Raw genomic sequence first — 57,671 nt, 5'->3', positions numbered from 1 at the left:
ATACTGACATCGACAGGCTTCGCACCTTCGAGCACGAGGACGGCGACGTGACGCAGGGGTGAGGTCGGCACGGGGAAGTGGGTACGCGCAGGTGCGGGCCGGCACCAGGATGTGCCGGCCCGTGGCCTGGTACGCGCGGTCGGCCCGGGTGTTGCCTTCCCGGACGCCTGCCGGCGGTCGCGCCGTCGGCTGCCTGTTCGGCTGTCGGTGCCGACGATCCGGCAGGCGCCCACATGTCGAGGTGACGCCGGGCCCTTCAGGTGCGAAGGGCGTTCACCTTGTCGGGGCGATGGAGACGGGCAGGACCGTCAGGACAGGGTGAAGGAGACGGTGGCGTTGTCGCCCGAGCCACCGCTGTAGCTGCAGGTGCGGTTGGCGGGGGCGATGCACTCGTACTTGTTGCTGCCCGCGTAGGGGTTGTTCCACTTCACGGTCACGTGTCCGCCGGTGGAGACGACGTACGTCACCGAGCCCTGGGTTCCGGTCATGAAGCCGTCGGACTCGCTCTGCCAGGAACTCCTGTTACCCGGGTTGATGTTGACCGCGGGCAACTGGTTGTCGCTCCAGATGCCCCAGGACAGACGGGCGTCGGTCCGCGAGAGCAGGGCTCCGCTGTTGTTGTTGAGGGTCACGTGGGTACTGCGTGCCGCCTGGGCCGAGACGGTACCGTCCTCGACGGGCGCACCCGGCGCGCCGGTGGTGGCCGCCGCACGCAGCCCCGCGTAGGCGATCGTGAAGTGGACGTTCGCGTTGTTGCCCGAACCCCCGCTCCTCGAACAGTAGTAGCCGCTCGGCGTCGTACAGCTGTAGCTGTTGGAGCCGACGAAGGGGTTGTTCCAGCGGATCTCGACCTGTCCGCCGGGGACGGCGAAGTTGGTCTCTCCCTCGGTTCCGGTCGCGAGTCCACAGGATTCGCTGCCGAAGGCGGTGGAGCGGCCAGCCGGGATGTTGTCGGGCGGCAGTTCGTCATTGGTCCAGCACCCGTGGGAGAGCTTGCTCCAGACCCGCTGCATGCCCTGGCCCGTCGAGTTGGTCACCGTGATCCGCGTGCTGCGCTGGGCCAGCGTGGACACGGGCGACTCGGCGCCGGTCCCGGAGAACGCCCCGGCGGTGGAGGACGCGGAAGCGGGAGTGGTGGCGGCGACCGCATGCGTGGCGGGGGCGAGGGCCAGGGCGCTGCCCAGCAGCGCGGCCGTGGTGAGTATGGACCGGATGGTGGTCCGGGATGAACGGGAGGTGGGCTTCAGGAACATCGGTGCGTCCAGCTTTCGTGAGGGAGAAGACGGTGCGTCAGGGCCGGTGGGGCGCGATGCGCCGGTCACCAGTACCAGAGCTCGAACAGCCTCTTGCCGTTGTCCCAGATGACTTCGATGACGAACTGGGCCGCGCTGCCGCTGAGGATGTACAGGGCCCCAGCGGCATCAGCAGCCGCTTGGTCCGGGTAGATGCCGCCGTAGTGCCTGAAATCTGCCGCTTTCTGCGCCGCATTGGTGGACTCGCCGCTGGAACCGGCAGCGGCGCTGGCGGGCACCGCGAGAGACATCGTGGCGACGGCCGCCACCACGACGAGGCCCGCCGCACGGGCGGCAGTCCGTAAGGGCGACGACGAGGACGAGGACGAGGAAGACGAAGTTGCTGGCATGGGTGTGCTTTCTTCCTGTTCGTAGGGGCTGCCCTGCCGATTCCTGGACCGGCTGGGCAACTCCTACGGTGCGGTGTACACGGACTCCCCCACCATCGTGGAAATCCACGAACACACTGCCGCGCCGCGGCGCAGACCGAACGGCAGTGGCCTCCTTCCGGCACCGGCGACGTCCGTACCCGGCAGGATCGGCGGGATCGGCAGGCGACGTCAGCCGTGGTGGGAATCTGTGTCGAGGAGGCCCGTGGTCCCCTTCAACCTGCCCACGAGCTGGGTGCGGCGGGACACCCCGAGCTTGCGGTAGGCATGGGTGAGGTGGGTCTCGACCGTGCGGCGGGCCAGGTGGAGCGCGTCGCCTATCTGGGCGTTCGTCTGCCCCTGCGCGGCGAGGCGGACGATGCGCCGCTCCGCGGGGGAGAGCGCCTCCCCCGCGGAGGCGGCGGGGCGGGTCACGCGGGCAGCACCCGCCCGCAGCGCCTTCTCGGTCAGACGGACCAACCGCCCGGCACCGGCCCGGCTCTCGTGTCCCCCGCCCCCCTGATCCGCGCTGGCCTGCCGGTGTTGCGCACCCGCTCCGTGGACCTGCCGCGCATGCCCCTCCGTACGCCCGCCAGGTACCAGCAACCGTACGGCCAGTGCGTGCGCCTCCCTGAGATCGGCCCTGCCCTTGCGGCCGTAGCCCGCATCGATCCGGGCCCGCCCGAGGTCCGTCAGCGACTCGATCAGTTCCACCGGCGCGGGTGCGGTGCGCAGCAGCGCCACCGACTCGCTGAGCGCTTCCAGGCCCCGCCTGCCGCCCAGCGCGGCCGCGTGCGCCCGTAGCGCACGTCCCACGGTCCGTGGTGTGCCCCAGGCCCTGGCGTGGCCCAGGTCTTCCTCCGCGAGTTCACGGGCCTGCGCGGGGCGGCCGAGCCCCACCAGGGCGTGGGCCGCGCCCGAACGCCACGGAGTGGCCACCGGGCTCACGAAGTCACGGGCCCGCTGGCCCGTCCCGCACGCCAGGAAGGCGTCGAGTGCGGCCTGCCAGTCGCCTTCGTCCAGGTGCAGGAGGCCCCGTGCGTACCGCAGTTCGTTCCACTCCCAGGAACTGTCCGTGTGCTCCGCGCGGGGAACGGCCAGCAGCCGCCAGGCCGCGCTGTGCCACCCCAGTTCGAACCGGGCGAGCGCCACCATGGACACGATGTGGGGCATCGGGAGGCCCTGGGCCGTGCGCGCCTTCAGGAGCGGGTCGTTCTCGGCGAGCACCCGCCGGAAGTCGCCCGTCATCAGCGCGGCTTCCGCACGTACGCTGACCAGGCACTGCAGCCCCGCGTCCGAGAGGTCGGGGAACGCGGGTGGTGGGGGCAGCCAGGCATCGGCGAGGGCCAGCGCGTCCTGCGTCCGGTCCGCCCACTGGAGCAGGGTGGCCGCACTGCCCAGCCAGCCGGTACGGATCTGCGGGTGGACCTGGGCGGATAGCCGCGGCAGGATGTACCGGACGGCCTCGGCCGATGACAGCCGGCCCGCCCCGGCGTCGTACTCCATGACCAGGGCGCGCACCAATGGCTCGATCGCGGTGGGGACGCAGGACACGAGTTCCCGCATCCGGGCCACTGCGTCCCGCCAGGCGACGGCGTCGTGCGCTGCGATGAGGGCCGAGACCGACTGCAGGACGCGCGCGAGTTCCGTACTGTCCACGTCCATGCTCTCGCGGTGCAGCACCTGAACGGCCAGGCCGGTGCGTCCCTGCGCCGCGAGTGCCTGGCCGAGCGCGGGTGCGACGGCCGCGCGGGCGGCCGCGTCCGTATGGAGTTCCAGTGCTGCTCGTAACTGGCGGACACCGGAGTCGGAACAGTGCAGCAGTTCCAGCGCGCCCAGCCGCAGGCTGAGTGTGGCGCGGTGGGCGGGGGTGAGGGGGCCGTGGAGCGCGCGCCGCAGGAGATGGGCGGCGGGCCTCGGCCGTCCGGCGTCGCGCAGGGCGTCGGCCGCGTCCTCCAGACACTGGCTCATCCACACCTCGGCGGGCCGGTCCAGGTGGAGCAGGTGCGCGGCCACCGCCGTGGCGGGTGCACCCTGTTCGTGGAGCAGCCGGGCGAACCTGAGGTGCAGGTCGGCGAGGTCGGCCGGGTCGCTCGCGGCGAGGACCGCTTCGCCTGTGAGCGGATCGGCGAACAGGCGGGCGAGACCGGCCAGGTAGGCGGAGCCTGGCGCAGGGACGCGTACCCCCGGGTAGATCGCCGCTACCTGGGAGAGCAGACCGGGGCCGGACGGTGCGGTGTACGAGGTCGGGCGGACCGTACCTGGTGAGGCGGAGCCGTCGTCGGCACCAGCGGGACCGGTGATGTGGGCGGTGTCGCGAACTCCTACAAACCCGGCACCACCGACGGCTCCGACGGCTCCGACGGCTCCGACGGCTCCGACGGCTCCGACGGCGAGAGTGAGACAGAGCCTGCGTGCGACCAGGTCCATTCGTTCCGTGACCCAGCGTGCGATTGTCTCGCGATATCGGTGCAGGTGGACGACGGAGGGAATCGGCCTTGGTGGCCGGATGGGTCCTGTCGGGTGCTCACGCAGTCCGGCAGGTTCGGTACCCCCGCACAGAGTGGACGGGTCGGACAGCTTGGCGAGGTCGGCGAAGTCGGCGAGCAAGGCGCGCACCAGGGTCGGGTTGCCCGCCCCCGCCCGCACGCAGAGCGCCGTTGCCGCGTCCCCGGCCCCGCACCCGGCCTCGTACCCCGCCCGGCGGGCGAGCCGGGCGACGGCCGAGTCACTGAGCGGGCGCAGGAGAACGGAGGTCCCGTGGGCCTCGGGCAGTGCCAGGGCGGGCCTGGTGAGGCACTCGGTCGACAAGAGCAGTACGGGAAGCCCCGCTGGCCGGCGGGCGAGGTAGCCGAGCCAGCGGCGGGACACTTCGTCGGCGTCGTGCAGGTCGTCGACCGCCAGCAGCAGGGGCTGGCGTCGTGCGATCCGTTCGAGGCGGGCCCCCAGCCGGTGGAAGGTGTGCTGCTCGTCCGCGGGCGGTTGTTCCGTGAAGGGGACGTCCTGCCCGGCATCCGGCAGGAGCCGACGGACCAGGGAGAACGGGTACGTGGACTCCGCGGACGTGCAGTGGACCACTCGGGCCGCCATGGCCCCGTCCGCGGTCTCGCGCCGGACGGTCTCCTCCAGCAGCGTGGTACGGCCCATCCCCGGCATCGCGCGCAGCGTCAGCCAGCGTGCGTGACCTGATCTCACCGCCGCTGCGGCACCTGCCGCCACCGCGAACACCTCGTCGTGCTCGGGCATCGGATCGGTCATCCAGCCCACCCCCAGCCTCGTCCGCGGCGCCGCCCAGTACGAGCCGCTGATGTCTCGATCATGAATGGCGAGTGGAACGATTCAAGGACACCTCTCGGCCATGCCCGGTGGTGTGCGGCCAGTTCGGCCGGTCGTGTCCTGATCCACGTCCCTGCGAAGGACGCGTCACGGTGGGGCGGGACCGAAAAAGGCGTTGACGGGCAGGGGAGATGAGCCCCGCGTACGCGGAAACCCGCGGCGTGGCGGCCCTCACCCCGCTGTGCAAGGAATGCCCAGAACTGTCGGGTCCGGAGACGGCCCGCGGAGGCATGGTCCTGATCGTTTCCCTGACGCGCACGCCGACTCACGGGACCCCGGGCGGGAAGCGAAGGGGGGTGTGCGCAGGGCCGGGTCACGGTCGTATCCCTACGGGACCTGCACCGAGCTGCCCCCGCGCGGGCGGGGGCCGACTAACTGATCGTTTCAGAATGAGTTGAGCTGCGGGTCTTGCGCTTGCCGATCTTGGTCGGCAGGGTGTCCAGGTGCGTGCTGATCTTGTTCCTGACGACCTGTGGGAGCGGGTGGCCCCGCTGCTGCCGCCACCTCCCGAACGGCGCCGCCGGCATCCCGGGCGGCTTCGCGTTCCGGACCGGGCGGCTCTCGCGGGCATCATGTACGTCCTGCGGACCGGCGTCGCCTGGCGGGATGTCCCGGCGGAGACGGTGGGCTGCTCCGGTGTGACGGCCTGGCGCCGGCTGCGGGACTGGACCGAGGCCGGTGTCTGGCCCCGCCTGCACGCCGCCCTGCTGACCGAACTGCGCCGCGCCGACTTGCTGGACCTGGATGACTGCTCCGTGGACGGATCACATGTCCGGGCCCTCAAAGGGGGGATCACGTCGGCCCCTCGCCCGTCGACCGCGCCCGCCCCGGTTCCAAGCACCACCTGATCGTCGACCGGCACGGAACCCCGCTCGCCGTCACCCTCACCGGCGGCAACCGGCACGACGTCACCCAGCTCCTGCCGCTGCTCGACGCCGTCCCGCCGATCCGGGGCAGGCGGGGACGTCCACGCCGCAAGCCCCGGCGCCTGTATGCCGACCGGGGCTACGACTTCGACAAGTACCGCCGCCTGCTGTGGAAACGCGGCATCAAACCCCTGATCGCCCGACGCGGCGTCGCCCACGGCTCCGGACTGGGCAAGGTGCGGTGGGTCGTCGAGCGCACCTTCGCCTGGCTGCACCAGTTCAAACGACTCCGCACCCGCTACGAACGACGCGCCGACCTCCACCAGGGACTGCTCGACCTGGCCTGCAGCCTCATATGCCTACGCCGACTCCCACGGACGGCCAATCGCTCAGTCAGTAGCGGAGGCGAGCTTCAGCCCCATAGATACGCACCATGCAGTCCTTGAAGAGCTGCAACGGAGTCTGCTGACCGTCAACCGGAGCCAGTGTGAGCCCCAAATCCTGCAACGGCTTGGCCAGGGCGACGAACCTGAGCCCATCCGGGTCCGGACCCCTGTAGGTCGCCAATGCCTCAAACAACGGCCTCACGCTCTCCCAGCCAGGTCCCGGGGTGAAGCGCGCCAGGAAGAACGGCTGATCACAGCCGTACTCACTGAGCTCACCGACCAGGATGTCTCCCTGCAAGAGCTGCCACCGCGTCATCTGGTGTCCCCGTCCCCCACCACCCAGTCGAATTCGCATCATCGCAGCGCATAACTCTCTGGCCAAGCGCTTCATTCTGAAACGATCAGTTAGGAGTTCCAAGCCTGAGCACTCCCTCGCTTTCGCCGGGATCGCAGGCACGCTCATCTGCTAGCCGTTGCCTCACGCCGTGACGCACTTACCGATCGCCCAGATCAGCGCCACTGTGGGGGGATGTTCTGTATCTGTCTCATCAGGTCCCAACCCTGGCGCTTATGCTCGCGCTCCGCCGACGGGCTGCTCCACGGGGCGCCTTGTCCCACCCAGTATCCGCGGTAGTTACGCAGGCCCATGACGCTGGCGTCCCCGACATCGGGCTCGTTGTCGCAGCAGGGACAGATGGCTGCCTCATTCGGCCAGCCACCCTCCCAGAACACCTCACCCTCAAAACCACAGACCCGGCAGACAGTCTCCGTTTCGTCTTCTGCGTTCGCCACGTCCGCAGTCTAACGATCACCGCTGCTCTCCTATGTGGCCGGTCTCGCGCTCACCGGCATCTGCTGCGCAGGAGGCTCGGGGGTCGTATCGACGACGGCGGCCTGGGCCGCGCCTACGTGAAGCTGCTGTGCGCCGCGTGCCCGGCTGCTGGGCTGGGCTGGGCCGCAGCGCGTGCCCGTGCTGGCCTGGGAGATGGAACGTGGCCTACTGCTGTCGCCCTGGCTGCCGGAGCGCTCGCGACAGCCCTGGCATATCTTCTTCTTGCGCGACTACTGAAAGTCAACGAGTTCCGTCGCCTGCCCGGGATGCGATGAGTCCAGGCAAACGATGGATGGTGGCAGACAAGAACGCCAGCACCAGCACCAGCCGCCACCTTGGGTGTCACGTCCGGCGACGCGCGGCGGGATCGCGCTCGGCTACATGCCGGGCGACCGTGTCGACGCCGGGGCGGGCGTACCGCTCCAGGGAGCGGACGGAGATTGAGGCCCAGTTCACCGCCCTGCGCTACTTCGCTCCGGACGGCACCGACCATGCCAGTGGCAACAGGCTGCGGATTGGCACGTGGACCAATGACCATCGCCGGCAGCGCGGGGCAGGGAAGCTGTGCTGGTGGCTGAGCAAGTAGGCGTCCGCGAGTTCGATGACGACCAGTCCGCTCTGGTGAGGCACCGCTCGACCGCCGCGGTGTCAGGGGCACCGCCCGGGCGCGGCTTCGGGCTGCAGCCCTCGTTCTCGCGGACGCGGCGCCGCAACAGGGCGTCAAGAGCCGCCCGACCTCGTCTCCGGGGTACCGGCGGGCCTCACCATTCGGCCCCGCCGCGGCTTCAAGCCATCGCGGCGGCTGTACGTGGCGTGGCCGTATTCCTCCTCGCTCCCTCTGTGAGGAAACGCTGACCGCCCGGGGCGTGCGCACCGACGAGCTGTTCGTCCTGCTGGTCGCCACCCACCACCCACCTGTCTCAGCGCACCGGCTCAAAGGTTGTGCGGACAACGCGAGGCTCACATTTTGCCTGCGGACTGCTGGAATGGGCACGAATGGCGGTAGTAACGAAGGATGCAGCTGAGCTTAGTTGATGGCTATGAGCTCCTGCGGATGCGACTTCGGCATCTCTACTGGCCCGGGCCTCATGGCCGCCTCATACCTGCGCCTGCACCAGAGCGGTAGCAAAAGATGGAGTCGCAGGAGTCCCGATACGCTGCGAATTCTTTTGATGATCTATACCCACCTCGAGGGCGACAAGCCGATCCAACTCGACTTCGTCGATAAGGCGAACGAGATCGAGGTGAGCGTCGAGCAACTGCGCGCCGAGGTGGACTGGTTCATCGAACAGGAATTCCTGGCGCTCGACGGAAATGTCGACGGGGTAGCACGTGTCTGGGTGAATCCCTCAGTCGCGTTCTTTCCAGGAACGGATCCGCGGGTTGCAGCGGCCCGGCACAGGTTCCCGTACTTCCAGCCCGCCAAGGGCGGAATGAGCGCTGAGGAGCCTGTCGTCATCCACCCGTACGAGCCCGAGCTCTGGGAGGGGGTCTACAACGTACAGCGGGAACTCTTCGAGAATCCACGAGTGTTCAGCTTCTGCCCAGGACACGCCAGGTAGAGCGTAGACCAACCGCCGATCTGGCTACGACGGTGCGCTCGATGGATCTCCTGTCCGCCGCGTTCCGCAAGGAGACCACCACGGCCGACGGGCGGACGCAGCGCTATCTGCTCGCACCGCCGCAGGACACGGCGCGCGGCCTGTGGCTGGCCCTGGATCACCAATCCAAGCCTGATACGCAACTTCGGCGCCGAGGACCCGACGACCGGCGCGCCCAAGTGCCGCGCCGCGCCGCGCCAGGTCTTGTCTTGTCCTGTCTCACTGAAGGTAACGTCCTGGGCCGACCGCCCTTGTACTTCGGGTAAGCATTCAGCCCGCCGGGCTGCCCTCCGGCTATCCCCGAGCCGTTGACGCCCTGAAGGGTGCTCCACCCCAGGACGATGAAGCCGACCGCCTGTGGTGATCGACGCCACCCGAGAGAGCACGGCCTGAGGCTCTGTTGCGGACGAGGCCGAAGCGTCAACCCTGTTTGACTCTCGCGTCAGATTCGCGCCGTCTCCCATTTCAAGCCGCCGCCATGCACCCCTTCTGAACAGCGCGGAAACGCCCTATCACACGGCTCACGGCCCTTCGTCGGCCGGCCGCGGCGGTGACCGCGGCGCTGCGGCCGATGCGGTGGGGCCGGAGGCGAACCGTCAGTCCGCGGGGACCGAAGGAGCCGGCGAGTGCCAGATAAGCATCCAGCCGGCAGTGAGCGCCACCGCGCCGCCTGCCAGGGCTGTTGCGCCGCCCGTTCCCACGCCTGCGGCCGCCGCGCCCAGGCAGACCGGTCCGAGGCCCTGGAGCGTCATGCTGCCGGAGCCGAGCAGGCCGAAGGCCTGGCCTTGGCTGTCCTGCGGCAGGGCGTCGAGGAACGGGCGTTGCAGGCCGAGGCTGTAGGCGTACCCGAGGCCGCTGAGGAGCAGCAGACCGGACGAGACGCCGGCCCCGGGTTCGGCGGCGAAGCCGATCAGGGGCAGTCCCGCCAGTGCGGCCAACGGGACCACCAGCCGCTCCCGGGCGGGTGGCCGCAGGAGTCGGCCCACCAGCAGGTCACCGACCAGCATGCCGGCCGGAAGGCAGCCCATCAGCACCGCGTACCAGCCGGGCGAGAAGTGGTGTTCTCCCGCGTAGGCGACGATGAGGCCCTCCGCGCCCGTCACGAGGAGTTCAAGGGCGACCGCCCCGCCGGTCCGGCCTGGTACGCGACTCCGACCGAGGCGTACGTCCGGTACGACAACGGCAACTACCTGGACGGCTAGTACCCAGCGGCTGCGCGACGCTTACCTCGCCACCATGACCGACCTCGGCGTCCACGCCGACATGGAGCCGGCCGACTTCCTCACGGCGATGGACGGCCACAAGGGCCGTGACCCGGAGCTGGGCATCGTCATCACAGCCATCAAGGCGACGGTCAAGGGCGGCCTGGGCAAACTCAGCGAGCGTCCCCGCGGGGAGGGCTGGCGGCCCGGCGAGCGGTGGCGCGCGCCCTGGAACGCCCGACGTGGCGGCCCGACATCCGCGCGGCGGTCATCTCCCGGACCCACATCAACCTCCACAGGAAAATCGTCAAGCACGTCGCGTTCACCGGCCCGTACCCCATCTCGATCCTGTCTGACTGCGTCGTCTACGCCGCCCACGGCCCCTCACCGCTGGAGGTCCGCGAGGCCCCGGAGCTCAACCTCGCCCGGTCCATCAAGGACGGCACCGTCAGCACCGCCGACAACGGAGAGTAGAAGAAGACGATGAGCCTGATCGGAGACGGCCTGGACGAGGCGGTGCAGAAGGCGTTCACCCGCCCCGCGCCGAAAAGCGCGGGTGCGCAGATGCGGTACATGGTGAAGCAGCTCGGCGGCACCAAGCCGGTCGCGCAGATGCTGCGGGTCTCCCAGCGCACCGCGGAGCGGTATGTGAAGGACCAGATCAAGAAGCCTCGACCGGATCTCGCTGGACGCGTGGCATCATCATCGACACCCGTGCCCGCCTGGGCTACACCGCCCCGATCGGCTCCACCGACCAGGACTGCATCCGCCACCTCACCGTGGCCCTGCCCCCGGTCCACGCCGCCCGCCTCTTCGACGCCCAGGAGCAGGGTGCGTCCGACGACCGGCTCCAGGAGATCGCGGCCGAAGCGCTCAAGGAGGTCCACTTCCAGGACGGCGGCCGCCGCGCCGGCTCCCTGGACGAGGTCCGGTTCACGGACATCGAGCACCTCGAGTTCGACCTGTAACCGTGTGCGACACGAGAGCGGGCCCCGGGCCTCGATGGTCTGGGGCCTGCTCCTTAAGCCTTCTTCGGTCAGAAGGGGCTCGACGCGAACGAGGTGATCAGCAGCATGTGATGCGATCGGCACCTGGTGCCGGTGGCTGGCCCTGTTCCGAAGGGGGCCGGGACAGCGACTGGTTCCCGGCTCCTGCTCGGAACAGGGCAACGGCCCTTGCCCCGTACATGTTTGGTCAAATCGGCGGAGGGGTCACCAGCTTCGTCGTGCCGTGGTCAACGTGCGCTGGGTGCGCGATCAGCGCCACCAGATGGGACATTCCTTAACTGAAATCTCCATTTATAATATCCCATTTGAGTTCGTACCACAAATTCCCTTCGGTTGCATATGCCTCCGGATCGGTGTGGCGTAGAAAATCCTCCACGTCTTGCGCAGCGGCATCCCAACTATCGCCACCTTCGTCTGCATCAAATGGGTATCGCTCGATGAGGCCGCGGACGCACAGGGAGAATCGCTCGAGGTTGGTATTGACCAGCACCACATGTTCCAGGCTTTTACCGGATTGCACCACGTGCCCGGTGCGGGGATCCCATAGGATACTTCCGAACAATCCAGTGCTGCCGAATTTGACAAATTCCCCATGCGCCCCAATCGTAACAGGCTCCAGGAAATCTAGGGCTTGATACACCGACCCAATCGCCTCATCTGGAACATCGAAATACTTTGGCACACGAGGATCCTCCACGGATTCGCGAAAGTGCAGCTGCGTCATCGAGAACTGAGGGGATTCCTCGTCGATACTTTCGTTACTCATTATCATTCTTTCTGTAGTGGGGTAAGCGTGTGGCGCCCGCAGAGGTGCGGACGCCACACTATTTCACCTCAGGGTGAGTTGAAGAGTGATCTTACCGCATCCTTCAAATCGGCATTAGCCTTATCGCGTATCGCATCCTGCTTGATTCGGTCCGGGTGGTTCCACTTGAAACTCCACGAGACGAACGGAATATCCTTGACCAGGTCCTCACACTTATTCGAGCAAGGCTCCCGCTCGGAATATAGTTCGACTATTTTCCTCTTCCCGGCCTGCTGAAACAAGTGCTCTTCCGCGTGCACGTGCTTTTTCGACTTTCCGACAATCACGTCGCCGTCATCCAATCGGGCGGCCGCGTAGTTCGTCATTCCCCTGTTCTTGTCGATGAGCCGTTGCAAGCGGACCGACTGACCCAGGTCTGTCGTTCCGTAGCCGACCTTCCCCTTTCCCCCTCTTCCCGGCTTGTGCAAAAACATCGCGGCGAGCGCGCCGGGGACTAGGTATGAGTCGCCATCAATATTGATACCTTGCTGCGCCGCCCAAGCGTCGTACTGAGCCCCTATATCACATCCGCCTGCGACCTGATTGTCGCCCCAGCAGCTGGTATTGACAGATGTATAGACCAGCTCAAGGCTATAGGCGATGTTCCTCAGCAAGCCCGCAAGTACTTCTACGGCGATACTGAGTCCGTTTGGAGCGAAACCTTGGGATCCCCCTGCGTCACCCTGGCCAGCATTTGCTGGGCTTGTCGATCCGGTCCCTGAATCCGTGTTGCTAGCGGTTCCGCCGCCACCGCCACCGCCACCGCCACCGCCACCGCCGCCACCGCCCCCGCTTGGACCGCTCGTGATCGGAGGGAAGGCGGGATCGGAGTTGTTCCCGCCGCCGCTGCCCGGTTGGCAGTGTCCGTTGCCTGGGTCGAGGCAGGTGCCTGTGGGATCGGAGTAGGTGACGGGGCTGTTTGCCGCGTAGCTGTAGCCGTTGAGCGTCTGGTGTTTAGTCGTTTCAAGGAGGGGGTCGACGCTGATGAATTGCCCGATGGTGGGGTCGTATTCGCGGGCGCCGATGTGAGTGAGGCCGGTGGTCTTGTCGTCGGTCTTTCCGAGGAAGGACTTGTCGTCTGGCCAGGTGCCGGTGGTATTGCCTCGGGTGGAGCCGAAGGGAGTGGTGTAGCGCTTGGTAACGGTTTGTGTGGTGTCTGAGGTGATGGCGATTGAGCTCGTACTGTGGTGGTCGGCGGCGAGGAAGCTGAGCTTCTCGGTGCCGGTCTGGTTGGAGCGGATGGCGATGGTGGATCCGGCCGCGCTGTAGTAGCGGTTGGCCCACTTCTTGCCGGACTTGAGGTGTACCTCGGTGTCGCCGAGGTAGAGGACGGTTTCTCCAGAGGATGCGTTGTCGCGGCGGATGAGGAGCTCGCCGTCGGCGTCGTAGACGTAGTCGGTGGTGGTGTTGCCTTCGGTGAGCTTGACCGGCTTGCCTTCGGCGTTCCACTCGAGGGACTGGGTTGTGGTTGAGCCGGCTTTCTCGACGCGGGTGGTGGTGTTGCCGGTCTTGTCGTAGGTGTACTGGGCGGCGGCGCCTGTGCAGGTGGGGCTGGTGGTGGTGGCGGTCAGGCCGTGGGGGTGGTCTGGGTCGTTGTAGCAGTAGGTGCGGGTGACCGGGGTGCCGGTGTTCTGCTTCTCGGTCTGGCGTTGCCCTGCCTTGGTGTAGGTGTAGGAGGTCCAGTAGGGGGCTGGGCCGCCGAGGTTGGCGGTGGTGCGGCCTGTCGCGGCGCAGTCGGAGGTCTTGGGTGTCCAGGCATCGGCGAGGCGGTTGTTGCCGTCGTAGGTGAAGCACTGGTTGTCGGTGCCTGTGCCGATGTCGGCCTGGTCGGCGATGGCGGTGACGTTGCCCGCCTGGTCATAGGTGTAGTTGAGGTCCTGGACGGGGCCTCGGGTCTGGTCGTCGGTTGCTGCGGTGAGCAGGCGTCCGGTGCCGGCCTCGTAGGTGTTGGTCTGGAAGACCCGCTTGGTTCCGGCGGCGGTGGAGGTGCCGAGCTGGAGCTGGGCGACCTGGCCAAGAGAGGTGTAGCTGGCTCCCAGTAGATACCCGGAGGTGCCGGATAGACCGGTGATCAGGCCGTTGTCAGCGTTGTAGTCGGCGGTGACGGTCTCGGCCGCCAGCCCGCCGCCGGCAGCCGATTTGAGGCTCCTGAGGGTGCCGTCCAAACGGTAGGCGACCTCTGTGGTGCTGTTTGCCGTGACCGCGCCAGAGGTGACCAGGGGGTCACTGGGCGGCAAGATCACCGTAGCGGCGGTGGCGCGGTTCAGGGCGTCGTAGGCGGTGATCTGCTTGGTGTAGGCCTTGCTGCCGCTCTGGCCCTTGCCTCCTTCGTAGCGGGTTGAGGCGACCGGGAGACCCTTGGCTTCGGTGATGTTGTCGAAGGTCCACTCGGCTTGAAGGTTGGCGTCGGTGCGGCTGGTCTGCCACTGCTTCGTCTTGCGGCCGAGCTCGTCGTACTCGTAGAGGAGGACCCTGTTCTCGGAGTCGGTGGTGGAGTCGATCTGGTCGAGAGTGGTGTAAGCGGTGGTCGCTTTGCCCTTGTCGGGGTCAGTGGCTGTGCGCTGGCGGCCGAAGAGATCGTAGGTGTAAGACCACTGGGTATCGTCGATCCCGGTGATCGTTTCCTGCTTGCCGTCCCGGGTGTAGGTGTGGGCGACACGGGTGTGCGGGGTGCCGAGGGTGGCGCCGTACTGGGTGTCGTCCGGTTGGGGGCCGGCGTAGGTGCGGGTCTCCTTGAGCCGGCCCAGGACGTCGGTGATGGTGCGGCTGGCGTTGCCTCCGGCCGGGGCCGTGGTGGCGGTGGAGTCGCCGGTGTACGTGGTGGTGGTGTCCCACTTCTTGACGCCGTTGACCATGAACGTGGAATTGGTGGCGCGGCCGGCGCCGTCGTGGTCGGTCAGGGTCTGGGAGCCGCTGCCGTAGGGCACCTTGGCGTAGGTGCTCGAGGGGGCGTTGTCCTTGTCGTAGACGTCGGCGTACGTCTCGTCGGCGAGGCCTCGGGAGTCGTAGCGGGTGTCGGTGAGGATGCGGCCGCCGTTCGGCGAGGGGCCCTGGGTCTGGACCGGGCGCAGCATCGAGTCGAGGAGCGCGTAGACGGTCTTGTAACTGGTGCCGTCTGCTTTGAGGGTGGCCACCGATGTCCAGGGGGCCTTGTCGCGCTCCAGGCCGTAGGCGTACTTGGCGCTGGGGCTGTCACCGCCGGATTTGGAGCGGTTGGGCATCCAGGTTGCGGTGATTCGGCCGAGCGCGTCGTAGGTGTTCTCGGTGCGCTTGAGGTTGGCGTCGAGGCTGTAGTTGACGGTACCGCGGGAGGGGTCGTGGTAGGTGCTGGACTGGTGGGCCTGGTTGTTGGAGGCCAACTTCGGCTTGGTGACCACCAGGGTGGCCAGCGGGCCGGCCGCGGCCGGGTAGTAGGCGGTCGTGGTGGTGCGGCCCTTGGCGTCGGTCACCTTGAGCGGGCGGCCGAGCTTGGCGGTGGCGGTGTCGTACTCGGTGGTGGCTACGGTCTGCCAGCCGCCGGAAACGGCGGGGTTACGGTCGGCTGTACCGTTGGCGGCCGGGTACGCCTGGACTCGTCCGGACCAGGTGGGCAGACCCAGCGTGGGCTTCTGACCCGGGGTCCAGCCGGTGACGGTGGAGCCGGCGGTGTCGTAGACGACGGCGGTGTCGGACAGGACGTCGCCGCGCTTGTCCTTGCCTTCCGCGAGGGTGGGCAGGGTGAGTTTGTCGTCGGTGTCGGCGCAGGCCTTGGCGACCGTGCGGGTCCGGGAGACCAGGCTGGTCAGACCGACCTCGGTGTTGCGGGCGTACCAGGTACGGGTGCAGGTCTCGTCACCGCTTGCCGACCAGTTGCCGTGGTTTTCGGTCTTGGTGACCATGCCGTACGTGTCGTCGAACGTGTTCGAGACTGCGGTAACGCGCCAGCTGTTGCTCGCAGTGAGCCAGGTGCGGCTGTAGGTGCGGGCGTTGCGGATGTAGTGCGCTTTGACGTGGGCATACGACTTCTGCTGGCTGGCGGTCTGCTTGGCCCACAGGTTGTTGAAGTCGAAGGCGATCGGGGTGCTGCCGTTGTAGGTGATCTTCTGGCGGAGCTGGCCGGCCCAGTAGTCGGTGTCGGTGGCGTCGGGCATGTCGGCCGACGGCAGGTCGATGCCTTGGACGGTGGCGGTGCGGGTGGTGCCGTCCTTCTTCTTGTCGCCGTGCATGCCTTGCATGTAGAGGCTGACGGTCTTGGACTGGGTGCCGCCGACTTCACCGCTGGTGGTCGTGACCCTCTGGTATCCGCGCCACGAGGACCAGGTGCGTTCCTTGTCCTTGGTGAAGGGGTCATCGTTGTAGTGCCAGCCGGGTGTCGCGTAGGAGTACTGGGATTCGGTGCCGGGGTTGCCGGTGGCCGGGTCGTTGGTGGTGACAGCGAGGACGCGGTACTTGTGGAACCAGTCCAGTGCGGGGTCACCGCCGTTGATCGGCCAGTAGACCGGGTAGCAGGATTTGTTGTTGTCGTCCTCGGCGGCCGGCATGTTGCTGCCGCGCACGCACTCGGTCGGGGAGAGCGCGACGGTGGTGATCGCGCCGGTCTCGGAGGTGATGTGCTCGATGCGCGGACGCGTCAGCGCCAGGATGTCGTCGAAGGTGGCGTCGACGCGGTTGGGGCGCTGCTGGTAGGTAAATTCCACCGGTGGCGCGCTGATGGCCGGGGTGGCGGTCTTGCCGGTGCGGACCAGCTTGGTCAGGACAAGGCTCTGGTCGGAACTGTTGTCGATGTCCTGGCCGTCCCAGAACTTCTGGGTGAGGGTGTAGGAGTCGACCGGGACGTAGGCGTCCGGTTCGGCGGCACGCGACCACGAGTAGGTGTCGATGTCGGTGAGCCGCTTGCGGGTGAAGAATGCCGGTGCTGTGCCCTTGCAGTCCGCCTCCGAAGCGGAGCAGATGGTGTCGAAGGGGACGTCGGGCCAGTTGTCCGCGGTGTCCTTGGTCAGCGAGGAGCAGTCACTGGCGGTGCAGCGTTCCTTGTAGGTGTAGGTCACCTTGCCGGAGGGCTGGCCGGTGAACAGAGTGTCGGCGCGCTGGCCGTAGCGGATCTCGCTTATGTAGCCGCCGCGGGTGTACTCGGCGAGCTTGGTCTTGTCGCCGTTCTTGGCGTAGTGGTTCGTTTCCGCCGTGTACCAGTAGGTGGAGGCGTTGCCGTGGACGTCGGTGACGAGGTCGAGGTTCCAGCGCCACGCCTGGGTCTTGGCGCGTCCGGAGAAGCCGGTGCCGGAGGAGTATCCGGGTTCGCCGGAGTCGTCGCCGAAGACGGGGGCGGTCCAGACGGAGTTGGTCCGCTCGGTTCCTGCACCGGGGAGCTTGTTCAGGCCGAAGGTGTAGACCGTTCCGTCACCGGTGACGACCTTCCAGTACTCGCCCTTGCCGTCGCCCTTGCCGCCCACGATGTCGTCGCCGTCGTCACCGTTGGTGGCGCCGGTCTCGTGGGTGACCTGGGAGGCGTCGTCGTTCTTCAGCCGCCAGACGCCCGTTCCGTCGTCCTTGACTAGTTCACTGGCCTTGCCGTTCAGGACGAGGGAGGCGTTCTCGTACTTCCAGCACTGGTCGAACTTGTCGCTCTGGCCGTCGTCCTCGCATGAGCCGTACTTGCGCTCGATGTAGGAGGAGGTCAGGTCAAACCCCTCACCGACCTGGGAGCTCTGGTTGTTGGTGTTCGCGGTGCGGCCGTCGATGCTGCCGGAGTCGTACGACAGAGCCAGCGACGGGACAGGGCCAGCGGCCGTGGGGGGGACGGTCAGCGGGTAGGACCAGGAGAAGGCGCCCGAGGAGGCGCCGGCTTCCCAGGAGGAGGAGGCCGAAAGCGCGGTCGCCTTGAAATCCCCCAGGCCAGAAGCGGAGGTCGCAGCAGCAGCCGTCACAGCAAAGACGGTGGGGGCGGAGATGGCCTCGGCCTTGTGGGGCACGGTACGCGCACTAGCGGTGTCGGCGGCGGCAATCGTGGTGCGGGCGGTGACCGTCTGGGCCTGGGGATCGTTGACCGACTCCACCGAAGTGGTGGTGCGGCACTCGTCCTTGTCCGGGGTGGTCAAAACACATGCAGGCATCTGGACGAGTCCTAGTCGCCCGGCCCAGTCACCACCGATGGCTGAGGCGAACCCGGAGTAGTCCACCATGACTTTGGCCGTGCCGGGCTGCTCGGCGGTGGCCGTGAACAGGACACCAGTGATGCCGACCTTGTCCGCGGCCTTCTGGTCCAGGACTGTGATCTTCGCGGTGCCACCTGCCCTCGGCCGGGCCTGGCGAGAGGATGTCTCGGGGGTGACGGCGTCGACGGTCACCGGGCCGATCGGTTTCGCGCCGGTGGCGTCCAGGTCGGTTGCGGCAGACGCCGGCTTCGGCCATGTGGCGCGGGCACGTTCGGCCTCGGCGCGGTCGAAGCTGCGCTGGTCGTCCCTCTTTGCTGATGCCACCTTGGCACGGGCCTTGGCCGCGCCCGGTGTGGTGGTGTTCTTGACCGTGGTGGATTTCACGTCGGATACGCCGGGACGGCTGGGGCGTTCGGCTGCCGAGGCGAGGGGGGTCAGGGATGTGGGTATTGACAGCACTGCAGCGAGGGAGACAAGCAGGGCTTTTCGTCTGGCTCGGTGGCGGGACGGTGGTGGGGAACTTTTGGACATGCTCTCTCCGAAAGAAAAGGGCGGGAGATAGCCCTGTGCCGGCCGGCACAGAGATGATGAAAATCGAGACCGCGATGGTTGACCGCCGGAGCAGAGAGTTGCTTCGGCGCATCTCGGCGGTAGCCGGCTAGCCCGTGCCTTGCCAGCTGCAGAGCCGCAGCCGGAAGCGCGTGGGGGCCGCAGCAGTGGAGGGGGTGTTCCCCGGGCTGTAGGGCCCGGGGAACATTCGTCAGTGGGTCAGTAGCCGACGACTTGCGTGACCTGGGTCTCGTCGGTGACAGCACCGGCCCACAGGCGGATATCGGTGATGCGGCCGGGCAGGAAGTTGCTCCACGCGCTGCTCAGCCACCCCTTGCCGATCGAGAGTTCACCGGTACCGGCCTGGGCGGTGTATTCGAGCCGGTCACCCTGGATCTCGCTTCCGACGTAGAGCGTGATCTGGCCTGTCCTGGAGTCGAAGGTGCCGACAAGGCCCACGGGGGTTTCCAGTGCAGCCAGGTCGTCGCTGGCCACAGAGGTTCCGGTGCCGTCGGCGGTCAGACGTCCGAAGTGCCAGCGGCCGACCGGAACGATCTTGGGAGGAACTGCGTTCCCGTCCTCGTCCAGGACGGGGTTCTCGTCCTCGTCGAGGACGGGTTCGCTGATGGTGCCGGTCTTCTCGAGCCAGAGTCCCCACGAGGAGCCGGTGGCTGTGCGCTGCCCCATGATCTGGGCGCGGTAGCCATTGGGCTTGGAGGCCAGTGCTGAGGTGGTCACGGCGACCTCGGTGGCGACGGTGAACGAACCGGTGTCGTCCACCGGGCGGCGTGGCGCGGTGGCCGAGCCGGAACTGCCGTTCAAGATGAGACCCGTACCGTCCAGCGACGCTCCGGAGTCCAACGTCACCGTGTTGCCGTACTTGCTCAGATCGGTGAGCGAGGTGGCTCCCGAAGCAGCGGCCTCGGGGTTGTAGTGGGCGACGAGCTCGGCATAAGCCTTGCCGTTGGTGTCCACCGGGTTGGCGTCCCTGGCGATGTCGCCCTCGGTCTTTGCCTCCTGCCACACCGTGACTTCGTCGACCTCGCCGGCGAAGTGGTCGACGTAGCCGCCCTTGTACTTCACCCGGCCGATCTGGAGCGGACCGGAGGACGGCCATGCGCCGGTAGTAAGGTCATCGGAGTTCTGCAGGACACCATTGACGTAAAGATGCAGCTTCTTGCTCTGGGTGTCGACGACGCCGGCCAGGTGCGTCCAGACCTTGGCCGAGGCGGGCTGTTTGCTGTCGGCTCGCTGATTGTCCAGCGATGTCACCGCCGTATCGGCATCGGCCAGTCGGAAGCACCAGCGGTTGACGTTCTCGCAGTAGCCGAGGAAAAAGGGGCTGTAGTGCGTTCCGTCCTGGCCGAGAACGGTGAAATAGCGCCCGGTGGTGTCCAGCCGGACCCAGGCTGCCACGGTGTAGGACAGTTGCGTTTCCAGCACCTTTCCGGGGGTGGAACCGTAGGCGGAGTTCGCCAGCGACAGCCCCTTGTCCTCACCGGTGGCCGTGGTCGCTCCCATGACACCATCGGTGATGGTCTTCTCGGTTACCACCCCGCGACGGCCGTTCGAGGTGCGGGAAGCTCCCACCAGGGTGACATCGTCACGCAGAGCGGGGGTTGTGGCGGAAAGGTCGTAGCCGACGCCGGAGGTTTCGTTGAACGACCACTTGCCGAATGGGGCACCGCCCTCACCCACCAGGAAGCGAACCGTGTTCTCGCCTGTGCGGTTGAGAGCGTCCTTGGTCATCACGTTGAGAACGACCGTGCCCGAGTCGGTAGGGACGATGCTCTCGGTGACCGTCGCGCCAGACTTCCAGGGCCGCCAGGCAGCGTCGCTGCTCAGCTTGTAGGCGTAAGCGACATTCACATCGCTCGTTCCGGCCGCAGGGCCGAAGCTCAGCTGCCCCGCAGTGCCGGGCTTGCCACCGGGTACACAAGAACTCGGAAGGCAGGCGCTGTAGACAGAGTTGAAGGTGATCGAGGGCGGCTTGGGCGCCGCACTGTCGATGGTGAAGTAGCAGAAGGGGGATGCACCGCTCCCGAGATACTTTGCGTACGAGGTGTCGTAGTAGGAACGGGTGTACGCGGCGTACCGGTACTGCTTCCCCTCCAGAAGAGGGACGTCCCAGGTCTTGTTCTGGTCCGCTCCGTCACCGACATGGCCGCTGGTGGGCTTGAGAGAACCGGTAGAAGGCTCGGGAGAGTCTGACCAGTTGCCGTCGGTGTTTTTCACATCGATGTCAAAGTAGGCACGGAGCATCGCACCGCTCTCGCCGCCTGAGGCGGTCTGCGGGGTGGCTGCCAGGTTCGGCGTCGGGTCGGACCAGACAGCCGGCTTGGCAGGATCCTTGCTGCAAACCTGCCCCGTTCCGGTCTCCAAGCCGTACTCCGTGGGAACGGCGGGCTTGCCGACGTAGATGACCCTCAGCACCGCGTCGTCGTCGAACCGCTTCCATGCCACGGGGTCGGACTCGTCCTTGGCCTTCAGCATCAGCGTGAGCGTTGAAAACTTGCCCGCGGCAAAGTCCTTCACCGTCGGAGTGAGATTCTCGTCCGGCTCGGGGGCGTAGTCGCTGAAGGTGACGGGGGCGCGAGGCTGAGAGGGACTGCAGGCGCTGCCGCGGCCATGGGAGACATTGCGGTCGCCCATCTGATCCCAGGAGTTGTCCGACTTCGGGCCGCCCGGCCCCGGCCACTTCGTGGACGCGGAGATGCCGTCGGTGCGCTCCAAGTCCACCCAACGGGCGTCACAGGAGAAGGACCATGTCTCCGTCACCGTGAACTCGGCGTCCAGGATGTGCTTGCCCTTGAGATTGCCAGCAGTGAACTCGTAGTACATCCGGTTGGTGTAGGGCGTACCGGTAGTACAGGAGTACCGTGTCCCGCCGATCACAGCAGATCCGCAACGGCCCACACTCATCCCGTTGTCGCCACCGGAGAAGTTGTAGAACACATCGCCGTCGGAAGACAGCACGGTGCGTTCGGACTTGGTCGCATTGACCGCAGGGTCGATGTACACGGGGAAGTCGGCCGGAGCGGTCTGCTCGATCAGGCCCGCATCAGGGGTAACGGTCAGCGAATCAGAGGAGACAGCGACATCCATCACCGCTGCCTGGTCACCGTCGCCAGGGCCCGCTAGCGGGTCGCCCTCCGCGGCGGGAGCCACCGGGACAGATTCGGCAGAGGCAGAGGCTGTGCGGGTGCCCGACGCAGATAGCGGCCGACCGGCGAGGGACTGAGTGCTGACGCCCTCTTCCGCGCTCCTACCGGCGGAGTTCCACATCTGGGCCGTAGGAGACCGGAAGACCACCCGACCGTTGCCATCAAGGGCCTCCATGGTGCCCACAGCACCCGTACGGACCGTCAGGCCCTCGACTTCCATGGAGTACTCGATGGACTGCAACTCCGGACTGGCCGCCGCCGCAGGTGTCTCAACCTCCAGGACCTGCCGGAAACCCTCCACAGTGGCCGTCATGATCAGATTCACGTCGGGTAGCACGTTCTCGTAGACCGCGCGTTCACCTTCGAGCCTCGGAGCGGGCAACGCTCCGGGCCATCCCAGGGAGATCGTCTGCCTGTCCTCACCTATGGTGACAAGATCCTTTCCCTGGCCCCCAGAGGAGAAAGTGAGGTCAACGGTCGCAGCCTTCGGGCCGATCGACCCGTCGGCCCGCTTCACCAACGTCGCGTCCGGCTCCTGCCAACCACCGCCGGGCTTCTCCACACGGACCGGAGCGATCGACTTCTCCAGCGTGAACGTCGCTCCGTCCGGGTTGGCAAAGGTCGTCTCGTACTCGGTTCGCTCCTCAACGACCTCGACCTGCTGCCCTGATTCAGCGGCCTGCGCCGAAGCGTTCAGGGGCGAGCCTGCTACTGAGGCCGCTTCAGGTGCAGCTGCCCGCGCCGTAGGCGCCGCTATGAGCGCCGGAGTGCCAGCAAGGAGGGCCAATGCAGTCAGCGAGGTGAGGATCCGACGTTTCCCCCCATGATGACCGCTTTGACCGTGTCGCATCGTTCTCACAGAATCCCCACAGATGCTTCAAAGAATCAATCAACCTGCCACATAGAACAGTCACGATTACCCCAGGTCAACGGCCGTTACAGGAAAGCAATCCTTGATCGCAGCCCACGGTGCGCAAAAAGTAGGTACAGGAAGATTGTCTGAGCGTGAATCTTTTCCTTCACAATCAGGTGGTACGCCCAACTGCCAGCCGAGCGGACAGGACGCCGTATCGGTCGCAGCATGGACACTGACCGCGACCTGGCAGTTCACCCGCGCCCCCAGGGCTCCGCAGTACTGGCGGGCGGCCCCGGCCGAGATCCGGCCGCACTTGGGAATCGACACATCGTCGATGACCGGACTGCTGCAAGGCTGCTGCCTGTTCCCGTCCGGCAGCTGCTCGCTCGACCATCGCCTGGGTCGATTTACGCTGGCCGTCCAGCATCAGGCCCCGCAGACAACACGCATCCCACCGCCGTTGATCCCGCCGCGGCAACGCCCCGAACACGGCCCGGTACGGGCCAGTGACCGGGGAGCCTGTCGAGGCCGTGCGCCTGCGGGAGCAGATGGCCGAGAGCGTGATCCGAGGCGGCTGGGCCCCTCCTCCCGTGTTCAGGCCGCGCTGCGCGCCGTGCCCCGCCACCGGTTCGTGCCGGAGGCCCCCTTGGAGACGGCGTACGACGACGAGATCGCGGTCACGACGGTGCGGGAGGACGGCGGGGCGGTCGTCAGTTCCGTTTCGGCGCCGTGGTTGCAGGCCGATATGGCCGAGCAACTGCGCCTGGAGCCGGGGACGCCGCGTCGTAGGCGCGGCCCTGGGTGGTGGAGGCGGGCTGAGCCTCATCGCCGGGAAGGCTGAGCTGCAAATCCAGGGCGGGTATCGCGACGATGCCCAGAGCCCCCAGCCCTTCCGTGACAGCTGCACTGTGCGCGGCTGTGGGAGGAACCCCAACGCTGCGACACCATCAGTGATGAATGTCGTGCACCGTTCCTCACGGCGATGGCCTGCGAGGAACGACTACCGCGGAGCGCCCTTCCGTAAGACCCCGCGGCAGCACTCCGTCTAAGACCCGGCATCATTCCACGATGTCATCCGCCCACGAGCCGAGCAGCTCAGAGCGATGAACTATGGAACAGACCGGGCACTTAGTACTCCAGTGTGGTTTCGTGATCACGTGCGGGTCGACTGCGCCCGGACCTGCCCGAAATTCGTTGATTCGAGCCGCAGTTGCAGGCGGGCTCTGTGGGCACGCATATTGATGGTCGGGCCAGGAACCGATCTACTGCAGCACACGTCTCCTGCACCATGACCTCAGGCGAGCACCAAGAGCACACGTTTTCCACCAGGTTGGTTTCACCGTCCTCGGTGAGTGTGGATCCGTCGAAGACCAACGACTACAACAGCTTCGCCGAGGCGTACACGGCTGCGAACGAAACCAACCTGGTCAATGCCTACTACGAGCGTCCCGCGATGCTGGCCCTCGCTGGAGACGTGGCTGGCCGGCGGATCCTCGACGCGGGCTGTGGCTCGGGGGCCTTGTTTGCCGCACTGCGTGACCGTGGCGCCATGGTGAGTGGTTTCGACTCGAGTGCCGGGATGCTGGGGCTGGCTCGGCGGCGGCTCGGCGACGGGGCGGATCTGCAGGTGGCGGAGCTGGGCAGCCCGCTTCTCTTCCCTGATGGCACGTTCGACGATGTAGTGGCGTCGCTGGTGCTGCACTACCTGGAGGACTGGGGGCTGGCGCTGGCCGAGCTGCGACGCGTACTCAGGCCCGGCGGTCGGCTGATCGCGTCTGTCGACCATCCCTTTGCCGTGAACCTCATTCACCGTGAGGCCGGTCGCGAGGCTGAGTGCGACTACTTCGACACCACCAAGTGGACCGTAGAGTGGAGCATGGGCGGCCAGACCACCCTGGTGAGTCGCTGGAACAGGCCGCTGCACGCGATGATCGAGGCTTTCACCGGGGCCGGTTTCCAAATAACGGTCATCAGCGAGCCGGAGCCTGATCCCGCCGCCCGCGAGCTGTTCCCCGAGGCCATGGCGGCCGAGCCGCGCTTCCTGTGCTTCCTGTTCTTCGTACTGCAAGCGGATTAGTACTCCGGTGTGCAGTCTCTCGATGGCCCAGGCGACGACGGCCAGTACGGCAGCGCCTGACGCGGGCGGCCGCCACGAGATGATCAGGGATTGTGTGCACTGCCGAAGATCGTGCGGTGGCGGCAGGCCATAGCGTAGACCCTGACCGGTGGCGGGCGATGTTCGACCAGGTCATGGCCCGGATCGCGGCCAGGTTCGGGCGCGTTGAGTCCCGGGCGGCGGCCCGTTCCTACCTGGTCGGGCTACTGGCGGGCGTCGAGCGGAAGAACTGCTGGCAGCTGGCCGAACGAGCGGGGCATAAGCGGCCCGGGCCCCTGCAGCGCCTGCTGAGGTATGCCCGATGGGACGCCGATGCGGTCCGCGACGACCTGCGTTCCTACGCCGCCGAACACCTCGGCACCGACGATGCTGTTCTCGTCGTCGACGAGACCGGTTTCCTGAAGAAGGGCCGGTCCTCGGCGGGAGTGCAGAGGCAGTACACGGGCACCGCCGGACGCATCGAGAACGCCCAGGTCGGCGTGTTCCTCTCCCTGGCCACCACCCGGGGCCGGGCCCTGATCGACCGTCGGCTCTACCTGCCCGAGCATTCCTGGAGCACCGATCCCGAGCGCCGCCGTGAGGCAGGAATACTCGAGACGGTGGAGTTCGCGACCAAGCCCCGCCTGGCCGGGGAGATGATCACCGCCGCGCTGGACGCCGGGATCGCCGACTCCTGGGTGACCGGCGACGAAGCCTACGGCCAGGGCCCCCGCCTGCGGACCGTTCTGGAAGCACGCGGCACCGGCTACGTGCTGGCCGTCGCCTGCTCGGCCCGGGTGAGGATCAATCACGGCCGCACCACAGTCCGCGCGGACACCGTCGCCGGGCGCCTGCCCGCCGCGGCCTGGCAACGACACAGCGCCAGAAGAGGCGCGAAAAGGCTACCGTCACTACGACTGGGCCTGGATCCACATCGGCACCGGAAGTCACCGCCACCTGCTGATCCGCCGCAACCGGACCACCGGCGAACTCGCCTTCTACCTGTGCTGGTCATCCACCACCGCGACACTGGCCGAACTCGTCCGCGTCGCTGGTGTCCGCTGGAGCATCGAGGAGTGTTTCCAGGCCGCCAAGGGCCAGGTCGGACTCGACCACTATCAGGTCAGGCACTGGACATCGTGGCACCGGCACATCACTCTCGCCATGCTCGCCCTGGCCTTCCTGACCGCCGTCGCCGCCGACGCGGCCCCGGCCGACCCGCTGGCCGGTACTTTCCGACTCAGGACGGCGACCCGATCTCCCTGACCGTCCCCGAGATCCGCCATCTGCTCACCGCGGTCTTCGCCCCGCCAGCCGCGACCGCAGCCAGGCTGCTGCACTGGTCCATCTGGCGCAGACGCCACCAGGCAACAGCCCGGCGTAGCCACTACCGTCGGCGGTCTCTCGACGAACCTGCTAGTGCCGCAGCAGGCAACGTTCGCCCCGTCGTGACGTGTCGCCCGGTTGCTGCGCCGGGCGGCACCGGACGGCCAGAATGATCACGTGGCTGAACGCGTGCAGGTCCGTGAGATCGATGACGACGAGGGAAGACGGCTGCTGCGGATCGTCCGCCGGGGCACTGGGTCGGTGGTGACCTAGCGGCGGGCCCAGATGGTGCTGCTGTCCGCTCAGCGCATGCCGGCGGCGAAGATCGCTGAGGTGACGTTCACCAGCGCGGACCGGGTCCGCGACGTGATCCACAACTTCAATGCCGACGGCTTCGAGGCACTCTACCCGAAATACAGGGGCGGGCGGCCGAGGACGTTCACCCTGCCCGAGCGCCGGGAGATCAAGAAGATCGCGAAGTATAAGCCGGCCGAGCACGGCCTGCCGTTCTCGACCTGGAGCCTGGCCAAGCTGGCCGACTTCCTGGTCGCCGAGGGGGTGGTCGACGACATCAGCCACGAGGGCCTTCGGGTCCTGCTCCGCGAGGAGGGCATCTCCTTTCAACGCGTGAAGACCTGGAAGACCTCCCGCGACCCGGACTACGCGGCCAAGAAGGCCCGTGTCGAGCACCTCTACGCGATCGCCGACGGCGAGGTCATACCCGAGGAAGGTGAGCCCGAAGTCGTCTTCTGCCTGGACGAGTTCGGGCCGCTCAATCTCCAGCCCCACCCCGGCCGGCAGTGGGCCGAACGCGGCGGACGACACAAGGACCCCGGGCGTGAACCCCGGCCCCGCCGACGGGCGACCTACACCCGCCCGCACGGGGTGAGGCACCTGTTCGCCGCCTACGACCTCGCCAAGGACCAGCTGTCGGCGTACAAGTGAACGTGCACCACCGCGTACGGATGAAAGTGCACCGTTCTTGATGCGGTGACGTCGGTGTCGCGCGAGTCTTCTGTCGTCCTGTTCGGGGTCGGCGGAGGGCGGCGAGAGTGGTATTGGACCCGCATCGCTGGTTGGAGCTGAGGCGTTTTCGCGGTCTGTATGAGTCCGGCGCGATGAGCCTGCGGGAGATCGCGAAGGAGACCGGGATGAACCGGCGCACGGTCGCCAAGTACCTGTCAGGCGAGACGCCGGTCGCGCCGCCGCGAAGGGCTCCCAACGGGCAGCCGTTCCGGCGGGTGGTGGATGAGGTCGCGCCGTTGATCGACGCAATGCTGCGGGCCGAGATCCTGCTCAAGGGGGCCGTGATCCACGAGCGGCTGGCGGCCGAGTACGGGTTCACCGGCAGCTACCAGCGGATCAAGATGTACTTGCAGGAAGCCCGGCCCCGCATCGCGCAGGAACTGGGCATCAGCCCGAGTGAACTGGCGGGTCTGCACCGCAGGTTCGAGGTGGTCCCCGGTGCCCAGGCCCAAGTCGACTGGGGAGACGAGGGCAGGATCCTCGCCCATGTCGGGATCCCGAAGGTCTACTCCTTCCACATGACCTTGTCCTACTCGCGCGATCCGTTCTGTTGCTTCACCGCCAGCCAGGACCTGGCCACCTTCTTCGACTGCCATCGTCAGGCGTTCGCGCACTTTGGTGGTGTCCCGATGTCGATCGTCTACGACCGCACCAAAACGGTGGTCCGTCGGCACGTCGCACCAGGTGAAGCCGTCCCTCTTCATCCAGAGGCCGTCGCCTTCGCCGGGCACTACGACTTCGATCCCGACGTCCTGGCCGCCTACCGGCCCACGGGCAAAGGCCGGGTCGAGAGGCAAGTATTGATCGTCCGCGACCACGTCCTGTCCGGACGGGCCTTCTCCTCCATCGAGGAACTCAACGCCGCATTCACCGCCTGGGTGCCGTTGCGGCGGGCGAAGGTGCACGGAACCCACGGCGAGGTCATCGGTCTCCGCGCGATCCGCGACCACGTGGCCCTCCGCCCACTGCCGCAAACGCCCTACGTGGTCACTCAGCGGCATCTCCGCCACGTCGGCAAGGACTGCCTCATCGCCTTCGACGCGAATCTCTACTCGGTGCCGGCCCGCAAGGTCCGCCCCCGACAGCTGGTTGAAGTCAGGGCCACGAAGTCCCAGATCATGCTGCATGCCACCGCCCCCGATCGCACTGGCGAAACACTGCTGGCCACCCACCCGAGGGCTGTCGGCCGAGGCGCCCGGATCGTGGACGAGAAGCACTGGGACGGCCTGCCGACGGGAGTCGGCCGCCGCGTCACCACCGGTGACGGGGGCCTGCCACGACCCCGCCGCCACGACGCCCTGGGCTCGCAGGCAGGGCCGCTGGCTGCCCTGCTGAACCGGACCGCGGTCACCCAGGTCGAGGTCAGCCGCCGGCCTTTGTCGGTCTATGACGAGCTGACCGGCACCCGCCCCTTCACCACCAAGCCGAGCACGAAGGAAACGTCTTGAGCGAGCTGGTCTCCACCCGCATCCGCAACACGGCCGGCAAGCTTGGCCTGCCGCACCTGGCCGAGGCCCTGACGCAATACGCCCAGCGGGCCGACGAGGCCAAGATGGGCTACCTCGACTTCATCGACCTGGTCCTCTCCGAAGAACTCGCCGTCCGTGAAGGCCGCCGCTTCCGCACCGGTCTGCGGATCTCGAAGCTGCCGCACCACAAGACGCTGGACGACTACGACTTCTCATTCCAGCCCGAACTTGACCCGCGCAAGGCCAAGGACCTCGCCACGTTGTCGTTCGTCGAGGCCAAAGCCAACGCCGCCCTGCTCGGGCCGCCAGGAGTGGGCAAGACGCACATCGCCGTCGCTCTCGCGGTCGCCGCCTGCCGGGCCGGATACTCGATCTACTTCACCAGCCTCGACGACATGGTCCGCAACCTCAAGACCGCCGAGGCCGCAGGGCGGCTGACCAGCAAGCTCGGCAGCTACCTCCGGCCAGCGGTTCTCGTGGTCGATGAGGTAGGCTACCAGCCCCTCGAACGAGCTGAGGCCAACCTGGTCTTCCAGGTCATCTCAAAGCGCTACGAAAAGGGCTCGATCATCCTGACCTTGAACAAGACCTTCAGTGAATGGGGACAGGTGTTCGGTGACGAGGTCCTGGCCACCGCCATCCTCGACCGCCTCCTGCACCACTGCGACGTGATCTCTATCAACGGCCCCAGCTACCGGCTCAAGAACCGACTTGCCGCCATCGAACGCGACCGGGACGACGCCGCCTGACCAAGCTTCCGGGAGTCTTCACAGGTCAGTCCAGACATGGCCTTCGGAGTAGTCGTGCCAGCCCCGGAAGAACCAGTTGGCAAGATCCCCAATCCGCTCTATGCAGTCCTCGAAGTAGGCGTCGGGCGTCGGCCTTGGGAAGTTCGGGTGCGACGTCCACGACGGAACCCAGGTCGCGACCTCATAGAACCCTTCAGCGACCCACCGATTGAGCTTCTGGTCTGACTGCGATTTTTCGCATGCGGCCCGCATCGCACGTTCCAGACGGGTGAATGCAGCCCGATCCCATTCCAGATCCCCACGCAGCCGCAGCAGGAAGCTCCCCTCCTCGGCGTCGAACTCCCGCCTCAAAACCTCGGTGATCTCATCCATGGTCGAGATCATGACAGTCCCCTCAGAGACGTCCGACGCTGCCCACGACCAACCAGTCACAACCACCTTGCGACTGCCAAGTGGTGCACGTTTGTCTGTACTTGCCGGAGCACTCAGAGAAGTACGCCGACACCAGCTCTACGGCCACGTCAAGAAGACCAAGAACCGTTCCAAGTTCCTGGAGTTCTGCCGCTACCTGCGCTCGCTGCACCCGGCGGACGTGCGCATCGCGATCGTCTGCGACAACTACTCGCCGCACCTGACGACCAAGCGCTGCCAGCGGGTCGGCACGTGGGCGGCGGCGAACAACGTCGAGATCGCCTGCACCCCGACCAACAGCTCATGGCTCAACCGGATCGAGGCCCAGTTCACAGCTCTGCGCTACTTCGCCCTCGACGGCACCGACCATGCCAGTCACAAGGCCCAGGGCAGCATGATCCGCCGCTACATCATCTGGCGGAACAAGCACGCCGAGGACAAGCGCCTACGCGAATTGGTTACCAGGGCGAACGTAGCTTGACGCAGCGCCAAGGCCGCATCGTGACGCCGCCACCTATCAGCTACTGCGTACTGCCGTCGTCGAGTCCGGCGATGACTCTGACGTCCGCTTCGGACATGTCCAGGATCCCGGCGATCAGGCGGGCCTGCAGCAGATCCGGGTTGTGCCCGCGGCGGAGCATGTGGATGGTGGACATCGACAGTCCGGCGGCCCTGGCCATCTCCCTGACCGGAATCCCGCGCAGGTCCATCAAACCGGTAAGCATCCGTCCGAACGGATGCGGCTCCGACCGCCCGGCAGGGGCAACGGCATCGCCGATGACAACGTCACCGATCTTGACTTGGAGGCGGATCAGCCGGTCGCCCGTGAACCCGACTTTCGCGACGAACGGCAGGCTCTCGCCGTTGCCGGAGACGACCGTTCCCGGGATCGACACCTCGGTGAACCTTACGGCGGGATCGCAGCGGTGATCCCCGGTCTCTGCGGGAAGTCCCGGCTGGACGCGGTCGACTTTCCAGTCGCGGTTCCACCACGGAAGGTCCTGCAGCACCTCGTTGAAGAAGGGCGGCAGGACGGTCATGTCCACGGGGTCTGGAGGATTCTTCTGACCTCCCCATATGACACTGGGCCAGTACCTCAGTGCCGCGATCACGTCCGCCGTCAGCGCGCGGTTGGCGGTCTCCACGGCCACACTCTCCCCCCAGTCGACGGAGCAGTCTCCCATGACCAGGCAAACGTTGTCTGATACGGCACTAGATAGTTGTGAAGACCCGTGCGGCCCCTGCTTGCCAGCTTCCGGGGTTGTGACGTTCCGAAGGGCCACCAAGCACAGCTGGTGGCCCTTCGGCCGCTTCTGCCGACTCCCCTGGCTTGTGTCCACGATCTCTGTGGTCGCCGCACTCCAGAGCGGCAGCGCTCAGTCCGGTGCCTCGTAGGAGGCGGAGTCGGGGCGGCAGCCTCGGACCCATCGCTCCAGGAGGAGCCGCTCCGCGGTGTGGTTACGCAGGTCCGATCCGCCCTTGACGTAGAGGGTGACTACATCGGTGCTCGCACGTTCGTTCCACCGGTTCTCCCGGGCGGCCTCAAGGACCGCGTAGTGGCTGACGTCGTATCCCGACATACGGGCGGCACGACCGAAGACCACGGCCGGCTCCCGGTCGGCGAAGAAGACCCAGCTTCGGGGGAGCCCGGCGCCACCGGCGTGCCCCGCAAAGTCCACCACGTATCCGCGCCGCACGATGTGGTCGTCGGTGTACTGCGGGCTGGGAAGCCGGTCGACGCTGTGACGTGGTCGTAGTGCGACGGCCCAAGGCATGTGTCGCACAGAAGCTTGTGTTCAGTGGTGAGCATGTGCATTCCCTTCCCTTCCTTTCAAGATCGTGAACCGGGCAGCCCTGGGACGCGTCCAGCGCTCCGGACGTCTTCGCCTCTGCGAAGACCCCCAGGTCAAGGACCTCTGGCACCGGACCGCCGACCTGCGCCGCCACGCCTACAACACGACGCGGCCCATGTATCTGGTGGGCGCGCGTCACCAGCCGGCCTGGATTCGGATCATGGGGTGGCAGCCCCTGCACGAACCCGGTCTGCGCGTGATCACCGGAGAACCGGCTACCGCCCCCACCCATACGGCCTCCGGAGCCGCTGGCGATGCCGCATCTGCCGAACGGGGCTGACGGGACTGAGGCCAGCGCAACCCGGCACGCCGATGGAACCCCTGGGCGGTCCCTGGCCCGTCTACGTCCCAATGTCGCGGCGTCCGGGCGTAAGGCTCTTGCCCGCGGTAGACCTCAGGCCGTACCCCTCAGCCGTCTGCCGGGACCTGACTGGCGGCCAGCATCGTGCACCGTGGCAGTCGGCTCTGCTGGATCCTTGTGAGCATCTCCGCGGAATGCGACGGCGTCCTCCCCGATTCCGACTACCTCCAGGAGGGTGTCCAGGGCCTTGTCGGCTTGCTCATGCGGCTCGGTCAGCCAGACATACGAGACCCCCACTGGATTGCCGTCGTGCTTACTGATCGCGAAGCTGAATCCCTTCAGCCGGAACAGCACGACGTCGAGCTCGTCCAGCCCGTCCCATGACCGCTCCACGTGCAGACGTAGTCGTTGAGCCACTGGCTGCACCGACAGCGCCAGCACTCCGATCATCTGGAAGATCGGGGCGTGGTGTTCCCAGACGCTGTACTGGTAAGCGGGGTTCTTGCCTGCGTGGTAGGACAGTTGTGCAGCTGGCTGCCAGTCGGGCTCAGGTGCCGGGACCTCGATCTCTGTCACAGCAGCTCCTCCCCACGGCCTCCAGCCGACTGATGATCAACCTACCTTCCCCGGGTCGGCCAGCGTTATGCGGCGCCGGTCAGGCCCCGTTGCGGTGGCTAGCCTGTCCAGCGTTGGTCGCGGATGAGGGCCCATAGGACGTCGAGGCGACGGCGGGCGAGGGCGAGGATCGCTTGTTTGTGGGTCTTGCCCCCGGCTCGTTCGCGGTCGTAGAAGGCCTTGGAGGTGAGGCAGAAGCGGGCGGCGACCTGGGCGGAGAGATAGAAGACCCGCGGGAGTCGGCAAAGGTAGCGGTGTGGTCGGCGCGTGTTCCCGCTGATCCGGTCCGAATCCCTTGGCACCGGTGTGAGTCCGGCGACGCCGGCAAGTCGGCCCACGCTGCCGAAGGCGTCCGTGTCTCCGCCGGTGCAGGCGATGAACTCAGCCCCCAGCAACGGGCCCATGCCGGGCATGCCGAGGACCACCTCAGCGTGACGGTGCTCTCGGAAACGGAGCGTGATCTGCACGTCGATGACAGCGATCTCTACGCCCAGCGCCAACACCGCCCCTGGCCGGGGTTTTGACCACAGCCACAGCAGTTCTCTCCCCGGCCACGGCGGTGTGCTGGGCCTGCGCCGCAGCGACGGCCGCATCGGCCGTGGCCTGGGAGCCACGGATGTTGCGGTTCTTCAACCAGGCCAAGCCGCCTCGAGCCGATCCGGCGCAGGCCAGGCGGAGACTGGTGGCCGGTCAGTAGGACGAGTGCCGCCTTGGAGGCGGCGTAGTCGAAGCCCCGCTCCAGGGCGGGAAAGTGCTTGAGCAGTTGTGCCCGCTTCCAGTTGATGGCGCGTGTGCGGTCGGCTGCGAGGTCGTAGCGGCGGGCGGTGAGGATCTTCAGGTCCACCGCGATCTCGTCCCACTCCTGCAGAGGCTGCACGTCCCGAAGCGTCCAGGCCTGATCCGCGATGACGTAAGCGTCCTTCGCATCGATCTTGCCGTCGCCCTGGTATCTGCGGGAGGCATGGTGAACGGTGCGGCCGGGAATGTAGAGCAGCCGCTGACCATGGCTGGCCAGAAGAGTCATCAGCAGAGCGCCCCCGCCGACGTTCACATCGATGGCCCAGGTCACCGGACCGTCCTCGGCCCGTGCGAGGACCTCGCCTACCAGCTCCAGGAGTTCGGGTTCGTTGTTGGGTACCCGGCGCGAGAGCGCCTTCGTCCCGTCCCTGTCGATCACCGTGCAGTGATCCGCGGCCTTGCCGGCATCCGTCCCCGCCCAGAGCTCGGGCACCCGACCCACCCTCGTCGATCGGTTGACTGGTCCCTGCAGACGACCACGCCGAGAGTCAACCCGCCAACAAGGTAAGGAGCGATGTCCACGAGGTCAGGACGGTGGGCGCTGTGGGCGCTGTCCGAGGACAGGGCAGCTCGTCCGGCCCACCCGCTCATCGACAGTGACGCGTTCCGGGCGGGATCCTGCTGGGTATGGCTGGTTCGGGGAAAGACACGAAGGCGGGGCCGACGGGGGAGGACGGACGTGGGGATCATCGGGCTGGCGCAAGCGGTGGAGCAGCTGCGGCAGGAGCTGGGGGAGGCGCAGGACGCTGGTTCCGACCAGCAGTTGCGGTTCGAGATCGATGAAGTCGAGCTGGAGTTGCAGGTCGAGCTGACCAAGGGGGCGGGCCCACAGGGGAAGGTGACGTTCGGGATCGTTTCGGTGGGAGGGGACGCGAAGATCGAGAGAGCCAGTACGCACCGGCTGCTGCTGCGGTTGACCGTGCGCGACGAAGCGCTGGGCGGAGAAAGAGCCAAGGTGTCCCGGGACCAGGAGAGGGGTTGGGACGAGGAAGACGCCTGAGTATGGACCCGCTCGCCCTGGTCGACATACGGGCCGGCACGGAATCAGTGCAGCAGAGCTACGGCTCGGGCTATCTACTGGGGCCACGACTGGTGCTGACTGCCCGTCATGTGGTGTTTCGCAAGGGCCGTGTGCTGCCGCGCATCTCGGTGCGGATCGGCTCTCCGGGTGGGGCAGAAAAGCCGCTGCGTCGACGGGCGCGGCTGTGCTGGCCCACGGTCGATGCCAGTGCCGGTGCACAAACGGCAGCGGACTCGGATACCGACCAGCCCGAGAGCACGGGCGTGGGCTCGGTACGCAACAGGCGTGATGTCGCGGGCCTTGAGAGCGACAGAGGGTTCGACGGCGCTCTCGATGTGGCACTGCTGAGTCTGACCGAGCCGGTGCCCTGCGCGGGAGAAGTGCGCTGGGGTCGGCCGATCGGTACCCGCCGCCCGGCTTACGAGGGCTTGGGATTCCCGCTGCTTGCGGAGGACGAGAACGGCCGGCGCGAGGTCGAACAGCTGGGTGGAACCCTGCCGCCGTTGGCCACGGGTCCCCTGAATACGGTGGTGCTGGACCAGAAGACGGCCCCGCGTTCGCGCCGCCACGGCGTGCGGGCGTGGGCCGGGGCGTCCGGCACCGCTGTCTTCTGCAGGGACGGCGCGGGGCGGCATCTACTCGTCGGGGTGGTGGTCGAGGATGTCGGCGAATTCGAGAACCGGCGCCTGCTGGCCGCGCCGGTCTGGCGGTTCTGCACCAGCCTCCGCTTCGCGGAGCTTGTGGAGGAGCACACCGGGCATCCCCCCGTGGTCGAGCCCGTGGAACTGGCGGGCTCGCTGGACTGTCGCCTGACGCCACTCACGGCACGCACACCCGGCTCCCTGCTCGCGGGGGCGGCCGAGACCGTCGCCTTCCGCGGCAGGTTGGAGGAGCTGGCCGCGCTGGCGGCATGGCGGGACGGCAGCGATCCGGCGGTGTCGGTGGTACTGGTCACCGGAGAAGGCGGCGCGGGCAAGAGCCGCTTGGCCCGCGAGTTCTTGCGGCAGAGCCGGGCGTCGGGTTGGGCGGTCGGCCTGGCCGAAGAGGCGCGTCCGGTGGACGACCGTCCGGGCCGACGGGTACCGGACGAGAAGGAGCAGGAGAAGCGGGCACGCCGTCTGGTGGATCGGCTCGGCGACTGCACCGTCCCGGCACTCGTGGCCACCGACTACGCCGAGGCGCACCCCGTGTTCGCCGACACTCTGATCAGCGGCCTGGCCGACGCATCTCGGCAGCTGCCGAGGCGGGTGCTGCTGCTGGCGAGATCCGAAGGCGTCTGGTGGCGGAATCTGGAGGAAGAACTCGGTTCGGCAGCAAGCCTGTTGCCTCTGGGATCACTCAGCACCGGGACCGCGGCACGGCGCGCGACCTACATCTCCTCGGTCACCTGGCTGGCCCGCGGTCTTCAGGAGCTGCCCGAGCCGGTGGTGGGGCGAAGGCCTCCGACGGACTGGCGGGACCTCGCTCGCCGCCTCGCCGCCGCACCACCCGCACTGGACGGCACGGCAGGGAACGCACTGACGCTCCAGATGACCGCGCTGCTGGACCTGATGCAGACAGCGGCGGGTACCGGACCAGTCCCGGACAGTACCCCGGAACAGCGGTTGGCCGAGCACGAACGCGGCTACCTGCACCGCAGCGCCGCAGCGAGAGGGCTCCTCGCCGACAACGCACTGGCCGATGCCACCGCCACTGACCGGGCCCGCCGCAGGCGACAGGGCTTGCGCGCGCTCGACCGTTCCCTGGCCGCCGCGATCCTCCTCGGTCCCTGCGACGCGGAAACCACTCGCCAGATCGGCGCCCTCGCCGACCAACGGCACTCGGAGGACGTCGCGGACTGGCTGGCCTCCCTCTATCCGGCACCGGCCGACCAACCTCTGGCCTTGGGCCAAGTCCAGCCCGATCGACTGGCCGAGTACCTATTGGGCGGCATCCTCACCGAGACGCACAGCAGCAGGACGACGGACGCGACCGAGACCGGCGGAATCCCGGAGAAACGGGTGCATGCCGACCTGCTCCCCAGCATCGCACCTCTCGTGAGAACCCTGGACGCAGCTCAGACAGCACTGTTCGCCCTGGCCCGGACGGCAGTCCACGAACCGTTCCGGATGGTGCTGGACCAGGAGATCCGACGGCTGATCGCCGACCACCCCGACCCCTTCGCCGCCGCCGCGCCCCTCCTCGCCACGGTGCCGGATCACCGGGCCGCCCTGCTGGACGGGCTGCGTGACCTGGCCGCCCGCGACCCCGCGGCCCTGAGCATCCAGAGCTGGCGTGCCAATGACAGCCTGCCCGATGGGCCGGTCAGCCTTGCCTTCTTCAGCGCTTCCGTGGCCAGCGTGCTGTCCGGACTCTTCGCCGACCTCGCCGAACGGGACGGTGCCTACCTGCCCTCCTTGGTCAACGCACTGAGCAACGAGGGGGTCCGCCTCTCCGAGGTGGGACGCCTCGATGAAGCGTTGGCCGTTTCAGAGAGGGCGCTCACGCACTACCGGGACATCGTCGACCGGGGCGGGATGGGCGTTCGTCCCGATCTCGTGAGTGTGGTGAACAACCACGCCGTGCGGCTGGCGGAGGCCGGGCGCCTGCGAGAGGCCCTGGAGGTGTCCGACGAGGGCGTGCGACTGAGCAGAGAGCTGAACCGGGACGGCGACGCCTACCTTCCGGAGCTCGCCGTGGCGCTGAACAACCATGCTGTGCGCCTGGCCGAGAACGACCTTCAGGAACAGGCAATGGAGGCATCCGAAGAGGTCCTGGGGTACTACCGGGAACTGGTGGCCCGCAGCCGGAGCATCTACCTCCCGGGCCTCGCCAGTGCGCTGAACAACCATGCACTGCGTTTTGCGGAGAACGATGACGACGAGGGGGCGTTGCCGCTGTCGGAGGAGGCCCTGGGGCACTACAGGGAACTGGTGCTCCGCAGCCGGAACACCTACCTCCCGGACCTCGCCATGGCGCTGAACAACCATGCTGTGCGTCTTGTGGAGAACGCTCGTCCTGAGGAGGCGCGACCACTTACGCATCAGGCTGTTGTGCTGGCCCGGGAGCTGAGTGAGTCAATTCCGGGGGCTCACCTTCACGACCTGGCACAGAGCCTGGTCGTCAGTGGATACGCGAGCGTGGAGGCCGGGGACTTTCGCGGGGCCGTCGCGCCGCTGGTGGAGGCCAAAGCACTCTTGTCACGGTTACCGATCCCGGACAGGGCCCTCGACGACATGGCCACCGGGTTTCTGCGCGCCGCATTCGCCGCCGCCCCCTCCGGCGTGAGTGAGGAGTTCCGCGCTGTGGCCGGAGAAGAGGTGCCCGAGTGGATGCGGCAGTCGGCGGAGCACGACTGACCTTGATCCGCTTTGACAGACATCCTCGGTGCAGTGGTCAGCCCACGAGTGCGGTCGCTGTCGCCGACAGTTTTTGACGCTGCTCGCTCCCACAGCACGGAGACGACACGGTCTGGCGGAGAGCCCCAGTATCGTTCACTGCTTCGCGTCTCCGGGCCGACGTGAGCCAACCCGGGTCTCGCGGAGTCCGGTGATGTTGCTTCAGGCGACTGCGGGGGCTGCTCCTGGCTTCGCCGGAAGGCTTCCTCGTACTCGTCGGGCGGCACGTGGTCGAGCGCGGAGTGAAGACGATCTTCGTTGTACCGGGTGATCCGTTGGAGGGTCGCCCGCTCGACCTGGTCGACGTCCTTCCAGGGGCTCCGCATCTCGATGAGCTCGGGCTTGAAGGTGCCGTTCGGGGCCTCGCCCATCGCGTTGTCATACGCGTCCGCAACCGACCCAACACAGGCAAGGCGCCCTCGGGCGCCGGGTCTACGACGGACTGGAAAGCCTCCTCGCGGATACCGATACCTACCCACCGGTCACCAAACTGCCGACGTACAAGGCCCTGTGCCGGCGGTACGGCGTTGCTCAGACAGTTGTGGGGGCCGCCATGGAGGCCCTCGCGTCCCAGGAGCGTGTGTGGATCCACCCCCACTTGGCACCTTCGTGCTCGGCGAGAGGTATGAGCCGGCCCCGGGATAGCGCGACGCCCCATCCGAGGTCCTGGTCCTGCCGGGCGGTGCGCGGGTTGACCAGCGAACCGCTCGGCACAGGCCCGTGACGGTGGACGCTCTACCGTCCTTTGCGGGGCGGAGGAATCTTCGGCAGGAGCTCCCACAAAGGGCGCCCTCCGCCGGCCCAGGTCGCCAGGGTGCGCCGGTCGGCGAGGTGCATGTGCAGCTGCTGGGCCAGGGGCGCGCAGCGGGTGGAGAAGCGTCCGTTGGTGACGACCAGGACGATGTCGGCGCCGTAGAGCTGGCGGGCGGTGCCGTTGACGCGCTGGAGGTCGGGGGTGCCGACCGGGGAGCCGCGGTCTCCGTCGCGGCGGTGCTTTACCTGGATGACCCAGGAGCGGCCCAGCGGGTCGGTGGCCAGGACGTCGGCGCCGTTGTCGCCCGCCCCGCCGATCTGCCGGGCGTCGGTGCATCCGTCGCGGCGCATCAGGTCGCGGATCGCGTACTCGAAGTCTCGGTGGTGCAGGGCGTCCAGCTGTGGGAGCCCGTACCGCAGCGCTTGCTGCCGTACCCGGTCCCATGCCTGCTGCTGGCGGTACCGGTGGACCCACACTGTCCCGACGACGGCGGCGAGTGCCCCGATTATGACAAGAGCCCACCAGTTCACCAGCAGCCAGGAGACGACCGCCCAGACCAGGGCGAGGCCCGCGGCGGCGGCTAATCCGAGTAGCAGCAGTTGGTTGTCGCGGTGCTGCTGCCGGCGTGAGCGGCGGCGCCTCAACGGGGTGGTGCGGCGTGCGGGGTGGCGTGCTGCGGGCCTGCGGCGAGGTGGTGGGCGGCGGTTGGCCATCGGGCGCGCTCCGGTTTCAGCGGGAGGAGTTGGTGACGCCGGAGGCGAGCTGGCCCAGGAAGTCGCCGATGCCCTCCCCCCAGCGGGGTCGGGGCGATGACGACGCCGAGAGCGAGCACGATGATCACGGTCAGCTTCTCGTCGTTCCGGCTCCGGGCCTCGGTGCGGCGGCGTAACCGCAGCAGGACGATGACGGCGAGCAGCACTCCTACGTTGATGGTCAGCATCCCGCCCCGCCCCTGGATCACCCTCGGTCCCGTTCCGACCCCCTTATGTATCCGCAACCTGCACCGTTGTGCCTGGCAGTTGCCGGATGATGACGCAAAGCGACTGGTTGGCCGGATCCGCCACGAGGAGAGTTGTCCTCGGTCGTGCCCGAGAGGCTCGCCGCCGTGAGCGACGATCGCCACCAGCAACTGACCGCGTATGACCGGGCGGTGGGGATTGTCGGCTCCACCTACCCGGAGATCTTTCGTGACGAGCGCGGGTCCCGCGAGCTCGCGGGACGCCGGCTGGCTCGGCACGCCACCAGCGACCGGACTGCCGCCAGAGGCCGGGCCTGTCGCTTCACGCCTGGACCGGCAAAGGCGTAAAGGGGGGGCCTACCGCCGAAGTTTTCCGGCATGTCCTGGCGGGACCAGAGGGTGGTGCATCGTCATGGCGTAGGAGTGGGGTGCCGGGCGGCCGGGGACTAGGGTCCCGATTCTGGCGCGGTGCGGGGACGGCCTGCTGGTGGGCGGTGTGTCCCTGACCCAGGTGGCGTTGCAGGTGCCCCAGGGTGACCGCAGGTCTTCGGCGCCCCGGCCACGGCCTTGGGTGCACCGGGGAACCCGCCCCTGCCAGCCACCCAGGCGACCAGGGCGCAGACGGCGAATCCGGCTCCGAGGATGCTCGATCCGGTCCATCCGTAGGAAGTGAAGACGGAGGTGGTGGCGGCTGCACCAAGGGCAGAGCCGAGAGAGTAGAAGACCATGTAGCCGCCGATAGCGCTGCTGGCGCGCCCCACATACGTACTGGTGAGCAGGTGCTGGTTGCTCACGTGCACGACCTGCACCGCGAAGTCGAGCACCATGACACCGACGATGAGTAGCCACAGGGACCAGGGCAGCTGGGCGATCGCGGCCCAGGAGACGATGAGCAGGGCCAGCGCGAAGCCCGCCATCGGAACCGCCCGTCCCGTGTCGGCCCAGCGTCCCGCGCGTGCCGCGCCCAGCGAGCCCGCGAGTCCAGCGACACCGAGCATGCCGACCTGGCTCTCACCGAAGTGCCAGGGTGCATCCGTCAGCGGCAGCGACAGCCCGCTCCACAGCGTCCCGAAGGACGCGAACAGAAAGAACGCGATGAGGCCGCGCGTCAGGAAGATCCTCTCCCCGAACAGCGCGCCGAACGCAACGACAACCTGCCGGTAGCCTGCGGGCCGACTGGACCGCTCGTCCGAGGGCAGAGCCCGCAGAACGAGGACAGCGAGCCCGAGTGCCAGCACGCCGAGCGCCGCGTAGACGCTCCGCCAGCCCCACTGCTCGGCAAACACTCCGGTGACGACCCGAGCGCCGAGGATGCCCACCACCACGCCTGAGGTCACGACCCCGATGTTCCGTCCGCGCTCAACGGGCGGCGAGACCGATGCCGCGTATGCCACCGCAGTCTGCACCACGACCGCGAACATCCCAGCCAGCGCAAGTCCCGCGAAGGCCAACCACGAGGTTGAAGCCACCGAGGTCAGAAGCAGGCCGGCGGCCGTTGCGACGAGGTGCCCCGCGATAAGCCGGCGCCTGTTGGTGACCAGATCGCCGAGCGGGACCAGCAGCACCAGCCCGACCAGGTAGCCGAGCTGGCCGATCGAGACAATCAACCCCAGCTGTCCCGCCGGGACGCCGAGGCTGTCCCCCATCGGCGCGAGCACCGGCTGCGCGGCGTAAACGCTCGCCACCGCGACACCGCACACGACCGCAAGCAGCAACCGTCGCCAAACGTCCATCTCATCCCATCAAAAATAAGTAGCAAAGTGAAACCAATTTGACGATAGGGCATCATGGTCTCAATCTGCAACTCATTCAGGAGGTGTCATGCCGCGCTCCTCCGCCGGCGCCGAGAACCACGCCTGGACCGATCCCGACTGCCCCGTCGCCCGCACGCTTGACCTTGTCGGCGACCGCTGGAGCCTCCTGGTCGTCCGGGACGCGATGGACGGCGCCCGTTCCTTCACCGAGTTCCAGCGACGCACCGGCATCGCCCGCAACATCCTGAGCGACCGCCTGCGAAAGCTCTGCGATCACGGGCTCCTGGCCCAGCAGACCGCGCCCACAGGCCGCCGCCTGGAGTACGTGCTCACCGAAAGCGGCCGCGACCTCTTCCCCGCGCTCCTGACCCTGCGCCAGTGGGGAGAGCGCCATGCCTTCGATCCCGGCGAGCCCCACTCCACCCTGGTCGACGAGCACGGCGCCCGCGTCCCGGACTTCACGCCGACCGGGGTCGATGGCGCCCCCCTCACAGCCGACTCCACCCATGTGCGAAAGACCGGCAGAGACCGATGACGGGTTCGTGAAGTGACCGTCAGCGCCTGTGTCGGCGCGCGCGAAGCGACAGCGCAGGACCGGCCGGTTCAGAGCCCGCAACCAAGGGCCGGACAGTCCCCACCCGGATGCCACGAGCGCGCGCGTACGCCGCCATGTGCGCGAAGGCGTCCCGGCCGCTGGACGGAGAGCCGACCCAGACCGCCAGCAGCCTGCCGCAGTCGCTGACGAGTTGCACTCCGCGCTCACACAGGCGTCCCGGGCCAGCGGATCGAAGGGCAGCATCCGTATCCTCGGCCAGCGCCAGCAGCCGCCCCCACCCCGCTCAGGCACTCCCACACCCGCCCCCGACCAGAGCCCACGTGTCCGGGGTCAGATCGGCGCGCCCCCCTGCCGTGACCTCCGCCCGCTCGCTACTTCACCAAGCGGCGCGCGGGTCATCCAGCGGTTGCGACCACTGCTCGCGACCGAGAGCCCCGGACCGTCCCTGATGAAACGTCAAGGTTCGCGCTTCGTGGCGACGTACGGGGAGGGCCCCCGGGCCCCCGGGCCTGATGTCGGCGTGTGGCGCCGGTACGCAACCGGTCAGTCGGCACCGTCAGGGCTGAGAGCTTGATCCGGCGCGGGGTACCCGGGCGGGACGAAGCAGGCCGTCACCGTCTTGCCGTCGCGCTGCGGATGGTGCTCCCACCCGTCGGACAGCGCCTGGACGATCGCGAGGCCTCGTCCCCCGGTCGCGTCGAGGCCCCGGTCGGATGGAACCGGCGGCTCCGGACTGGAGTCATGAACACTCACGTGCAAACAGGCGCTGTCCCAGGTCAGAACGAGCTGGGCATCGCTACGAGCGTGCTTGTGCGCGTTCGTGATGAGCTCGGTCACGGCCAGAAGCACCGAATCCACCACATCGGGGGCACTCTTCGCCCACTCCAGCGAATCGAGATGCCCCCGAACCCACCGACGCCCCGCCCGCACCCCCTGGGACATCGGGAAGGACTGCGCCCAGCCCACCGCCCTCATCTCAGAATCGGCCACATCCACACCTCTCCATCCGCTCACCGAAAAATCCAGAACCGAATCGTGGCCCTCCGCCCCTTCTACCCGCCCCCGCCGACTTGACGTCCAAACCGGCACCGGACCACATACAGAAACAGCACCGGCCGCGGCTACGACCACGATGAAAACACCAGAAAGTAGAACAAAGCCGCCGTACCCGATAAGAGTGAACATTTCTGTACCACCATCGACGACGAAGAATCCAGCGCGTTCGTACACGACCACACCGTCACACAGGACAGGCCACTGGCAGCAGGCATGCACAGCACGGACCAGAGGACAAGAAACAGGCAAAGCGAGGACTGGACGGGGCGAGGCCGGGGAGCACGGGAAACGAAGCAGGAGGGGAAGGGCGGAGATCCGGGGCAGACGACCGTCCGCGTCCTCGCCCTGGCACGCGGAACGGCAGGACAGCGGGCGACGGAGAGGAGACGAGGGGCCGACAGGGAGGCGAGTGGCGGGGTCGGGGACCCTGGGCGAGAGCCAGAAGACCAGGCGCGGGGCGGCGGGAGGGGCGGGAGGGGTGAGGGTGGCTCGCGGGGCGGGGAGCGGACTCGTGAACCGCGGCGCACCCCCCGGGACCGTCGCAGCGCCGCACCCCTCCGCAACCTGCGACACCTCTCGAGGGAAGACCCACCCCTCACGCCAAACCCGGAACCCTGCCACACCGCCCGCGACGCCAACGCCCCCGCTTCCAGGCCCCGTGCACCGGTGGCCTGACGACCGGTTCCGCCCCCGCTTGTCGCACACCTCGGGCAGCGCGCGACGATCGGTCACGGCCCCGCGCCTCGACCCGCCACCCGGCGGCCGGACGAGACCGCTGTGGACACGACATGACACCCTTGTTGCCTTACGTATAGGGACAGTTGACGGAGCGTCAATACCGTGACGCGTGGATGACATCCCCCTGCCCGTGCTTGCCCGTCCGGGACGCACCACGGCAACGTCGTACCCGGCACACGGAACCCCGTCGGCCATATCCCCGACGCGTGAACCTCCGACGCGTCACTGTTCGAGGAGACCTCTTCATGACAGCAGCGCGCACTACCAGGCGACGCATCGCCGGCGCGGTGGCCGCGGCCACCACACTGGCACTCGCGGTCGGCGCAGGTGCGGCCTTACCGGCACAGGCGGCTCCCGCACCCGAGGGCAGAGTCCTGCACGCCGGTGCGGCCGGGGCGATTCCCGGCAGCTACATCGTCACCCTCAAGGAGACAGCCGGCCTCCGCGCGTCCGCGGCTCAGGGCAAGAAGCTCATAGCGGGCTACGGCGGCCGGATCGAACGCACCTACACCTCGGCGCTCAACGGATACGCCGCCGAGCTCAGCAGCACCGGCGCCAAGCGGCTCGCCGCCGACCCCGCGGTCGCCTCCGTCGAGCAGAACCAGAAGGTCCACGCGACCGCCACCCAGACCAACGCGCCCTGGGGCCTCGACCGGATCGACCAGCCGAACCTGCCGCTGAACGGCACGTTCACCTACCCGGACTCGGCCGGCGCCAACACCACGGTCTACGTTCTGGACACCGGCGTACGCATCACACACCAGGACATCGCCGGCCGGGCGTCCAACGGCTACGACTTCGTCGACAACGACAACGTCGCACAGGACGGCAACGGCCACGGGACCCACGTCGCCACGACCGCCGCCGGTACCGTCTACGGCGTCGCCAAGAAGGCCAAGATCGTCGCTGTGCGGGTCCTCAACAACAGCGGTTCCGGCACCACCGCCGGTGTCATCGCCGGTGTCGACTGGATCACCGCCAACCACGTCGCCTCCTCCGTCGCCAACGTCTCGCTCGGCGGCGGCCCCAGCACCGCCCTGGACAACGCCGTACGCCAGTCGATCGCCTCCGGCGTGATCTACTCGATCGCGGCCGGCAATTCGAACGCACCCGCCTCCGGCTTCTCCCCCGCCCGCGTGGAGACCGCGCTCACCGTCGGCGCCACCACCAGGACCGACGCCCGCGCCACCTACTCCAACCACGGCCCCCTCGTGGACCTCTTCGCACCGGGATCCGACATCACCGCCGGCTGGGCGACCTCGGACACCGCCACCTACACCGGCAACGGAACGTCCTTCGCCGCCCCGCATGTCGCCGGCGCAGCCGCCGTCTACCTCACGAACCACCCGGGTTCCTCACCCGCAGCCGTGGGCACGGCCCTCGTGAACGGTGCGACCTCCAACGTCCTCACCGGCGTCGGAACAGGCTCTCCGAACAAGCTCCTCAGGCTCATCCCGTAACCACGGGAACAACCCGACACGGCAACCGACGGCCGGGCACGGACACGGCAACCCCGTGTCCGTGCCCGGCCCGAGCCGTTCCGCGTCCGTGTCCGGGACACGGCCGAAACGTCGAGCACTCCGGCCCGCGGCCCTCCAGACCCGTGAAGACCAGCCCCCGATACCAGCCAGCACACCCCAACCTGCCCCGCCCTGCCCCACCCGTCTCGGTCAGCGGGGCAGCACGGTGGACCACGAAGGCCTCCTGGTCTCGGTGGAGATGTCACCGCACCGGACCCGGAAGCCCTCACCCGTATCAAGAACCCAGCACGCGTGTCACCAACGTCCCGAGACAACACACGGAGCAGGTCGCCCAGTTGTCCCCGATCTCCGTCGCAGACGTCCACGAGCGGACTGAGCGCCGCCGGGCCGGGGACATCCGGGTGTGCCGGGTGTCCCCGAAAGCGAATGAGTCCCGGTGGCCTTCGCGCGGGCTACCCGCGCTGCCGGGTACGGGCATAGTGACGCCTGGCACGGTCCCGGTTCCCCCAGTCCCGCGAGCTGCACCAGCGCCGGGATCCACTGCGGGAGCGGTCAACGAAGAACCAGCCGCATCCGGGGCCCGCACAGCGCCGGATCCGCCCAAGACCGTCCCCGCCCAGCAACTCGTCCGCCCGCAGCGCCAGCACATCGCGCAGACGGTCGAGCCGGTCCGTGCCGTGCTCCCAGCGCAGGGGGAAAACAGGGGGCAGCACGGCGCGCTCCCGCCGCCAGCACCAGAGACCGGCGCAACGCCTCCCATTCCACGGCAGGCAGCTCCTCACCGTCGACGAGGGCGTCCAACAGGGGCCAGAGTGTGGCGCGCAGGTCTCGGAGGGCCACCACCACCGTTCCCGGGGCTGCGGGGTCGCCCCATCCGGACCCACCCGGCACGCAGTGGCCGAGGAAACAGACGTAGCGGTAGCGGCCGAACCCACCGAAGCGGCCGGGCGGGCCGAACCGCCCGAAGGAGTTCTGCGCTCCGCCCAGTTCGACGAAGAGGCCGCACCATGACCCTCTGGCTCACCATCGCCGCCGTCGCCGCCCTCAGCTTCGCCTGCAAAGCCTTGGGCCCCGCCGTCCTCGGCGGGCGAACACCACCCCCACGGGCACAGGCCATGATCGCCCTCACCGCCCCGGCCCTGCTCGCCGGCTTCATCGTCGTATCCGTGCTGGGCCCCCGATGGACCTCTTGGGACCCCACGATGATCGCCGGACTCGCAGTGGTTCCGCTGCTTCTGCGGCATCGGGCCCCGCTCCCCGTGGCCCTGGCCGCGGCGGTCGCCGTGACGGCGGCTCTGCGCATCTGGGTGTGGAAGCGCACGGAGCCATCCACCCGGCCGGCAGCGGACAACATAAATGATTGGACTAGACCAAGAAGCCGTGTGCAGACTCTCAGACCTCGCCCGTCAGGGCCCGGCCCCCTCCAGGAGAGGCACACATGCCCGTCATCGAGGTAGCAGACCTCGTCAAGGAGTTCAGCCGACCCAAACAGCAGGAGGGCGCCTTCGCCGGCATCCGCACCCTGCTGACACGTGAGCAGACCGTCAAACGGGCGGTCGACGGCGTGAACTTCACCGTCCAGCGGGGTGAGATGGTCGGCTATCTCGGGCCCAACGGTGCGGGTAAGTCCACCACCATCAAGATGCTCACCGGCATCCTCGTACCCACATCCGGCACCGTCACGGTCGCCGGCACCACCCCCTGGCGGGACCGCTCCCGCAACGCCCGCCGAATAGGCGTGGTCTTCGGCCAGCGCAGCCAGCTCTGGTGGGACCTGCCACTGCGCGACTCGCTCTGGCTGATCAGCCGTCTCTACGACGTACCGCAGGCCCGGTTCCGCGAGAAGCAGCGGCAGTTCAGCGAAGTGCTCGACCTCGGTCCGTTCCTCGACACCCCCGTCCGCCAGCTCTCCCTGGGCCAGAGGATGCGCGGCGACCTCGCCGCCGCGATGCTCTACGACCCGGACATCCTCTACCTGGACGAGCCGACCGTCGGGCTCGACGTCATCGCCAAGGAGCGCATACGCACCTTCGTCGGGGAGCTGAACCGCACCTCGGGGACCACGGTCATCCTCACCACCCACGACCTCGACGACGTCGAGGAACTCTGCGACCGGATCATCCTCATCGACCACGGCAAAGTCGCCTACGACGGCGCCGTCGACGAGCTGAAGACCCGTTACGCCCCGCACCGCGAACTCGTGGTGCAGACCGACGGGCTGGAGAGCGTCGAGGGCGCGGAAGTCGTCCGCCGAGAAGGCGGAAAGGTGTGGCTGCGCTTCGACCCCGTACGGACACCACCCGCGGACCTGGTGGCCGCGGTGCTGGCGCAGCACCGGGTGACCGATCTGTCGATCGTGGAACCCGAACTGGAGAGCGTCATCCACCGGATCTACGCGGACCGCGGATGAGCGCCCTCATGGCGGACGCCGCCGCGAAGCAGCCCGTCGTGACGCTGCTGCGGGCTCATCTCGCCTGTGCCCGGATGGAGTTCCGCGCCGCCCTCACCTACCGCACGGCCTATCTGTCGTCCTTCGCCATGATGCTCCTCCAGATCTGGTTGCTGACGGTGGTGTGGAAGGCCCTGTACGACGGCCGCGAGGAGGTGGACGGACTCGGCCTCACCACCATGACGGCGTACGCGACGCTGACGACGCTCCAGTACCACCTCGTCAGCCCGTGGCGGTCCTCCCCCATCGACCAGCGGGTACGGGAGGGGAAGGTCGCCGTGGACCTGCTGCGGCCCGTCGGCTTCCCGGGGCAGATGCTCGCCGGCCAGCTCGGGTGGGCATCAGCCGCGGTCCCGGTCCTGCTGGTGGCGCTGCCGTTCGCCCTGCTCATCGGCGCGGGCCAGGCGCCCGCCTCGACGGCCGCGGGGTTCGCCTACCCGGTGGCGCTGATCGGCGCGCTGCTCGTGAACCAGCTGCTCGGGCTGCTGCTCGGCATGGTCTCCTTCTGGACCCTGGAGGTGAGCGGCGCCCTGATGGCCTACCGGTTCGTCGCGCAGTTCTTCTCCGGTGCCCTGGTCCCGTTGTGGTTCATGCCCGGACCGATCAGAGCAGCGGCGGAATGGCTGCCGTTCCAGGCCACCGCGTACACCCCGGCGGCCGTCTACCTGGGCCAGGTGGAGGGGGTCGGTATCGCGGCCGCCCTCGGGGTCCAGCTCGCGTGGATCGCCGCCCTCGGAACACTGGCCTCGTTCGTCTGGTCGCGCGCCCGGCGCCGCGTCCTGTCACAGGGGGGATGAACAACCATGCGAGGCCCACGTGTCTATCTGCTGCTGGCCGGTGCGGCGTTCCGCGCCGAGTTCCAGTACCGGGGCAACCTGTTCATCAACATCATCGGCGGCCTGTTCTACCAGGGCGTCGGACTGGCCTTCATCTGGGCGGTGCTGGACCGTTTCGGGCAGGTCGGCGGCTGGGGACTGGGAGAGATCGCCTTCCTCTACGGTATGAGGCTCACCGCCCACGGCCTGTGGGTGCTCCCCGGTCACCAGCTGATCCACGTCGACGAGGTCGTCATCGAGGGCGAGTACGACCGCTATCTCGTCCGACCGGTGTCACCACTGGTCCAGCTCCTCACGCGAAGGGTGCGGCTGAGCTCGCTCGGCGACCTGGCGGGCGGATCGGCTCTGTTGGTCATCGCCTCGGCCTCAGCGCCGGTCGACTGGTCGCCGGGAGCCGTCTGCTTCCTCCTGCTCGCGGTGGTGGGCGGCGCGCTGGTCGAGGGTTCCCTGCAACTGGCGGCCTCCGCACTGGTCTTCAGGATGAAGAGGGTCTCCCCCATCAAGTTCGCCATCGACATGATCTTCAGCGACTTCGGCAACTACCCGCTGAAGATCTTCGGCCCGGTGGCCGGCTTCGCCCTGACTTTCGTCTTCCCGCTCGCCTTCGTCGCGTATCTGCCGGCGACGGTGCTCATGGACCGGGGCGAAGAACTCGCCGTGCCGGAATGGCTCGCCTGGGGTGCTCCGGGCATCGGGGTCGTCCTCATGTACGCGGCGTACCGCTTCTGGGAGCGGCAATCCCGCTACTACGAGAGCAGCGGGCACTGAGTCGGTCGCCTGGGCCACTCATCCTCCTTCTCACGGCTCGACGATGACGAACGTTCTCTGACGCGAAAGCCGGGCCGGCCCGCGGACGGGGGCTCAGCGACGGCGGCGACGCGGCGGGCGTTCGTCCGGAGGGTCCGTTGAGCGGCAGCATCGTGCCTACCGGACCGGTGACCACTGTCACCGGTCCGGTGCTTCCTTCGGTGCCCGCCACCAGGCTCCCGTCCCGTCCTGTCACGTCCTGACCCGTCCGACAAGTGCCGTTCTCATCGTGGACTGCGTCTTGGTGCCTCGCCCGCCGGAGACGCCCGATGGCGTCGCGGCGCACCATGATGCGGGCGTCGGTCTCGAAGCCCCACCTCGTCCGCTTCAAGAAGAGTGAAGACCTCCGCCGGTGCGTGGCCGGCCGTATCGTTCGACGAGGGCATTGCCGATCGAGGCCATGCGGTGCCGGACACCCGGAGGGGCGGTCACCTCGACCCATTCCACCAGCCCGGAGAGCTCGCCGGCGAGGATGTACTCGTTGGGGCCGCGGATCACGACCGCGACGCGGCCGTCGGTCGTGGGACCTCCCACGTCGAGTCGGTCGCCGAGCGCCATCCGGAGTACGCCTATCCCCTCGGGTGTGCATACCGCCGAGACCTCCAGCGGCGTTCGTTTGCGATCGACCTCCTCGGCGATCTCGTTCCAGCTCTCGGCAAGGTCGAAGTCCCCGGGGCGTTGCACAGGGTTTTCGGTCGGGTCGGCGGACGACACACGGTCGATCCGGAAGACCCGCCGGCCGGTCTCGGTGTTCGAGACGAGGTACCACACAGGGCCTTTGGCGACGATGCCCAGCGGGTGGACCGTTCTCCGGGTTTCGACGCCTTTGCCGTCGACGTAGCCGAGCGATACCTGGACGCCCCGGATCACGGCGTCCTGGAGTTCGTCGAGGAAGCGAGGCGGCCGGGGCTCGATCCGGCTCGCTCCCCATCGCTGAGGGTCTACGACCAGGGACGACGCTGCTGCCTCGGCCTCCATCTGGAAGGGCTTCGGTAGAGCGTGGACGAGCTTGCGCAGAGCCGCCTTCATCGCCGGGGTCGCACCCGAGGCCGGACCGACGGCCAGGAACAGGGCGCGGGCCTCACTGGCGGTCAACCCGGACAGGTCGGTACGGGCTCCGCCCACGAGGCGCCAGCCGCCGCCTCGGCCCCGCACGGAGTACACGGGCACCCCGGCCATGGCCAGGGCTTCGAGGTCCCGGCGGGCGGTGCGCTCGGAGACGTCCAGCTCTCGGGAGACCTCTGCGGCTGTCACCTGCTCGCGCCGTTGGAGCAGGAGGAGCACGGCCACCAGCCGATCGAATCGCATACGGACCAAATTCTCATGGAAAGCGGTCATGCGGTGACCGCTTTGAGTAGCAGCCTGGCGTCATGACCTCGTCGAGGAGGTCGCCCACCGGCTGACGGCCCCAGAGAGGAAATGCAGTGACCAACCGAGCAGACTTCCCCGAGCCCACCCTTGTTCAGGTCAATGGCGTGGAGCTCGAAGTCTTTGAAGCAGGCCGAGAAAACATGGGCAAGCCCATCGTGCTCTGCCACGGCTGGCCGGAGCACGCCATCACCTGGCGTCGCCAGATGTCCGTCCTCGCCGCGACCGGCTACCACGTCATCGCACCGAACCAGCGGGGATACGGCAACTCATCCCGCCCGACCGAGGTGACCGACTACGACATCGCACACCTGACGGGCGACCTCGTCGCGCTCCTGGACCACTACGGCTACGAGGACGCCGTCTTCGTCGGTCACGACTGGGGGGCGTTCGTCGTCTGGAGCCTGGCCCAGTTGCACCCCGACCGGGTGAACAAGCTGATCAACCTGAGCCTGCCCTACATGGAACGCGGTGAGAAACCGTGGATCGAGGTCATGGAAACCCTCCTCGGCGACGACTTCTACTTCGTCCACTTCAACCGACAGCCGGGCGTCGCGGACGCCGTGCTCGATGCCAACACCTCCCGGTTCATCCGCAATCTCTACCGGAAGAACGTGCCCCCCACACCCCCTGAGCCGGGCATGGCATTCATCAACCTCGCCGAGGCGGAGACGCCACTCGGCGACCCGGCCATGACCGAGAGCGACCTGGCCGTCATCATCTCCGCGTTCGAGACGTCGGGATTCACCGGCGGCATCAACTGGTACAGGAACCTCGACCGCAACTGGCACCTACTGGCGGACGCGGAACCGATGATCAAGCAGCCGGCCCTCATGATCTACGGGGACCGGGATCTTTCCATCCCGAGGTTCGAAAGACTGGCGGAGTTCGTGCCCAACGTGGAGGTGGTCGGCCTGGACTGCGGGCACTGGATCCAGGGAGAAATGCCCGAAGAAACCAACCGCGTGATTTCAGAATGGCTGGATCGGCAGGACTAGGATTATTTCGCGATTCCGGGTGGAGCAGCGCACGGCGTCAGACGTGGCGCATCGCACGTCGGAGACGCACCCGCATACTGGATGCATTAGGGCGTCTCGGCGATGCGGCTAGGGCCGTATCTTTCGCCGTGCGCCCGCCCGGAATCGCGGGGCACCCCTGAGAGATCGCAACACGATCTTGTTGAAACGGCCTGGTGGGCCGTGACCGGTGGGATGATTCGGCCGTTCGTGAGGTGTGGGTAGTCGACCGTGGATCGCGGACGATGAGTTGTGGGCTCTGATCGAACCGTTGCCGCCTCCGTGGCCGGAGCGTTTGCCCGGGCCGCGGCCGGTGTCGGACCGGTGGCAGAAGGCAGGGGGCTTCGACCGGCTGCACCAGGTCCTGCTCGCCGACCTGAACGCGGACGGCGAACTCGACTGGTCACGTACGTGCGTGGGTGGCTCCCGCATCCGCGCGAAAGAGCAGTCCTGAGCGGTGGAACCAGCTCAAGACGCGCCCGGCACGCGCGTACCGAGTCAGCGACGCAACGCGAGGAAGATCTGGTACCCGGTGAATCCAAGCCCGCCGCAGGCCATACCCAGGCCCACGACTGCCATCAGGGCCATCATGACCTGGCCGTACAGAGACTGGCGGGCGGAGGCGCGGCTGGGGTTGCAGGGGTCGTAGCTGAGCTCCAGTTGCTGCCCGCCGGTCGACTCCCGGTAGAAGTGCAGCTCGCCGTCCTGGTCCACATACCGGTACACCTTGGTCTTGTCGGTGTAGTGGTCGAGTTCTGCCATCACCGTGATGCCGTGCTTGGGGAGGCGCAGCGCGTCGTACAGGCCTCGTCCCAGCGTCAGAGCCATGAATGCTCCCGCGCACGCGAAGATCTGAAGGAACGGCAGCGCGATCGCCCACGCCGGCTCGCGGAGCACCGCCACTGTCACATCGATCACCGCGAAGACCGCGATCACGGCGACAACAAGATTGCGCTTCGAGGGCCTTGGGGGGTGTCCGGCGGGCACTTCGGTGATCAGTTCTTCGCCGTCGACGCGCGGTCCTTCGGCCGCTCCCTCGGGCAGACGGGCCTCCAGGGCGGCAACGAACGCGGTCACGGCAGCGGCGCCGGCATCGTGAACCGCGTACACGGCAGGAGGGCGGTCGGCCTCCGCAGTCGTCAGTACGACCTCGAATGAGCGGTCGAGGCCGCGGGCCGTTTCAATGGCGTCCAGCGGAATCCGTGTCACGCGCCCGCCCTGTTCCCATTGCACGTAGTCGAGCCCGTCCTCGAAGCGAGCGGTGGCACTGCTGCCGCGCAGCACGAGGGAGGGGAGGGCAGGCGTCGTCGTCATGTGCATATGACGGCTGAGATCAACGAAGGGTTGCCCACCGTCGTGGCAGGCGCACGCCATAGCCTTGGGAGAAGACACCGGTCGACCTCACGCTGACCACCGACCTTCGTCATCCGTGGGCGAAGCCGGCCGAGCCTGGCCGGCTCGCCCCGGCCCGGGTCCGCCGGGCGTTCAGGAACCTCCGCCCGAACATGTCTCGTCCGGCCTGTGCGCCGAAACCCAACCGGCCCGGCCCGGCCGCCCTTCCGGCCCGAAGAACCGGCATCCCGCCGCCCGCTACGACGTGGGCAAAACCCGTCTAACGCCCCGCGACCGTCATCGAACGTGACCGAGCCAGACCCTGACGAGGTCGCGGCAGACCCTGATGCTGCTTCACCCCCGGCGGTCAGGTCGCGGTGGGGATGTAGCGCACTGCTGCGACCTGGGCCATAGTCCGAAGTTTCGTGAAGTAGGAGGCGCAGTAATCTTCGTTGATCAGGGGAACGATCTTGTCGAGGTCGGCGATGCAGCCCCAGAGGTAGGCGATGCCACCGTCGTCGAGTCCGATCTTCAGTTCCCTCTGCACGAGGCCGGCCACGTCGGCGTCCAGGAGGACCAGGTCTACGCCGTCGAGGTCCACTCCGCGGAAGCCGTCGGGGAACGGGGCACGCAGGTGGTCCTCCCACAGTTGGGCGAGGCCGCCTTCGGGCTGTGCTGCGCCCACGTCGGCGGCTGTCGCCTCTGGCGCAGACGGCGGGCGAAGAAGCAGGGAGATGGCATCGAAGACGGCACGCACCATCGCGACGGCCCGGAGTGGGCGGAGGGCGGCACTTGACTCGGCGCCCTGCGTGAGCTTGTCGCGCAGCAGTCGGCTGCGGTCGAGTTCGGCGGCGAGTCCGGCTGTGATGAGCCCCGCGTCGGTGGCCCGCCCGATCAGGTCGTGGAGCGGCTCATTCATGGCCAGGCGCTCGGCCAGGGCGTGCTCCAGGGCGAACAGGGAATGCGTGACGGCGACGGTGGCAAACTCGTACCGGTAGTAGGAGTGCCGGATGAGCTCGCGGGAGGTTTCCATCGCGCTCATGACGTACATCGAGGCGTTGCCTGGCAGAACCAGGTCGGCGACCAGGGCGTGCATGTCCGCATAGTCGAGAACGAGGTCGCGGGTGCGCGTATCCCGTACCGGCAGGAGGGGCAGGTCGGGCGGCGGTGGCAGCGTGTTCACCGGCGCAGTCTTGTCGCCGGAAGGCTGTCGGCGCCATCGGTTTTGCTCGGGGCGGTTGGTGCCCTGCCGCATGTCGCCACTGGCCCGGTCCGGCCTGGGAGAACAAGTTCAGTGGCTCGCGATCGGGTTCGTGTCCGCTGAACGCCGATCTCCCGCATCGCACCGATGGCGGCCGGACATGGGCGGCGGGCCGGGTCGCGCGGACTCCTCGTCAGGGCCTCACGGTCATCTGGCCGGGGTTTTCCAAGCTCGCTCTGGGCTCGTATCCGGTGAGCGGGTAGCCGGAGCGGACCAGGTGCCTGCCTCCGCCACCGGCCGCATCTCTCATCTTGTTCTTCAGCTTCCGCCGCTACGCTGACGCTTCCCTTATCGGGATGACCACGACGAGCCGACCCGACACACTGGTTCGATGCGGCACGATGATGAACAGCCTTTGTCCGGTGGCAACGTGAGTGAGGGTGTCGTCCGCGTCGGGGACACCGTTCGCCGTCCGGCCGGACCATGGACTCCCGCTGTGCATGCTCTGCTCGCCCACCTGCACGGGGCGGGATTCGGCGCGGCACCTCGCCCGCTCGGCATCGATGATCAAGGGCGTGAAGTCCTGACCTTCATGCCGGGAGACGTGGTCTGGCCCGACCGGTTCTCGCTGATGGACCCCGCTCGACAACTGGCTCGCGTCGCACGGCTGATCCGGGACTTCCACGATGCCGTGCAGGACTTCATGCCGCCCTCCGATGCGCGGTGGCAGACGCCGATCCCCGCTGAGGGCAGCGACATCATCGCCCACAACGACCTGGCCCCCTGGAACCTCGTGGTCGCGGATGAGAAGCGGTGGGCCTTCATCGACTGGGACGGTGCGGGTCCCGGCTCGCGGCTGTGGGATGTCGCATACGCCGTTCACGGCTTCATCCCGCTGTCCGCGCATCCGGACTGGCAGCGCTCTGACGCGGCGAACCGACTGCGGGTCTTCGCAGACGCCTACGGTCTGGACGAGTGCGAACGTCGTCGGTTGGTCCCGCTGTTGGGGCGCCGTACACGTTCCATGCACGACTTCCTACGAGACCAGGCAGCCCAAGGCGTCCAGCCCTGGGAAAGACTGTGGGCCGAAGGCCACGGTGACGCCTGGCGAAACGACGCCGAATACATCGAGCAGCACGAAGACCTCTGGATGCACGCCCTGCTCGCGGGGTTAGCCTGTGTGGCCGGACGGTTGGCACAACCACCCGAGCCGCGGTGAACAGGTTGGGGAGACCATGCGGGCCGGCCCCCGTTACGGGGGCCGGCCCGCATGGTCTCCCCGACCGTCCCCGTAAGAGCGGAAGTCCACCAGATGCTCGGCCCACTCTGCCTCTGCCTCTGCCTCGCGAACCGTCGATAGGTCCTGTCATCACACTGCCGTCGTCGCCCGAAGGGCGGCCCTGCGGGGTCCGGTGCGTGCTCTCGGTGTGCCGGGTGCTTCCTCGTACGGGACGTACTCGGCCCTGTGCACGGCCCCACGGGGCAGGCGGCAGTTTGACGACAGGGCCTTAGGAGTCGGCCGGGGCGGCGGACGCCGAGGCGGGGCTGTAGAAGACCGAACGCCCCTGCTTGGAACGCTCCAGCACTCCCTGCGCGACACCCTGCTCCAGCGTGTTGCGCACCACCGGCACCTGAACCGTACGTTCCGGATGAGCCTCGGTGAGCGCCGCCGCGATTTCCGCCGCTGACCTGGGCTCGCCCTGCCCTCCCAGGTAAGCGGTGGTCAGCTCCAGCCACGTGGGCTCTCCCGCCTTCTTGGGCGTGGCCGCCTTCTTGGAACTCTTGCCCTTGGTGGTTGCGGTCGCCTTACCCGCTGCCGTCCTGCCCTGGGAACGCCGGGCCCCGGGGACCACGGATCCCTTTGCGCCCTTCCTCTGCTTGGCCGAGGGCTTGGGCAGGCCGCCGAGCACTTCCTGCATCTTCGTCAGGACCTGTTCGCTGTCCTCAAGGCGGACGAGCTCGTCCTGCAGGCGTGTGAGTTCGGTGCGCACACGCTCCTGCTCGCTCCGGGTCGCCGAGAGATCATCGGCGACCCGCTGGGCATAGTCTGCCGTGACGCTCGGAGTGGGAAGGTTTCCTGACATGTGGTCCTCGGCTTTCGACGTGGGTGTAGCGACGATGGTACCCACCCGAATCAAGCCAAGCCGCCGGTGTGCCAACTGACATGGGTGGCCGTCCGAGTCACTCCCCCGCCGGTCGTGGGACGTGTATGCACGCGTCATGTGCGTTCGCCCCGGTCGAGGGTGGCCGGATTTTGGGGCTGTGAGCCCTGAACCGAACGTATCCGGTCGGTGCCCGCGAGCCCGGTGTCGTTCTCGGTCCGCTGCCCGTGGTCGATCAGCCGTGCGACGGGGCGCGGGCCATCCGCCGGGTCGACTCCTCGCCGTTGCGGCAGCGGGCACTCCCGTGGGCGGCCAGCAGGTCCCTCTCCTCGTGGGCCCCGGAATGAGGGGAGGTGAGGGGCGACCGCCCGGCCGGTACGCTGCCGGGGTGACGGAGCACATCGAGCAGGACGGGCGGCGGCCGGCGAACGACGGGCCGAAGGCCGCCGCCCGTAACCGGGCCGCTCTGGTCACGGCCGCCCGGGAGGTGTTCGCCGAGCACGGCCTGGAGGCGCCGCTCTCCGCGATCGCGCGCAGGGCCGGGGTCGGTCAGGGCGTTCTCTACCGGCACTTCCCCGACCGGAGCGCCGCGGTGTCAGCGGTCCTGGAGGAGAACGTGCGGCAGGTCGAGCAGGCCGCTGCCGACGAGGACGCCACCTTCGACTCCGTGCTCGGTGTACTGACATGGCACCTCGCCGAATCGGCGGCCTTCATCGGTCTTCTGCACGCCGACCGGGCGGGCGGTCGCTCGGGCATCCGCGCGCACGCCCTTGCCCTGTCCGAGCGGGTGGAGTGTGCTCTGCGCACACACCTCCCGCCCGGTCATCGGCTGAGTGCGGGGGACGACCTGGTGCTCTCGGTCGCCATGGTCTCCGCCGCCGTCATCGGCCCCACGCGCGAGGAGCGCGAGCACCGGGCGCTGGCCGCCTGGCGGTTGCTCGGCGTCGAGGTGGGGCCGGTGCGGGCCTTCGGCGGTTGAGCCGCGGTCCGCGTCAGCCGCCGTTGGACTGCCGTACGCCTTCCGCCAGGGCGTCGAAGGCGTACAGGTAGCCTCCGGCGGGGCCGCTGACGGTCATGTACGCCCGGGTACCGCCGGGTGTGACGGCCACGTTCGTCGCCGACTCCAGGCCTTCGGCCCGCGAGGGGAGCTCCACCGTCGCCAACCGCTCGCCGTGCCGGTCGTACACGGCCATGGCGGCCCGGCCGTGCAGCCCCTGGTACAGGTTGCCGTCCGCGTCCACGGCGATCGAGTCGCTCTGGGCGAGTCCGCCGTCGACGCGGATGGCGGTGTGCCGGGACGTCACCCCGCCCTTCTCGTCGAGGCGCAGATAGGAGATCCGGTTCTCGGTGAGCTCGCTGAACCACAGCCCCCGGTAGTCCGCGTCGAACGAGATCCCGTTCGGCGCGGCCAGGTCCTCGGCCAGAACGGTGGCCCCGCCGCCCTCCCGGCCGATCCGCACCACGCGCCCGTGGGGCTTGCCCTCGGACAGGCCACGTGAGTCGCTGACGTACAGGTTGCCCTCCGGGTCGAAGGCGATGTCGTCGGGGTTCATACGCGCTCCGGCGACCTCGCCGGAGAAGAAGGTCCGAGGGTCGCTCCCGTCGGGGGCCAGGCTCACGATCTCGCCGTGCGCGAAGTCGCTGAGGTAGAGCCGTCCGTCGTACGGGCTGAACTGGGCCGAGGTGTAGGCCCCTCTGTCGTCGGTGTGGACCGCCCGGGACGTCTTCTTCGCGACATCGACGCGCATGACCTTGGGTTTGCCCGCGGGCGCCGTGACGTCGACGACGATCAGGCCTCCGTCGTCCGCGAACACAGGGCCCTCCAGC

General features: G+C 67.8%; 45 protein-coding genes and 9 pseudogenes (2 of these 54 only partly in view). 26 read left to right on the top strand and 28 right to left on the bottom strand.

Annotation, left to right across the window (positions count from 1 at the left end; all coding sequences use genetic code 11):
• The 4 genes from DTB53_RS35825 to DTB53_RS35810 all read right to left on the bottom strand — a co-directional run.
• Positions 1-71: the start of a GlxA family transcriptional regulator gene (locus DTB53_RS35825; RefSeq protein WP_030704884.1), read on the bottom strand. It extends 886 nt beyond the left edge of the window; only the first 71 of its 957 coding nucleotides appear in the window; its start codon is at positions 69-71; the stop codon falls past the left edge of the window.
• A 237-nt stretch (positions 72-308) separates the two neighbouring features.
• Positions 309-1,253 (bottom strand): aegerolysin family protein, encoded by a 945-nt coding sequence (locus tag DTB53_RS35820; RefSeq protein WP_003964517.1) that lies wholly within the window; start codon positions 1,251-1,253, stop codon positions 309-311.
• A 65-nt stretch (positions 1,254-1,318) separates the two neighbouring features.
• The gene (locus tag DTB53_RS35815) at positions 1,319-1,642 is read right to left on the bottom strand and encodes a hypothetical protein (RefSeq protein ID WP_143053736.1); all 324 of its coding nucleotides are present in this window, start codon (positions 1,640-1,642) and stop codon (positions 1,319-1,321) included.
• 210 nt (positions 1,643-1,852) lie between these two features.
• On the bottom strand, positions 1,853-4,918 hold the full coding sequence (locus tag DTB53_RS35810) for a helix-turn-helix transcriptional regulator (protein ID WP_141727126.1): 3,066 nt from the start codon (positions 4,916-4,918) through the stop codon (positions 1,853-1,855).
• Between the two features lie 521 nt (positions 4,919-5,439).
• Between DTB53_RS35810 and DTB53_RS35805 the strand changes: the two genes are divergently transcribed.
• Positions 5,440-6,308, top strand: a protein-coding gene (locus DTB53_RS35805; RefSeq protein ID WP_086023562.1) for an IS5 family transposase whose coding sequence is annotated in 2 segments (ribosomal slippage) — positions 5,440-5,779 and positions 5,779-6,308 — 870 coding nt in all. Because the reading frame shifts where the segments join, the coding sequence is not laid out codon by codon here.
• Here DTB53_RS35805 and DTB53_RS35800 read toward each other — a convergent pair.
• From DTB53_RS35800 to DTB53_RS37080, 3 genes are all read right to left on the bottom strand, one after another.
• Positions 6,256-6,564, bottom strand: a complete 309-nt coding sequence (locus DTB53_RS35800) for a hypothetical protein (protein ID WP_042497908.1) — start codon at positions 6,562-6,564, stop codon at positions 6,256-6,258. The two genes, DTB53_RS35805 and DTB53_RS35800, sit on opposite strands and share 53 nt — an antisense overlap.
• 194 nt (positions 6,565-6,758) lie before the next feature.
• Positions 6,759-7,040: a hypothetical protein gene (locus DTB53_RS37810; RefSeq protein ID WP_012382381.1), complete on the bottom strand. Its 282-nt coding sequence runs from the start codon at positions 7,038-7,040 to the stop codon at positions 6,759-6,761.
• 382 nt (positions 7,041-7,422) lie between these two features.
• Positions 7,423-7,536 carry a PmrA gene (locus tag DTB53_RS37080; protein ID WP_075025182.1) on the bottom strand — a complete coding sequence of 38 codons (114 nt, stop codon included), beginning with the start codon at positions 7,534-7,536 and terminating at the stop codon, positions 7,423-7,425.
• A 716-nt stretch (positions 7,537-8,252) separates the two neighbouring features.
• Between DTB53_RS37080 and DTB53_RS35780 the strand changes: the two genes are divergently transcribed.
• The gene (locus DTB53_RS35780; protein WP_042497904.1) at positions 8,253-8,642 is read left to right on the top strand and encodes a hypothetical protein; all 390 of its coding nucleotides are present in this window, start codon (positions 8,253-8,255) and stop codon (positions 8,640-8,642) included.
• Between the two features lie 41 nt (positions 8,643-8,683).
• Positions 8,684-8,947, top strand: coding sequence for a hypothetical protein (locus DTB53_RS35775; RefSeq protein ID WP_012382379.1), 264 nt, complete (start codon positions 8,684-8,686; stop codon positions 8,945-8,947).
• A gap of 330 nt (positions 8,948-9,277) precedes the next feature.
• Here the strand turns inward: DTB53_RS35775 and DTB53_RS35770 are convergent, their stop codons facing one another.
• Positions 9,278-9,709, bottom strand: a complete 432-nt coding sequence (locus tag DTB53_RS35770; protein WP_370454259.1) for a hypothetical protein — start codon at positions 9,707-9,709, stop codon at positions 9,278-9,280.
• On the opposite strand from DTB53_RS35770, the pseudogene DTB53_RS35765 reads away from it, so the two are divergent.
• Together DTB53_RS35765 and tpg are read left to right on the top strand one after the other, a co-directional pair.
• Positions 9,635-10,357, top strand: a pseudogene (locus tag DTB53_RS35765) (telomere-associated protein Tap); the annotation flags it as partial. The gene DTB53_RS35770 and the pseudogene DTB53_RS35765 overlap by 75 nt on opposite strands.
• A gap of 9 nt (positions 10,358-10,366) precedes the next feature.
• Positions 10,367-10,851 (top strand): annotated as a pseudogene (gene tpg / locus DTB53_RS35760) (telomere-protecting terminal protein Tpg).
• A gap of 313 nt (positions 10,852-11,164) precedes the next feature.
• On the opposite strand, the gene DTB53_RS35755 reads toward tpg, so the two are convergent.
• The 4 genes and pseudogenes from DTB53_RS35755 to DTB53_RS35740 form a co-directional block, all read right to left on the bottom strand.
• Positions 11,165-11,656: an SUKH-4 family immunity protein gene (locus tag DTB53_RS35755; RefSeq protein WP_075025183.1), complete on the bottom strand. Its 492-nt coding sequence runs from the start codon at positions 11,654-11,656 to the stop codon at positions 11,165-11,167.
• A 68-nt stretch (positions 11,657-11,724) separates the two neighbouring features.
• The gene (locus DTB53_RS35750; RefSeq protein WP_236586265.1) at positions 11,725-18,210 is read right to left on the bottom strand and encodes an RHS repeat-associated core domain-containing protein; all 6,486 of its coding nucleotides are present in this window, start codon (positions 18,208-18,210) and stop codon (positions 11,725-11,727) included.
• A 384-nt stretch (positions 18,211-18,594) separates the two neighbouring features.
• Positions 18,595-22,326 (bottom strand): laminin G domain-containing protein, encoded by a 3,732-nt coding sequence (locus DTB53_RS35745; protein WP_042497902.1) that lies wholly within the window; start codon positions 22,324-22,326, stop codon positions 18,595-18,597.
• 195 nt (positions 22,327-22,521) lie between these two features.
• Positions 22,522-22,885: pseudogene (locus DTB53_RS35740) on the bottom strand (transposase); the annotation flags it as partial.
• A 123-nt stretch (positions 22,886-23,008) separates the two neighbouring features.
• Here DTB53_RS35740 and DTB53_RS38085 point away from each other — a divergent pair.
• The 6 genes and pseudogenes from DTB53_RS38085 to istB all read left to right on the top strand — a co-directional run bounded on the left by DTB53_RS38085 (position 23,009) and on the right by istB (position 29,060).
• On the top strand, positions 23,009-23,236 hold the full coding sequence (locus tag DTB53_RS38085) for a hypothetical protein (RefSeq protein WP_308017958.1): 228 nt from the start codon (positions 23,009-23,011) through the stop codon (positions 23,234-23,236).
• A 447-nt stretch (positions 23,237-23,683) separates the two neighbouring features.
• Positions 23,684-24,472: a class I SAM-dependent methyltransferase gene (locus DTB53_RS35730; protein ID WP_012382373.1), complete on the top strand. Its 789-nt coding sequence runs from the start codon at positions 23,684-23,686 to the stop codon at positions 24,470-24,472.
• Positions 24,473-24,630: 158 nt separating this feature from the next.
• The gene (locus DTB53_RS35725; protein ID WP_425580622.1) at positions 24,631-25,989 is read left to right on the top strand and encodes an IS701 family transposase; all 1,359 of its coding nucleotides are present in this window, start codon (positions 24,631-24,633) and stop codon (positions 25,987-25,989) included.
• Between the two features lie 4 nt (positions 25,990-25,993).
• A pseudogene (locus DTB53_RS35720) lies at positions 25,994-26,746 on the top strand (helix-turn-helix domain-containing protein); the annotation flags it as partial.
• Positions 26,747-26,934: 188 nt separating this feature from the next.
• Positions 26,935-28,290, top strand: a complete 1,356-nt coding sequence (gene istA / locus DTB53_RS35710) for an IS21 family transposase (RefSeq protein WP_237528421.1) — start codon at positions 26,935-26,937, stop codon at positions 28,288-28,290.
• Entirely contained in the window at positions 28,287-29,060 is a 774-nt protein-coding gene (istB, locus tag DTB53_RS35705; RefSeq protein ID WP_012382369.1) for an IS21-like element helper ATPase IstB, read from the top strand. The genes istA and istB overlap by 4 nt, the downstream gene beginning before the upstream one ends.
• Before the next feature lie 18 nt (positions 29,061-29,078).
• On the opposite strand, the gene DTB53_RS35700 is transcribed toward istB, so the two are convergent.
• Positions 29,079-29,432 carry a hypothetical protein gene (locus DTB53_RS35700; protein ID WP_042498974.1) on the bottom strand — a complete coding sequence of 118 codons (354 nt, stop codon included), beginning with the start codon at positions 29,430-29,432 and terminating at the stop codon, positions 29,079-29,081.
• Here DTB53_RS35700 and DTB53_RS35695 point away from each other — a divergent pair.
• Positions 29,431-29,952, top strand: a complete 522-nt coding sequence (locus DTB53_RS35695) for a transposase (protein ID WP_237528420.1) — start codon at positions 29,431-29,433, stop codon at positions 29,950-29,952. The two genes, DTB53_RS35700 and DTB53_RS35695, sit on opposite strands and share 2 nt — an antisense overlap.
• Before the next feature lie 40 nt (positions 29,953-29,992).
• Here the strand turns inward: DTB53_RS35695 and DTB53_RS35690 are convergent, their stop codons facing one another.
• Positions 29,993-30,616, bottom strand: a complete 624-nt coding sequence (locus DTB53_RS35690) for a helix-turn-helix domain-containing protein (RefSeq protein ID WP_042498972.1) — start codon at positions 30,614-30,616, stop codon at positions 29,993-29,995.
• A gap of 231 nt (positions 30,617-30,847) precedes the next feature.
• The gene (locus tag DTB53_RS35685; RefSeq protein WP_141727036.1) at positions 30,848-31,246 is read right to left on the bottom strand and encodes a hypothetical protein; all 399 of its coding nucleotides are present in this window, start codon (positions 31,244-31,246) and stop codon (positions 30,848-30,850) included.
• 64 nt (positions 31,247-31,310) lie between these two features.
• Here DTB53_RS35685 and DTB53_RS36725 point away from each other — a divergent pair, with 64 nt between their 5' ends.
• A complete protein-coding gene (locus DTB53_RS36725) occupies positions 31,311-31,604 on the top strand; it encodes a hypothetical protein (protein ID WP_012382365.1) in 294 nt (97 codons plus the stop codon).
• 114 nt (positions 31,605-31,718) lie between these two features.
• Here DTB53_RS36725 and DTB53_RS35680 read toward each other — a convergent pair whose 3' ends face one another.
• The gene (locus tag DTB53_RS35680) at positions 31,719-32,201 is read right to left on the bottom strand and encodes a hypothetical protein (protein ID WP_012382364.1); all 483 of its coding nucleotides are present in this window, start codon (positions 32,199-32,201) and stop codon (positions 31,719-31,721) included.
• 98 nt (positions 32,202-32,299) lie between these two features.
• Positions 32,300-33,471, bottom strand: a pseudogene (locus tag DTB53_RS35675) (IS110 family RNA-guided transposase).
• Positions 33,472-33,717: 246 nt separating this feature from the next.
• Here DTB53_RS35675 and DTB53_RS35670 point away from each other — a divergent pair.
• The gene (locus tag DTB53_RS35670) at positions 33,718-34,038 is read left to right on the top strand and encodes a trypco2 family protein (RefSeq protein WP_012382361.1); all 321 of its coding nucleotides are present in this window, start codon (positions 33,718-33,720) and stop codon (positions 34,036-34,038) included.
• Between the two features lie 2 nt (positions 34,039-34,040).
• The gene (locus tag DTB53_RS35665; RefSeq protein ID WP_012382360.1) at positions 34,041-37,397 is read left to right on the top strand and encodes an ATP-binding protein; all 3,357 of its coding nucleotides are present in this window, start codon (positions 34,041-34,043) and stop codon (positions 37,395-37,397) included.
• Between the two features lie 269 nt (positions 37,398-37,666).
• Here DTB53_RS35665 and DTB53_RS38080 read toward each other — a convergent pair.
• The 4 genes and pseudogenes from DTB53_RS38080 to DTB53_RS35635 all read right to left on the bottom strand — a co-directional run.
• A pseudogene (locus DTB53_RS38080) lies at positions 37,667-37,915 on the bottom strand (integrase core domain-containing protein); the annotation flags it as partial.
• Between the two features lie 256 nt (positions 37,916-38,171).
• Positions 38,172-38,903 carry a restriction endonuclease gene (locus tag DTB53_RS35650; protein ID WP_236586262.1) on the bottom strand — a complete coding sequence of 244 codons (732 nt, stop codon included), beginning with the start codon at positions 38,901-38,903 and terminating at the stop codon, positions 38,172-38,174.
• A 16-nt stretch (positions 38,904-38,919) separates the two neighbouring features.
• Positions 38,920-39,130, bottom strand: a pseudogene (locus DTB53_RS35645) (hypothetical protein).
• Positions 39,131-39,594: 464 nt separating this feature from the next.
• The gene (locus DTB53_RS35635; protein WP_012382358.1) at positions 39,595-40,881 is read right to left on the bottom strand and encodes an MFS transporter; all 1,287 of its coding nucleotides are present in this window, start codon (positions 40,879-40,881) and stop codon (positions 39,595-39,597) included.
• Positions 40,882-40,969: 88 nt separating this feature from the next.
• Between DTB53_RS35635 and DTB53_RS35630 the strand changes: the two genes are divergently transcribed.
• Positions 40,970-41,437 (top strand): winged helix-turn-helix transcriptional regulator, encoded by a 468-nt coding sequence (locus DTB53_RS35630; RefSeq protein WP_012382357.1) that lies wholly within the window; start codon positions 40,970-40,972, stop codon positions 41,435-41,437.
• A 564-nt stretch (positions 41,438-42,001) separates the two neighbouring features.
• Here the strand turns inward: DTB53_RS35630 and DTB53_RS35620 are convergent.
• On the bottom strand, positions 42,002-42,433 hold the full coding sequence (locus DTB53_RS35620) for an ATP-binding protein (RefSeq protein WP_042498967.1): 432 nt from the start codon (positions 42,431-42,433) through the stop codon (positions 42,002-42,004).
• Positions 42,434-43,497: 1,064 nt separating this feature from the next.
• Here DTB53_RS35620 and DTB53_RS35615 point away from each other — a divergent pair.
• Positions 43,498-44,712, top strand: a complete 1,215-nt coding sequence (locus tag DTB53_RS35615; protein WP_012382354.1) for a S8 family peptidase — start codon at positions 43,498-43,500, stop codon at positions 44,710-44,712.
• A gap of 473 nt (positions 44,713-45,185) precedes the next feature.
• On the opposite strand, the gene DTB53_RS37800 is transcribed toward DTB53_RS35615, so the two are convergent.
• Positions 45,186-45,446, bottom strand: a complete 261-nt coding sequence (locus tag DTB53_RS37800) for a CGNR zinc finger domain-containing protein (RefSeq protein ID WP_075025187.1) — start codon at positions 45,444-45,446, stop codon at positions 45,186-45,188.
• A 294-nt stretch (positions 45,447-45,740) separates the two neighbouring features.
• Between DTB53_RS37800 and DTB53_RS38075 the strand changes: the two genes are divergently transcribed.
• The 4 genes from DTB53_RS38075 to DTB53_RS35590 are packed head-to-tail and all read left to right on the top strand — an operon-like array spanning position 45,741 to position 48,786.
• A complete protein-coding gene (locus DTB53_RS38075) occupies positions 45,741-46,190 on the top strand; it encodes an AzlD domain-containing protein (RefSeq protein WP_079139657.1) in 450 nt (149 codons plus the stop codon).
• Positions 46,172-47,143: an ABC transporter ATP-binding protein gene (locus DTB53_RS35600; protein WP_012382353.1), complete on the top strand. Its 972-nt coding sequence runs from the start codon at positions 46,172-46,174 to the stop codon at positions 47,141-47,143. The genes DTB53_RS38075 and DTB53_RS35600 overlap by 19 nt, the downstream gene beginning before the upstream one ends.
• Positions 47,140-47,979 carry an ABC transporter permease gene (locus DTB53_RS35595; RefSeq protein ID WP_012382352.1) on the top strand — a complete coding sequence of 280 codons (840 nt, stop codon included), beginning with the start codon at positions 47,140-47,142 and terminating at the stop codon, positions 47,977-47,979. Before DTB53_RS35600 ends, DTB53_RS35595 begins: the two co-directional genes overlap by 4 nt.
• A gap of 6 nt (positions 47,980-47,985) precedes the next feature.
• Positions 47,986-48,786: an ABC transporter permease gene (locus DTB53_RS35590; protein ID WP_012382351.1), complete on the top strand. Its 801-nt coding sequence runs from the start codon at positions 47,986-47,988 to the stop codon at positions 48,784-48,786.
• 366 nt (positions 48,787-49,152) lie between these two features.
• Here DTB53_RS35590 and DTB53_RS35585 read toward each other — a convergent pair whose 3' ends face one another.
• A complete protein-coding gene (locus DTB53_RS35585; RefSeq protein ID WP_042497873.1) occupies positions 49,153-50,133 on the bottom strand; it encodes a helix-turn-helix transcriptional regulator in 981 nt (326 codons plus the stop codon).
• A gap of 116 nt (positions 50,134-50,249) precedes the next feature.
• On the opposite strand from DTB53_RS35585, the gene DTB53_RS35580 reads away from it, so the two are divergent.
• Both DTB53_RS35580 and DTB53_RS37795 read left to right on the top strand, forming a co-directional pair.
• Positions 50,250-51,191 carry an alpha/beta fold hydrolase gene (locus DTB53_RS35580; RefSeq protein WP_012382349.1) on the top strand — a complete coding sequence of 314 codons (942 nt, stop codon included), beginning with the start codon at positions 50,250-50,252 and terminating at the stop codon, positions 51,189-51,191.
• A 253-nt stretch (positions 51,192-51,444) separates the two neighbouring features.
• Positions 51,445-51,648, top strand: a pseudogene (locus DTB53_RS37795) (IS5/IS1182 family transposase); the annotation flags it as partial.
• Between the two features lie 59 nt (positions 51,649-51,707).
• Here DTB53_RS37795 and DTB53_RS35575 read toward each other — a convergent pair.
• A complete protein-coding gene (locus DTB53_RS35575) occupies positions 51,708-52,523 on the bottom strand; it encodes a DUF3592 domain-containing protein (protein WP_236586261.1) in 816 nt (271 codons plus the stop codon).
• Positions 52,524-52,624: 101 nt separating this feature from the next.
• Here DTB53_RS35575 and DTB53_RS37790 point away from each other — a divergent pair.
• Positions 52,625-52,867: pseudogene (locus tag DTB53_RS37790) on the top strand (NF041680 family putative transposase); the annotation flags it as partial.
• Positions 52,868-52,908: 41 nt separating this feature from the next.
• Here DTB53_RS37790 and DTB53_RS35565 read toward each other — a convergent pair.
• The gene (locus tag DTB53_RS35565) at positions 52,909-53,724 is read right to left on the bottom strand and encodes a hypothetical protein (protein ID WP_236586260.1); all 816 of its coding nucleotides are present in this window, start codon (positions 53,722-53,724) and stop codon (positions 52,909-52,911) included.
• A gap of 409 nt (positions 53,725-54,133) precedes the next feature.
• Here DTB53_RS35565 and DTB53_RS35560 point away from each other — a divergent pair, with 409 nt between their 5' ends.
• Complete coding sequence (locus DTB53_RS35560; protein WP_012382345.1) at positions 54,134-54,961, top strand: phosphotransferase enzyme family protein; 828 nt, start codon at positions 54,134-54,136, stop codon at positions 54,959-54,961.
• 289 nt (positions 54,962-55,250) lie between these two features.
• On the opposite strand, the gene DTB53_RS35555 is transcribed toward DTB53_RS35560, so the two are convergent.
• Positions 55,251-55,826, bottom strand: a complete 576-nt coding sequence (locus tag DTB53_RS35555) for a hypothetical protein (RefSeq protein ID WP_042497870.1) — start codon at positions 55,824-55,826, stop codon at positions 55,251-55,253.
• Positions 55,827-56,232: 406 nt separating this feature from the next.
• Here DTB53_RS35555 and DTB53_RS35550 point away from each other — a divergent pair, with 406 nt between their 5' ends.
• Positions 56,233-56,823 carry a TetR/AcrR family transcriptional regulator gene (locus DTB53_RS35550; protein WP_012382343.1) on the top strand — a complete coding sequence of 197 codons (591 nt, stop codon included), beginning with the start codon at positions 56,233-56,235 and terminating at the stop codon, positions 56,821-56,823.
• Between the two features lie 13 nt (positions 56,824-56,836).
• On the opposite strand, the gene DTB53_RS35545 is transcribed toward DTB53_RS35550, so the two are convergent.
• Positions 56,837-57,671, bottom strand: partial view of an SMP-30/gluconolactonase/LRE family protein gene (locus DTB53_RS35545; protein ID WP_012382342.1) — the 3' portion only. 185 nt of this gene lie beyond the right edge of the window; only the last 835 of its 1,020 coding nucleotides appear in the window; its start codon lies beyond the right edge, outside the window; it ends in the stop codon at positions 56,837-56,839.

It is taken from the genome of Streptomyces griseus, from assembly GCF_900460065.1.
Lineage (GTDB): Bacteria > Actinomycetota > Actinomycetes > Streptomycetales > Streptomycetaceae > Streptomyces > Streptomyces griseus.
This window is presented reverse-complemented; position numbering and strand designations above follow the sequence as displayed.

Bases quoted from the DNA above. Each gene is read 5' to 3' on its own strand.
- DTB53_RS35820 (WP_003964517.1), bottom strand. From the start codon at position 1,253: ATGTTCCTGAAGCCCACCTCCCGTTCATCCCGGACCACCATCCGGTCC.
- DTB53_RS35815 (WP_143053736.1), bottom strand. From the start codon at position 1,642: ATGCCAGCAACTTCGTCTTCCTCGTCCTCGTCCTCGTCGTCGCCCTTA.
- DTB53_RS35810 (WP_141727126.1), bottom strand. From the start codon at position 4,918: ATGACCGATCCGATGCCCGAGCACGACGAGGTGTTCGCGGTGGCGGCA.
- DTB53_RS35800 (WP_042497908.1), bottom strand. From the start codon at position 6,564: ATGACGCGGTGGCAGCTCTTGCAGGGAGACATCCTGGTCGGTGAGCTC.
- DTB53_RS35780 (WP_042497904.1), top strand. From the start codon at position 8,253: ATGATCTATACCCACCTCGAGGGCGACAAGCCGATCCAACTCGACTTC.
- DTB53_RS35775 (WP_012382379.1), top strand. From the start codon at position 8,684: ATGGATCTCCTGTCCGCCGCGTTCCGCAAGGAGACCACCACGGCCGAC.
- DTB53_RS35770 (WP_370454259.1), bottom strand. From the start codon at position 9,709: ATGGGCTGCCTTCCGGCCGGCATGCTGGTCGGTGACCTGCTGGTGGGC.
- DTB53_RS35755 (WP_075025183.1), bottom strand. From the start codon at position 11,656: ATGAGTAACGAAAGTATCGACGAGGAATCCCCTCAGTTCTCGATGACG.
- DTB53_RS35730 (WP_012382373.1), top strand. From the start codon at position 23,684: ATGACCTCAGGCGAGCACCAAGAGCACACGTTTTCCACCAGGTTGGTT.
- DTB53_RS35725 (WP_425580622.1), top strand. From the start codon at position 24,631: ATGTTCGACCAGGTCATGGCCCGGATCGCGGCCAGGTTCGGGCGCGTT.
- istA (WP_237528421.1), top strand. From the start codon at position 26,935: ATGAGCCTGCGGGAGATCGCGAAGGAGACCGGGATGAACCGGCGCACG.
- DTB53_RS35695 (WP_237528420.1), top strand. From the start codon at position 29,431: ATGGTCGAGATCATGACAGTCCCCTCAGAGACGTCCGACGCTGCCCAC.
- DTB53_RS35700 (WP_042498974.1), bottom strand. From the start codon at position 29,432: ATGGATGAGATCACCGAGGTTTTGAGGCGGGAGTTCGACGCCGAGGAG.
- DTB53_RS35685 (WP_141727036.1), bottom strand. From the start codon at position 31,246: ATGCCTTGGGCCGTCGCACTACGACCACGTCACAGCGTCGACCGGCTT.
- DTB53_RS35665 (WP_012382360.1), top strand. From the start codon at position 34,041: ATGGACCCGCTCGCCCTGGTCGACATACGGGCCGGCACGGAATCAGTG.
- DTB53_RS35650 (WP_236586262.1), bottom strand. From the start codon at position 38,903: ATGGCCAACCGCCGCCCACCACCTCGCCGCAGGCCCGCAGCACGCCAC.
- DTB53_RS35635 (WP_012382358.1), bottom strand. From the start codon at position 40,881: ATGGACGTTTGGCGACGGTTGCTGCTTGCGGTCGTGTGCGGTGTCGCG.
- DTB53_RS35630 (WP_012382357.1), top strand. From the start codon at position 40,970: ATGCCGCGCTCCTCCGCCGGCGCCGAGAACCACGCCTGGACCGATCCC.
- DTB53_RS35620 (WP_042498967.1), bottom strand. From the start codon at position 42,433: ATGAGGGCGGTGGGCTGGGCGCAGTCCTTCCCGATGTCCCAGGGGGTG.
- DTB53_RS35615 (WP_012382354.1), top strand. From the start codon at position 43,498: ATGACAGCAGCGCGCACTACCAGGCGACGCATCGCCGGCGCGGTGGCC.
- DTB53_RS38075 (WP_079139657.1), top strand. From the start codon at position 45,741: ATGACCCTCTGGCTCACCATCGCCGCCGTCGCCGCCCTCAGCTTCGCC.
- DTB53_RS35600 (WP_012382353.1), top strand. From the start codon at position 46,172: ATGCCCGTCATCGAGGTAGCAGACCTCGTCAAGGAGTTCAGCCGACCC.
- DTB53_RS35595 (WP_012382352.1), top strand. From the start codon at position 47,140: ATGAGCGCCCTCATGGCGGACGCCGCCGCGAAGCAGCCCGTCGTGACG.
- DTB53_RS35590 (WP_012382351.1), top strand. From the start codon at position 47,986: ATGCGAGGCCCACGTGTCTATCTGCTGCTGGCCGGTGCGGCGTTCCGC.
- DTB53_RS35585 (WP_042497873.1), bottom strand. From the start codon at position 50,133: ATGCGATTCGATCGGCTGGTGGCCGTGCTCCTCCTGCTCCAACGGCGC.
- DTB53_RS35575 (WP_236586261.1), bottom strand. From the start codon at position 52,523: ATGACGACGACGCCTGCCCTCCCCTCCCTCGTGCTGCGCGGCAGCAGT.
- DTB53_RS35560 (WP_012382345.1), top strand. From the start codon at position 54,134: ATGCGGCACGATGATGAACAGCCTTTGTCCGGTGGCAACGTGAGTGAG.
- DTB53_RS35555 (WP_042497870.1), bottom strand. From the start codon at position 55,826: ATGTCAGGAAACCTTCCCACTCCGAGCGTCACGGCAGACTATGCCCAG.